This window comes from Pseudomonas sp. SBT1-2, from assembly GCF_028640875.1.
Lineage (GTDB): Bacteria > Pseudomonadota > Gammaproteobacteria > Pseudomonadales > Pseudomonadaceae > Aquipseudomonas > Aquipseudomonas chlororaphis_I.
This window is the reverse complement of the sequence record NZ_JAQZAA010000117.1, coordinates 39,903-86,510: the sequence shown is the minus strand read 5'-3', so window position 1 is coordinate 86,510 and position 46,608 is coordinate 39,903. Positions and strand designations below refer to the sequence as shown.

41 protein-coding genes are annotated in these 46,608 nt (G+C 63.4%); 16 read left to right on the top strand and 25 right to left on the bottom strand.

The window, feature by feature from the left end:
• The first annotated feature begins 77 nt into the window (after positions 1-77).
• The 5 genes from epd to fba all read left to right on the top strand — a co-directional run bounded on the left by epd (position 78) and on the right by fba (position 4,299).
• Positions 78-1,133 carry an erythrose-4-phosphate dehydrogenase gene (epd, locus tag PVZ78_RS30790; RefSeq protein ID WP_009051270.1) on the top strand — a complete coding sequence of 352 codons (1,056 nt, stop codon included), beginning with the start codon at positions 78-80 and terminating at the stop codon, positions 1,131-1,133.
• Positions 1,134-1,175: 42 nt separating this feature from the next.
• A complete protein-coding gene (locus PVZ78_RS30785) occupies positions 1,176-2,339 on the top strand; it encodes a phosphoglycerate kinase (protein WP_009051269.1) in 1,164 nt (387 codons plus the stop codon).
• A gap of 31 nt (positions 2,340-2,370) precedes the next feature.
• A complete protein-coding gene (locus PVZ78_RS30780; RefSeq protein ID WP_009045980.1) occupies positions 2,371-2,589 on the top strand; it encodes a hypothetical protein in 219 nt (72 codons plus the stop codon).
• Positions 2,590-2,649: 60 nt separating this feature from the next.
• Complete coding sequence (locus PVZ78_RS30775) at positions 2,650-2,979, top strand: MliC family protein (RefSeq protein ID WP_007922315.1); 330 nt, start codon at positions 2,650-2,652, stop codon at positions 2,977-2,979.
• 255 nt (positions 2,980-3,234) lie between these two features.
• Entirely contained in the window at positions 3,235-4,299 is a 1,065-nt protein-coding gene (gene fba / locus PVZ78_RS30770; protein ID WP_103331613.1) for a class II fructose-bisphosphate aldolase, read from the top strand.
• A gap of 166 nt (positions 4,300-4,465) precedes the next feature.
• Here fba and PVZ78_RS30765 read toward each other — a convergent pair whose 3' ends face one another.
• The gene (locus tag PVZ78_RS30765) at positions 4,466-5,137 is read right to left on the bottom strand and encodes a polysaccharide lyase family 7 protein (RefSeq protein ID WP_009051268.1); all 672 of its coding nucleotides are present in this window, start codon (positions 5,135-5,137) and stop codon (positions 4,466-4,468) included.
• A 319-nt stretch (positions 5,138-5,456) separates the two neighbouring features.
• Between PVZ78_RS30765 and PVZ78_RS30760 the strand changes: the two genes are divergently transcribed.
• The 3 genes from PVZ78_RS30760 to PVZ78_RS30750 are packed head-to-tail and all read left to right on the top strand — an operon-like array spanning position 5,457 to position 8,452.
• Positions 5,457-7,580: a putative bifunctional diguanylate cyclase/phosphodiesterase gene (locus tag PVZ78_RS30760; RefSeq protein WP_009051267.1), complete on the top strand. Its 2,124-nt coding sequence runs from the start codon at positions 5,457-5,459 to the stop codon at positions 7,578-7,580.
• Positions 7,581-7,622: 42 nt separating this feature from the next.
• Positions 7,623-8,135, top strand: coding sequence for a M48 metallopeptidase family protein (locus PVZ78_RS30755; RefSeq protein ID WP_016704232.1), 513 nt, complete (start codon positions 7,623-7,625; stop codon positions 8,133-8,135).
• 20 nt (positions 8,136-8,155) lie between these two features.
• Entirely contained in the window at positions 8,156-8,452 is a 297-nt protein-coding gene (locus tag PVZ78_RS30750; RefSeq protein ID WP_016704231.1) for a winged helix-turn-helix domain-containing protein, read from the top strand.
• Between the two features lie 76 nt (positions 8,453-8,528).
• On the opposite strand, the gene PVZ78_RS30745 is transcribed toward PVZ78_RS30750, so the two are convergent.
• A complete protein-coding gene (locus PVZ78_RS30745; protein ID WP_124355486.1) occupies positions 8,529-8,981 on the bottom strand; it encodes a GNAT family N-acetyltransferase in 453 nt (150 codons plus the stop codon).
• A 273-nt stretch (positions 8,982-9,254) separates the two neighbouring features.
• On the opposite strand from PVZ78_RS30745, the gene PVZ78_RS30740 reads away from it, so the two are divergent.
• Positions 9,255-9,992 (top strand): substrate-binding periplasmic protein, encoded by a 738-nt coding sequence (locus PVZ78_RS30740; protein WP_016704229.1) that lies wholly within the window; start codon positions 9,255-9,257, stop codon positions 9,990-9,992.
• A 90-nt stretch (positions 9,993-10,082) separates the two neighbouring features.
• Here the strand turns inward: PVZ78_RS30740 and yccS are convergent, their stop codons facing one another.
• From yccS to betI, 9 genes are all read right to left on the bottom strand, one after another.
• Positions 10,083-12,257, bottom strand: a complete 2,175-nt coding sequence (gene yccS / locus PVZ78_RS30735; RefSeq protein WP_038636158.1) for a YccS family putative transporter — start codon at positions 12,255-12,257, stop codon at positions 10,083-10,085.
• A 242-nt stretch (positions 12,258-12,499) separates the two neighbouring features.
• Positions 12,500-13,678 (bottom strand): NAD(P)/FAD-dependent oxidoreductase, encoded by a 1,179-nt coding sequence (locus PVZ78_RS30730; RefSeq protein ID WP_273829768.1) that lies wholly within the window; start codon positions 13,676-13,678, stop codon positions 12,500-12,502.
• Positions 13,679-13,836: 158 nt separating this feature from the next.
• Entirely contained in the window at positions 13,837-15,174 is a 1,338-nt protein-coding gene (dbpA, locus tag PVZ78_RS30725; RefSeq protein ID WP_238534115.1) for an ATP-dependent RNA helicase DbpA, read from the bottom strand.
• Between the two features lie 280 nt (positions 15,175-15,454).
• Complete coding sequence (gene mdtD, locus PVZ78_RS30720) at positions 15,455-16,882, bottom strand: multidrug transporter subunit MdtD (protein ID WP_016704225.1); 1,428 nt, start codon at positions 16,880-16,882, stop codon at positions 15,455-15,457.
• Positions 16,883-17,091: 209 nt separating this feature from the next.
• The gene (locus PVZ78_RS30715; protein WP_103331615.1) at positions 17,092-18,429 is read right to left on the bottom strand and encodes a TldD/PmbA family protein; all 1,338 of its coding nucleotides are present in this window, start codon (positions 18,427-18,429) and stop codon (positions 17,092-17,094) included.
• Complete coding sequence (locus PVZ78_RS30710; RefSeq protein WP_016704224.1) at positions 18,429-19,871, bottom strand: TldD/PmbA family protein; 1,443 nt, start codon at positions 19,869-19,871, stop codon at positions 18,429-18,431. Before PVZ78_RS30710 ends, PVZ78_RS30715 begins: the two co-directional genes overlap by 1 nt.
• A 396-nt stretch (positions 19,872-20,267) precedes the next feature.
• The gene (gene betA, locus PVZ78_RS30705) at positions 20,268-21,971 is read right to left on the bottom strand and encodes a choline dehydrogenase (RefSeq protein WP_009051255.1); all 1,704 of its coding nucleotides are present in this window, start codon (positions 21,969-21,971) and stop codon (positions 20,268-20,270) included.
• Positions 21,972-22,109: 138 nt separating this feature from the next.
• Positions 22,110-23,582 carry a betaine-aldehyde dehydrogenase gene (gene betB / locus PVZ78_RS30700; protein ID WP_273829767.1) on the bottom strand — a complete coding sequence of 491 codons (1,473 nt, stop codon included), beginning with the start codon at positions 23,580-23,582 and terminating at the stop codon, positions 22,110-22,112.
• A gap of 113 nt (positions 23,583-23,695) precedes the next feature.
• Entirely contained in the window at positions 23,696-24,289 is a 594-nt protein-coding gene (gene betI / locus PVZ78_RS30695) for a transcriptional regulator BetI (RefSeq protein WP_009051253.1), read from the bottom strand.
• 424 nt (positions 24,290-24,713) lie between these two features.
• Here betI and betT point away from each other — a divergent pair, with 424 nt between their 5' ends.
• Positions 24,714-26,711, top strand: a complete 1,998-nt coding sequence (betT, locus tag PVZ78_RS30690) for a choline BCCT transporter BetT (protein ID WP_103331616.1) — start codon at positions 24,714-24,716, stop codon at positions 26,709-26,711.
• A 288-nt stretch (positions 26,712-26,999) separates the two neighbouring features.
• On the opposite strand, the gene choV is transcribed toward betT, so the two are convergent.
• The 3 genes from choV to PVZ78_RS30675 all read right to left on the bottom strand — a co-directional run bounded on the left by choV (position 27,000) and on the right by PVZ78_RS30675 (position 30,047).
• Positions 27,000-28,178, bottom strand: a complete 1,179-nt coding sequence (choV, locus tag PVZ78_RS30685) for a choline ABC transporter ATP-binding protein (RefSeq protein ID WP_016704219.1) — start codon at positions 28,176-28,178, stop codon at positions 27,000-27,002.
• Positions 28,175-29,020 (bottom strand): choline ABC transporter permease subunit, encoded by an 846-nt coding sequence (choW, locus tag PVZ78_RS30680; RefSeq protein WP_007925985.1) that lies wholly within the window; start codon positions 29,018-29,020, stop codon positions 28,175-28,177. The genes choV and choW overlap by 4 nt, the downstream gene beginning before the upstream one ends.
• A 70-nt stretch (positions 29,021-29,090) precedes the next feature.
• Positions 29,091-30,047 (bottom strand): choline ABC transporter substrate-binding protein, encoded by a 957-nt coding sequence (locus tag PVZ78_RS30675; RefSeq protein ID WP_009051250.1) that lies wholly within the window; start codon positions 30,045-30,047, stop codon positions 29,091-29,093.
• A gap of 426 nt (positions 30,048-30,473) precedes the next feature.
• Between PVZ78_RS30675 and PVZ78_RS30670 the strand changes: the two genes are divergently transcribed.
• On the top strand, positions 30,474-31,850 hold the full coding sequence (locus tag PVZ78_RS30670; protein WP_273829766.1) for an L-serine ammonia-lyase: 1,377 nt from the start codon (positions 30,474-30,476) through the stop codon (positions 31,848-31,850).
• Positions 31,851-32,421: 571 nt separating this feature from the next.
• Positions 32,422-33,516, top strand: a complete 1,095-nt coding sequence (locus tag PVZ78_RS30665) for a GlxA family transcriptional regulator (RefSeq protein WP_009045963.1) — start codon at positions 32,422-32,424, stop codon at positions 33,514-33,516.
• Here PVZ78_RS30665 and aac(6') read toward each other — a convergent pair whose 3' ends face one another.
• The 7 genes from aac(6') to choX all read right to left on the bottom strand — a co-directional run bounded on the left by aac(6') (position 33,517) and on the right by choX (position 39,670).
• Positions 33,517-33,963 carry an aminoglycoside 6'-N-acetyltransferase gene (gene aac(6'), locus PVZ78_RS30660; protein ID WP_110177496.1) on the bottom strand — a complete coding sequence of 149 codons (447 nt, stop codon included), beginning with the start codon at positions 33,961-33,963 and terminating at the stop codon, positions 33,517-33,519.
• Between the two features lie 62 nt (positions 33,964-34,025).
• Positions 34,026-34,286 (bottom strand): hypothetical protein, encoded by a 261-nt coding sequence (locus PVZ78_RS30655; protein WP_007925996.1) that lies wholly within the window; start codon positions 34,284-34,286, stop codon positions 34,026-34,028.
• 359 nt (positions 34,287-34,645) lie between these two features.
• On the bottom strand, positions 34,646-35,809 hold the full coding sequence (locus PVZ78_RS30650; protein ID WP_273829765.1) for a gamma-butyrobetaine dioxygenase: 1,164 nt from the start codon (positions 35,807-35,809) through the stop codon (positions 34,646-34,648).
• A gap of 165 nt (positions 35,810-35,974) precedes the next feature.
• Positions 35,975-36,451 carry a thioesterase family protein gene (locus PVZ78_RS30645; protein ID WP_273829764.1) on the bottom strand — a complete coding sequence of 159 codons (477 nt, stop codon included), beginning with the start codon at positions 36,449-36,451 and terminating at the stop codon, positions 35,975-35,977.
• Between the two features lie 148 nt (positions 36,452-36,599).
• Positions 36,600-37,565: an L-carnitine dehydrogenase gene (locus tag PVZ78_RS30640; protein WP_009051244.1), complete on the bottom strand. Its 966-nt coding sequence runs from the start codon at positions 37,563-37,565 to the stop codon at positions 36,600-36,602.
• Between the two features lie 199 nt (positions 37,566-37,764).
• Complete coding sequence (locus PVZ78_RS30635) at positions 37,765-38,652, bottom strand: 3-keto-5-aminohexanoate cleavage protein (RefSeq protein WP_009051243.1); 888 nt, start codon at positions 38,650-38,652, stop codon at positions 37,765-37,767.
• Positions 38,653-38,725: 73 nt separating this feature from the next.
• Complete coding sequence (gene choX, locus PVZ78_RS30630) at positions 38,726-39,670, bottom strand: choline ABC transporter substrate-binding protein (protein ID WP_009051242.1); 945 nt, start codon at positions 39,668-39,670, stop codon at positions 38,726-38,728.
• Between the two features lie 193 nt (positions 39,671-39,863).
• Here choX and PVZ78_RS30625 point away from each other — a divergent pair, with 193 nt between their 5' ends.
• A complete protein-coding gene (locus tag PVZ78_RS30625; RefSeq protein ID WP_016704212.1) occupies positions 39,864-40,811 on the top strand; it encodes a GlxA family transcriptional regulator in 948 nt (315 codons plus the stop codon).
• 98 nt (positions 40,812-40,909) lie between these two features.
• Here the strand turns inward: PVZ78_RS30625 and PVZ78_RS30620 are convergent, their stop codons facing one another.
• The 4 genes from PVZ78_RS30620 to PVZ78_RS30605 form a co-directional block, all read right to left on the bottom strand.
• Positions 40,910-41,326 (bottom strand): DUF3010 family protein, encoded by a 417-nt coding sequence (locus PVZ78_RS30620; RefSeq protein WP_009051240.1) that lies wholly within the window; start codon positions 41,324-41,326, stop codon positions 40,910-40,912.
• Positions 41,327-41,359: 33 nt separating this feature from the next.
• Complete coding sequence (locus tag PVZ78_RS30615) at positions 41,360-41,728, bottom strand: helix-turn-helix domain-containing protein (protein WP_050899134.1); 369 nt, start codon at positions 41,726-41,728, stop codon at positions 41,360-41,362.
• Complete coding sequence (locus PVZ78_RS30610) at positions 41,667-41,921, bottom strand: type II toxin-antitoxin system RelE family toxin (protein ID WP_009051238.1); 255 nt, start codon at positions 41,919-41,921, stop codon at positions 41,667-41,669. The genes PVZ78_RS30615 and PVZ78_RS30610 overlap by 62 nt, the downstream gene beginning before the upstream one ends.
• 230 nt (positions 41,922-42,151) lie before the next feature.
• Positions 42,152-42,553: a lysozyme inhibitor LprI family protein gene (locus tag PVZ78_RS30605; RefSeq protein ID WP_009051237.1), complete on the bottom strand. Its 402-nt coding sequence runs from the start codon at positions 42,551-42,553 to the stop codon at positions 42,152-42,154.
• A gap of 227 nt (positions 42,554-42,780) precedes the next feature.
• On the opposite strand from PVZ78_RS30605, the gene PVZ78_RS30600 reads away from it, so the two are divergent.
• From PVZ78_RS30600 to dgcA, 3 genes are all read left to right on the top strand, one after another.
• Positions 42,781-43,758 (top strand): dipeptidase, encoded by a 978-nt coding sequence (locus PVZ78_RS30600; protein ID WP_007926352.1) that lies wholly within the window; start codon positions 42,781-42,783, stop codon positions 43,756-43,758.
• A gap of 162 nt (positions 43,759-43,920) precedes the next feature.
• Entirely contained in the window at positions 43,921-44,451 is a 531-nt protein-coding gene (locus PVZ78_RS30595) for a DUF5943 domain-containing protein (protein WP_003228980.1), read from the top strand.
• 15 nt (positions 44,452-44,466) lie between these two features.
• Complete coding sequence (dgcA, locus tag PVZ78_RS30590; protein ID WP_009051236.1) at positions 44,467-46,527, top strand: dimethylglycine demethylation protein DgcA; 2,061 nt, start codon at positions 44,467-44,469, stop codon at positions 46,525-46,527.
• Positions 46,528-46,608 lie beyond the last annotated feature (81 nt).

Sequence of the window (46,608 nt, the reverse complement as noted above, 5' to 3'; positions counted from 1 at the left end):
GGCGCGAGGCTTGCCCGCGATGACAATGGAACAGGCAACGCGATAGTGATGGTTTCACCCCGGTAATCGAGAACCCCATGCCTCAACCGCGTCCCTATAAAGTTGCACTCAACGGCTACGGCCGGATCGGTCGTTGTGTCTTGCGTGCCCTGTTCGAACGGGGGGCTGCGGCCGGGTTCGAGATTGTCGCGATCAACGACCTGGCCGACATGGCCAGCGTGGAATACCTGACACGCTTCGACTCCACCCACGGCCGGTTTCCCGGCGAGGTGAAGGTCGACGGCGACTGTCTGCATATCAATGGCAACTGCGTGAAGGTCCTGCGCAGTGCCACCCCCGAAGGCATCGATTGGGCGTCCCTGGGCGTCGACCTGGTGCTCGAATGTTCCGGTGCCTATCACACCCGTGAAGACGGCCAGCGTTTTCTCGACGCCGGCGCGCCGCGGGTGCTGTTTTCCCAGCCGATGGCCAGCGAGGCGGATGTCGACGCCACCATCGTCTACGGCGTCAACCAGGACTGCCTGACCGGCGCCGAGCTGCTGGTGTCCAACGCATCCTGCACCACCAACTGCGGCGTGCCGCTGTTGCGCCTGCTGGACCAGGCCATCGGTCTGGAATATGTGTCGATCACCACCATCCACTCGGCGATGAACGACCAGCCGGTGATCGACGCCTATCACCACGAAGACCTGCGCCGCACCCGTTCGGCGTTCCAGTCGGTGATCCCGGTGTCCACTGGTCTGGCGCGTGGCATCGAGCGGCTGCTGCCGGAACTTGCCGGGCGAATTCAGGCCAAAGCTGTGCGCGTGCCGACCGTCAACGTGTCTTGCCTCGACATCACGATGCAGACTGTGAGCGATACCGACACCGGCGAAGTCAACCGGATCCTGCGCGAGGCCGCCACCAGCGGTCCGCTCAAGGGCCTGTTGGCCTACACCGAGTTGCCGCACGCCAGTTGTGATTTCAACCATGATCCGCATTCGGCGATCGTCGATGCCAGCCAGACCCGTGTTTCCGGCCCGCGGCTGGTGAACATCCTGGCCTGGTTCGACAACGAATGGGGTTTTGCCAACCGAATGCTGGATGTTGCAGGACACTATCTGCAAGCCGCTGCACCCAAAGCTGTCTCTTAACTTCCCGTTTCCAAAAAAACAGTAACCCAGGAATTGCGACCCATGACCGTGTTGAAGATGTCCGACCTCGATCTGCAAGGTAAGCGCGTACTGATCCGCGAAGACCTCAACGTCCCAGTCAAGGACGGTGTTGTCACCAGCGATGCGCGTATCCTGGCTTCGCTGCCGACCATCAAGCTGGCCCTGGAAAAAGGCGCGGCCGTGATGGTCTGCTCGCACCTCGGTCGTCCGACCGAAGGCGAGTTCTCCGCCGAGAACAGCCTCAAGCCAGTGGCCGACTACCTGAGCCGTGCCCTGGGTCGCGAAGTGCCGCTGGTGGCCGACTACCTGGGCGGCGTCGACGTCAAGGCCGGCGACATCGTGCTGTTCGAGAACGTGCGCTTCAACAAGGGCGAGAAAAAGAACGCCGACGAGCTGGCCCAGCAATACGCCGCCCTGTGCGACGTGTTCGTGATGGACGCCTTCGGCACCGCGCACCGCGCCGAGGGCTCGACCCACGGCGTGGCCAAGTTCGCCAAGGTCGCCGCTGCCGGTCCGCTGCTGGCCGCCGAGCTGGAAGCGCTGGGCAAGGCCCTGGGCGCCCCGGCCAAGCCGATGGCCGCTATCGTTGCCGGCTCCAAGGTGTCGACCAAGCTCGACGTGCTCAACAGCCTGAGCCAGATCTGCGACCAACTGATCGTCGGCGGCGGCATCGCCAACACCTTCCTCGCCGCTGCCGGTCACCCGGTCGGCAAGTCGCTGTACGAGCCGGACCTGCTGGATACCGCTCGCGCCATCGCCGCCAAGGTCAGCGTGCCGCTGCCAGTGGACGTGGTAGTGGCCAAGGAGTTCGCCGAAAGCGCGACCGCTACCGTCAAGCTGATTGCCGAGGTGGCTGCCGACGACATGATCCTGGACATCGGCCCGCAAACCGCGGCGAACTTCGCCGAGCTGCTGAAATCGTCCAAGACCATCCTGTGGAACGGTCCGGTCGGTGTGTTCGAGTTCGACCAGTTCGGTAACGGCACCAAGGTGCTGGCCCAGGCCATCGCGGAAAGTGCGGCGTTCTCCATCGCCGGCGGCGGCGACACCCTGGCGGCCATCGATAAATATGGCGTAGCCGAGCAAATCTCCTACATTTCTACCGGCGGTGGCGCTTTCCTCGAATTCGTCGAAGGCAAGGTGCTGCCGGCGGTCGAAGTCCTGGAAAGCCGGGCCAAAGCCTGAAGTCCCAATGGCCAGGCAAAGGAGTGTTCATATGGTCAAGACGTTACCGCTGTTGATCGTTGCGGGCTTGCTGGCCGGTTGCGGCAGCCAGCCTGCCCAGCCGGAGCCCGAGTCGGGAGAGCCGGAGAGAGGCTGCTATCAGGCCGACTGGCAGGCCGAGACCGCGCCGGTGATCAACAAGCGCATGGGACCCGATGGTCTGGACAAGTACGAGACTCCAGCCAAGGCCAAGGAACATGGTTGCCCTTGACGGGGCTGATTCGATAACGCGCTGTGCTGGCGGCCGTCGGCCGTCAGTCGAGGAACACCGATGAAAGGCTTTATCGCCGTGGCTGCGCTGGGATTGCTGGCAGGTTGCGCCAACTTCGACCTGTTCAAGCCGGCCGAGACGGACAACTGGACGACCTGGGTGTGCGACAGCCAGGCGCAAGTGGTCTGGCGCTACACCGACAGCAGCCGCAAGGAAGTCGATGTGCGGCTGGGTGGGGCCGACCAGGTCTATCGCCTGAAGCTGGAGCCGAGCGGTTCCGGTTCGCTGTACAGCAACGACATGCTGGCGTTTCACGAAAAAGGTGACGAAGGCCTGGTTTACTGGGTCGCCACCAACGATTTGATCGGCCGCGGCTGTAAAGCGCCGTAGGCCGGGAGCCGATGCTGAACCTGTAGGAGCGAAGCTTGCTCGCGATAGCGATCCAACCGTCAACAGAGATGTTGAATGTGATGACCCTGATCGCGAGCAAGCTTCGCTCCTACAGAGAGAGGCGCGACTCTTGAGATTGATGCAGTAACGAATCGGCAGGCCGGGCTGACCCCCGATCTGCAATCACTTGAATAGCAGCCGCCGCTACGGCAGGCTTGCACGATTAACGACCCTCGACCGGGAGAGATACACACAATGGCACTCATCAGCATGCGCCAGATGCTGGACCACGCAGCCGAATTCGGCTACGGCGTTCCAGCCTTCAACGTCAACAACCTTGAACAGATGCGCGCCATCATGGAAGCAGCTGACAAGACTGACTCTCCGGTGATCGTCCAGGCTTCGGCCGGTGCCCGCAAATACGCCGGTGCGCCTTTCCTGCGCCACCTGATCCTGGCGGCGATCGAAGAATTCCCGCACATCCCGGTGTGCATGCACCAGGACCACGGCACCAGCCCTGACGTCTGCCAGCGTTCGATCCAGCTGGGCTTCTCCTCGGTCATGATGGACGGCTCCCTCGGCGAAGACGGCAAGACCCCGACCGACTACGAGTACAACGTTCGCGTGACCCAGCAGACCGTGGCCATGGCTCACGCCTGCGGCGTTTCGGTAGAAGGCGAGCTGGGCTGCCTGGGTTCCCTGGAAACCGGCATGGCCGGTGAAGAAGACGGCATCGGCGCCGAAGGCGTGCTGGACCACAGCCAGATGCTGACCGACCCGGAAGAAGCCGCGGACTTCGTCAAGAAGACCCAGGTCGACGCCCTGGCCATCGCCATCGGTACCAGCCACGGTGCCTACAAGTTCACCAAGCCGCCTACCGGCGACGTGCTGGCGATCGACCGCATCAAAGAGATCCACAAGCGCATCCCCAACACCCACCTGGTGATGCACGGTTCGTCTTCGGTTCCGCAAGAATGGCTGGCGATCATCAACCAGTACGGCGGCGACATCAAGGAAACCTACGGCGTGCCGGTTGAAGAAATCGTCGAAGGCATCAAGTACGGCGTGCGCAAGGTCAACATCGACACCGACCTGCGCCTGGCGTCCACCGGTGCGATGCGTCGCCTGATGGCCACCAACCCGAGCGAGTTCGACCCGCGCAAGTTCTTCGGCGCCACCGTAACCGCCATGCGCGACGTGTGCATTGCCCGTTACGAAGCCTTCGGCACCGCCGGCAACGCTTCGAAGATCAAGCCGATCTCCCTGGAAGCGATGTTCCAGCGTTACCTCAAAGGTGAGCTGAGCGCCAAGGTCAACTAAGCCTTAGCGTTTCACGAAAAAGCCCGCAGCGATGCGGGCTTTTTTGTGCCTGTGGCAAACACCTCATCGTGTAGGAGCGAGGCTTGCCCGCGATAGCGGTCTGCCTGGCGACATCCATGGCGAATGTCAGGCCCTCATCGCGGGCAAGCCTCGCTCCTACGGAAGATCAGGTTTCGTTGTGATCGATATCCAGCTTGTAGAAGGTCACCTTGCCGCCTTCGGTGGTGTAGCCGGTGTTGTCCTGCACATACACCCCGGCCTTGAAGTACAGCGGCTTGTCGCGCCAGGTGCTGCTGATCTGGGTGTCCCATTGGTAGCCCGCGGCGCTGACGCCCAGCGCGCCCCCGGGGCTGAGGTGGATCAGGTAGGAGAACTCGCGGTCCAGCGGCACGTTCTCGGCGACGATGATCACCCGGCTATCGGCATCGTCCGGATGCATGCGGACCTTGGCGACGATGTTGCCGCTCTGGGTGGTGGTCTTGTACTGGTACTCGACCTTCACCAGCGGCTTGGTGCTGTTGTAGGCGTGGATCTGGCCGATGACGATCTTGCCCGTGGACGGCACCTGGTTCACCGCCAGGGTGGCGTAGAGCAGGTTGTCGGCTTCCGGGTAGGTCCAGTTCTTCAGGGTGCCGTTGGCGTAGGTTTCACGCAGCTCGCTGCGCGGGTAGATGGCGTTGGCGGTGCGGGAGCCGGTGACGGGCGACCAGAAGAACAGGGTGCCGGTGTCGGAATGGAAATACTGGTCCTTGAAGCCATCCACCAGTTTGGGGGTGTCGATGGTCGCCGGTGGACTGCCTTCGGGAATGCTCAGATTCCAGGTTGCGAGGTCGATCATAGTCAAAGCTTCCCGATTTGGTGCCGGATGAAAAGCCGACAAAGGCTTTAGCCTGCGCTTTTGAAGGCGGTCTTTATAAGCGTAGAAGCTGCTTTTGTTAATGCCCGTCCGGCGGATAATTGGCGTCAACCATCTGTCGAAAAACCGCCGCCACCGCTTTCAGCGCCTATGGGGTTGACCGTTAGTCGGGTGCCTGGGGCTTTGGCTAAATGCTGGCGCTGTGACAGCTTCTGCTTTGCGGGTTCCGGGTCTAGAGTGAAGGCTCAGTTTTTGTCCGGTCTTCTTCGCAGGCCGGCCCTACACAGACAAGAGAAGCAGCATGGAATGCGCGCAAACTCGGCCAGGTGAAGCCAGCTCGGTCTTACTGATTGTTGATGATTACCCCGAAAACCTGCTCAGCATGCGCGCACTCCTGCAGCGCCACGACTGGCAGGTCATGACCGCCGCCTCGGGCGTCGAGGCCCTGGGTCTGTTACTGGAACACGACATCGATCTGGTGTTGCTGGATGTGCAGATGCCGGAAATGGACGGTTTCGAAGTCGCCCGCCTGATGCGCGGTAGCCAGCGAACCCGCCTGACCCCGATCATTTTCCTGACCGCCAACGAGCAGTCCAAGGACGCCGTGATCAAGGGCTACGCCAGCGGTGCGGTGGATTACCTGTTCAAGCCGTTCGACCCGCAGATCCTCAAGCCCAAGGTCCAGGCGTTGCTGGAGCAGCAGCGCAACCGCCGTGCGCTGCAGCGCCTGAGCCACGACCTGGAGAACGCCCGGGCCTTCAACGCCTCGGTGCTGGAAAACGCCGCGGAAGGGATTCTGGTGGTGGATGAAGGCGGGATCGTCCGTTTCGCCAACCCGGCGATCTCGCGTTTGCTCGACGCTCCGGTGAGCGAGCTGGAGGGCTCGGCGCTGCTCGACTATCTGCAAAAACCCCATGTGCCGCAGTGGGCCGAATCCGAGCTGTATGCCTGCTATTGCAAGGGCGAGACCTACCGCCTGCACGACGCCACGCTGCGTACCCTGCCGGGCCAGCAGGTGTCGGTGGCGTTGTCCTGCGCGCCGTTGCCGAGCGAACAGAAGGCGATGGTGGTGACCCTGCTCGACATGTCGGAAGTCCGCCACCTGCACCAGCAACTGGAATACCAGGCGGTGACCGATCCGCTGACTGGCCTGCTCAACCGGCGCGGCTTCTACCAGACCGTGGAAAGCGTGTTGCTGCGCAGCGAGCGCTCGGACAAGTCGCTGGTGCTGCTGTACCTGGACCTGGATGGTTTCAAGCGGGTCAACGATTCCCTGGGGCACGACGCGGGGGACCGGGTGCTGCGCTGGGTGTCCGAGCAGATGAAAGCCTGCCTGCGCTCCTTCGACATCCTGGCGCGCATGGGCGGCGACGAGTTCACCGCCTTGCTGGAACTGGAGTTTCCGGAACAGGCGGCGAAGATTTCCGAGAAGCTCATCGAACGGATATCCATCTGTCAGCAGATCGACGGCCTGGATGTTGCCCTGGGGGCCAGCATCGGCATCGCCATCTACCCCGATTGCGGCTCCAACCTGGATGGCCTGATGCGCGCGGCGGACATCGCCATGTACGAGTCCAAGCGTGCCGGGCGCCAGCAATACCGTTATTACGACCACGAAATGAACGGCCGTGCCCGTTCGCGACTGATGCTCGAGGAAAGTGTGCGCAGCGCGGTCGAGCGCAAGGAGTTCAACCTGGTGTACCAGCCCCAGGTGGCGATTGCCGACGGGCGCCTGCGCGGTTTCGAAGCCTTGTTGCGCTGGCGGCATCCGAGCGTCGGCGATGTGCCGCCGGGGTTGTTCCTGCCGCTGCTGGAGGAAGCGCGGCTGATCAGTCGCCTGGGCAGCTGGATCTACCAGCAGAGTACGAGCCAGCGGGCGTCCTGGAAAACCCTGTTCGCCGAGCAGACCGTGCTCGCCGTGAGCTTGAGCGGCACCCAGTTCGCCATGCCGAACCTGGCCACCGAACTGCGCCAGGTCCTGGAACGTCATGGCCTGGAGCCTTGGCAACTGGAAGTCGAGATTACGGAAAGCGCCTTGACCCAGAACCTCGATGAGTCGCGCAAGCAACTGCGCCTGTTACGCAGCCTCGGGGTGCGGGTGGCGCTGGACGACTTCGGTTCGGGCGACTGTTCGTTGGCTCATCTGCGGGACCTGGAGCTCGATACCCTCAAGCTCGACCGCCACCTGATCGCCAGGTTGCCGGATTCGACGCGGGATGCGGCGCTGGCGCGCTGCGTGATCGACCTGTGCAAGGCGTTCGGTGTGCTGGTGATCGCCGAAGGCGTGGAAACCCTGGAACAGTACCGCTGGCTGCAGGCCAACGGCTGTGAGTACGTGCAGGGTTTCCTGGTGGCGCGGCCGTTGATCGCCGCGGATGCCGAGCGCTTTGCCGAGCCCTTCGACTGGAGCGCGTTGCCGGGTTGAATTCGCTACACTGGCGGCCTTTCGTGATTGCGTTGCCGCCCCATGACCGCGTTGAAATACCTCCAGGCCTATCCCGCCACCCTGCAAGAACAAGTGCGCCAGCTGATCGCACAAGGGCGGCTGGGCGACTACCTGAGCCAGCGTTACCCCGGCAAGCATGGGGTGCAGAGCGACAAGGCGCTGTACGGCTATGCCCTGGAGTTGAAGCAGGAGTACCTGCGCAATGCCCCGGCCATCGACAAGGTGCTGTTCGACAACCGCCTGGACCTGACGCACCGCGCCCTGGGCCTGCACACCACGATTTCGCGGGTCCAGGGCGGCAAGCTCAAGGCCAAGAAGGAAATCCGCATCGCCTCGCTGTTCAAGGAAGCGGCGCCGGAGTTCCTGCGCATGATCGTTGTCCACGAGCTGGCGCACTTCAAGGAAAGCGAGCACAACAAGGCCTTCTACAAGCTCTGCGAGCATATGCTGCCGGGCTATCACCAACTGGAATTCGACCTGCGGGTCTACCTGACCTGGCGCGAGCTGCAAGCGCGCCCGGGCGGGGCCGAGTGACCCTGGGCAAGGAGCGGGCGATGGACGTGAGCAAGACCAAGAGCAGTTTTTACCGCCGGCTGTACGTGGCCTACCTGATCGACAGCGGCCTGGCCAGCAACGTCCCGGCCCTGACCGAGGCGACCGGCATGCCGCGGCGCACGGCGCAGGACACCATCGCCGCCCTGGCGGATCTGGACATCGTCTGTGAGTTCGAACAGCAGGACGGTGCGCGCAATCATGCCGGCAGCTATCGGATCAAAAACTGGGGCGCGATCGACAAGGGCTGGATCGAGGCGAATCTGTCGCGGATCAAGGCGGTGCTGGAGTATCCCTGAGGGATCCCGACAGCCCATCGATGTGTATGCGAGCCTGCTAGCCCTTGTAGGAGCCAGCAGGCTCGCGATCGCGATATCAGCTGCGGCGCATGCCGATATGCGGGATATCGTCTTCCAGGTACTCCTCGCCCACGACGTTGAAGCCGTAGCGCCCGTAATACCCCTGCAAATGCGCCTGGGCCGACAGATAGATCGGCGTGTGCGGCCAGTGTTTCTGCGCCTGTTTCAGGGCGTGCTCCATCAGTTCATGGCCCAGCCCCTTGCCCCGGGCTTGCGGGGCAATCACTACGCGGCCGATGACCACGTCGCCACCCTGGGAGACCGGGTCGAGCAGGCGCAGGTAAGCCACCAACTGGTCATCGTCCCAGGCCATCAGATGGCAGGTGTCGCCTTCCAGGTCCTGGTCATCGACTTCCTGGTAAGCGCATTTCTGCTCGACCACGAAGACTTCGGTACGCAACCGCAGGATCGCGTACAACTGCTCCTTGCCCAGATCGGTGTGGTGTTTGCAGACCCATTCGATTGTCATCGTTTCATCCTTTGGAAAGCTGTGCCCGGATGTTAAGCGCCTGGCGGGTGGCTTGTCTTGCCTGGCGGCGCAGTGGCAATTCTGTGAGGTAGGTCAAAATGCCATCATCGCGTTGGTTCGTGGCTGGCTTCTTTGTGTAATCTGCGCTGAAGCGCTGTGCAGTGGCGCCCATAAGCTACTGTTAGGAGCTGGATCGCGGCCGTCCACCGGCCGGAGAACCTCGAGTCTGGGCAAAAACACGCAGGGCTGTCCGCCCGCTAAGGATCTTTTAGCATGCTGCGATTGCATCGAGCTTTTGCTTTGATCGGATTGCTGTTGCTGGGCCAGAGCGCTTATGCGGAAAAATTGCGATTGGTGGCCGACGCCTGGCCGCCCTTCACGGATGCGACGCTGGTCAACGGCGGGCTGGCCACCGACATCGTCAGCACCGCGCTGGCCCGGGCCGGTTACGCCAGCGAGTTCGAACAGGTGCCCTGGGCGCGGGCCCTGCTCGGCGTCGGCGAGGGCCGTTACGACGTGCTGGTGAATGCCTGGTTCAATGAGGCCCGCACCCAGCTGGGGCAGTTCTCCTCGGAGTACCTGGTCAATCGGGTGCGTTTCATCCGGCGCAAGGATACCCCCGTCGAATACACCAACCTCAAGCAATTGCACCAGTACCCCATCGCCGTGGTGCGTGGTTATGCCTACTCGCCCGATTTCGACAGCGATCCGGAGCTGCAGAAGGTCCTGGTGCACAACTTCGCGATGGCGGTGCGCATGCTGGCGGCCGACCGGGTCAAGCTGACCCTGGAAGACGAATACGTCGCCCGTTATTACCTGGCGCGGGAGTCGCCACGGGTACGCAATGCGGTGGAGTTTCTGCCCAATTCCCTGAGCGAGAACGGCCTGCATATCCTGGTCAGCCTGAAGAACCCCGCGCATGCGCAGATCGTGGCGAAGTTCGACCGGGAGATCGAGGCGATGAAAGCCGACGGCAGCTACGACCGCTTGCTGCGCCAGCACGGGATGTAACGGGGGCAGCGGCAAGCTTTGAGCTACAAGCTGCAAGCAAGGCAATTTGCACCCGTCTTGCAGCTTGTAGCTTGCAACTTGCAGCTGCTCTTAGGCTGCTTTGATCAGGTGCGCCGCCAGGGTCCGCAAGGGGCCCAGTTGGCGGCAGATCAGCGCCAGCTGGGTCTGCACCAGCCTTTGGCCTTCATCGATCTCGTCCGGCATCTGCTCCAGCTCGTTGGCCAGGGCTTCTTCGGTATCGCTCTGGATCGCCACCGGCTGCTTGCTTGCCAGGCCCTGGGCAATTTCATCGATGCTGCTGGCCAGGCTGACCCCGGCCCCATCGATCAGGTGCTCGCGGACTTCCGTCGGCAACTGGGTTTCCCGGTGCGCGCCGAGGCCGGAGAGGTAGCTGAGCAAGGTGTGCGACAGCACCAGGAAACGAAAGCCGACGTCCGCTTCCTTACGGAAGTGCCCAGGCTCCATCAGCATGTTGGCCAGGGTGGTGGACAGCGCCGCGTCGGCGTTGTGGGCATTGCGCCGGGCCAGGCGGTACGCCAGGTCGTCGCTCTTGCCGGCCGCGTACTGCTGCATGATCTGCCGCAGGTAGATGCTGTTGCAGGTCAGGGTATTGGCCAGCACCTTGTTCAGGCGTCGGCCCTGCCAGTCCGGCAGGAACAGGAACACCGCCAGGCCGGCGATCAGGCTGCCCAGCAGGGTATCGAACAGGCGCGGCAGCAACAGCCCGTAGCCGTCGCCCACCTGGTTGAAGCAGAACAGCACCATGATGGTGATGGCGGCGGTGGCCAGGGTGTAGCGGGTGGTGCGGTTGGTAAAGAACACCACCCCGGCGGCGATGGCGAACAGCGACTGCACCAGCGGGCTGGGGAACAGGTCGAACAGCGCCCAGGCGACCACCAGGCCGATGGCGGTGCCGATGATCCGCTGGCCCAGCTTGCGCCGCGTGGCGCCGTAGTTCGGCTGGCAGACGAACAGGGTGGTGAGGATGATCCAGTAACCCTGGGACGGGTGGATCAGGTGCACCATGCCGTAGCCGATGCTCAGGGCCAGGGGCAGGCGCAGGGCGTGGCGAAACAGCAGCGATGTCGGGGTCAGCTGGGTGCGCAGGCGGGTCCAGACATCCTTGAGGTTGCGCGGCGAGCGGTCCAGCAGGCTGCTGTCGGTGGCGTCGGCCAGGGCGTCGGGGTTGCTGGCGTCGCTGAGCAGGCGGTCGAGGGTGCCGAGGTTGGCGGCCAGCGCCCGCAGCGAACGCAGCAGGCCGCGCCAGGCCGGGTTGCTCTGGATGCGCAGGTGTTCCAGGGAGGCGTGCAGGTCGCTCAGGGCCTCGGCGAAGCTGGCGTCGTAGACGAAGGGCTGGCGCAGCTGGATGGACTCGCCCAGGGCCCGGCAGGCCTTGCCTTGCTGGCGCAGCAGGCGCTGGCAGCGGAACAGCACGTCGCTGTGGAAGAACGCATCGGCCAGGGCGTTGTAGGGGTAGTGGGACGAGCTGGCGCGTTCATGGATGTCCTGGGCGAGGAAGTACAGCTTCAGGTAGCGGCTGACTTTCGAGCCCGGCCGGCCATTGCCGACCCGGTGCAGGATGATTTCCTTGGCGGCGTTCAGGGCCGCCACCACCCGGCCGTTCTGCTGCGCCAGCTCCAGCCGGCGCGCTTCCACGTCCAGTTGGCGGATCGGTTCGAACAGCGACGACTTGAGCTTGAGGTAATAGCCCAGCTCGCGGAACAGGCGCGCCAGGCTCTGCTGCACCGGCTGGTTGGAAAACATCGCCTGCCACAGCACCGACAGCAGGCCGTACCAGGCAGCGCCGGCCACCAGCAGCAGCGGTTCGTGCCAGAAGTCGGTGACGGCGCCGCCGCGCTGGTCCACGCCGATCATGGTGTAGACCGACAGGATCAGGGTCGCCGAGGCGATCGCCCCGTAACGTTCGCCCAGGGCGCCGAGCATGGTCAGGCCAAAGCTGGCCAGCGCCAGGGCGATCACGAAGATCCAGGGGTAGGGGAACAACAGTTCGACGGAAAGGGCGGCGACGCTGAAGCACACCAGGGTCACGGCCAGGGCATTGATCCGGCCTTGCCAGCTGTCGTCGGTCTCGGCCAGGGCGCTGGCGATAATCCCCAGGAACAACGGGATCAGCAAAGCCATTTCGTCCTGGTACCAGCACAGCGCCATGCTCCCGGTCAGAGCGATGAACACCCGCACGCTGTAGCTGAATTTATCCAGCGCCCAAAGGCGCCGCAGTGACTGACGAAAGCTGGTCGATGACATGAAGTGAGAAAGCCTTCCGGGGCGATGCCGCTAAATTGAGCCAGTATTGACGCCCGCGCAATGGGGTCGTCACATCCGCCAGCAAATTCTGTTCCTGCTGATGTTCATCGGTACCTGTAGCCGCTGCCGAAGGCTGCGATCGACCCGAAGGGGCGCAGCGATCTGGCGTCCTCCGAGGTCCTGCGGACCTATCGCAGCCTGCGGCAGCGGCTACAGGGATCGGGTGAGCGCCAGGAAGCGGATCAGACGTACTGCGCGGCCGCGTAACCCGAGGCCCAGGCCCACTGGAAGTTGAAGCCGCCCAGGTGGCCGGTGACATCCAATACCTCACCGATGAAATACAGCCCCGGGCTTTTCAGCGATTCCATGGTCTTGGACGACACCTCGCGGGTGTCGACGCCGCCCAGGGTCACCTCGGCGGTGCGATAACCCTCGGTGCCGGCGGGCACCAGTTGCCAGCTCGCCAGCTTGCTGGCGATGTCCGCCAGCTCGGCGTGGGTGTACTGCTTCATCGGCTTGGAGACGAACCAATTGTCGGCCAGCAGGCCGGCCATCTTCTTGGTGAAGATCTCGCCGAGCAGGGTCTTGAGCTCGCTGTTGGGACGCTCGGCCTGCTGCTGTTGCAGCCAGCCCGGCACGTCGTGGTCCGGCAGCAGGTTGATCTCCAGCGTGTCGCCGGGTTGCCAGTATGAGGAAATCTGCAGGATCGCCGGGCCGCTCAGGCCGCGGTGGGTGAACAGGATGTTCTCGCGGAAACTCATGTCGTTGCAGCTCACCAGGCAGTCCACCGAGGTGCCGGACAGCTCGCCGCACAGCTCCTTGAGCTGGTCGGTGATGGTGAACGGCACCAGGCCCGCGCGGGTCGGCAGCAGTTCATGGCCGAACTGCTTGGCGACCTGATAACCGAAGCCGGTGGCACCCAGGGTCGGAATCGACAGGCCGCCGGTGGCGATCACCAGGGATTCGCACTGGAGCTGGCCGAGGGTGGTTTCCAGCAGGTAGCCGGCGTCGAGCTTCTCGATCTGCTGGATCGAGGTGTCCAGGTGCAGCTGCACGCCGACCTGGTCGCACTCGTCGAGCAGCATGCCGAGGATGTCGCTGGACTTGTTGTCGCAGAACAGCTGGCCGAGCTTTTTCTCGTGGTACGGCACGCCGTGCTTGGTCACCAGGCCGATGAAATCCCATTGGGTGTAGCGGGCCAGGGCCGACTTGCAGAAGTGCGCATTCTGCGAGAGGAAGTTGCCGGGTTCGGTGTACATGTTGGTGAAGTTGCAGCGCCCACCGCCGGACATGAGGATCTTCTTGCCGGCCTTGTTGGCATGGTCCAGCAGCATCACCTGGCGGCCACGACCGGCCGCGGTCAGCGCGCACATCAACCCTGCGGCGCCAGCGCCAATGATCACGACTTCGGTAGAGCGCAAAACGGTGTCCTCACACAAGTGTCGCGGCAACCCCGTTCCCGTAGGAGCGAGGCTTGCCCGCGATGAACGATGACGCGGTTGTATCTGGTAGACCGCGGTGCCCTGATCGCGGGCAAGTCGGATCGCCGCCCGCTCGCTCCTACAAGAGCGTGGTGGTTTTACAGGATGCGCACGCGCAGCGAGCGGCCCTTGATCTTGCCGCTGCTCAGGCGTTGCAGGGCCTGCTTGGCGATGCCGCGGTCCACGGCGACATAGGCCTGGAAGTCGAAGATCGCGATCTTGCCGACCTGGGTGCCGGGGATGCCGGCTTCACCGGTCAGGGCGCCGAGGATGTCGCCCGGACGCACTTTGTCCTTGCGCCCGGCACCGATGCACAGGGTGCTCATGGCCGGCAGCAGCGGGCCGCCGCCCTGGGATTTCAGGCTGTCGATCTGTTCCCAGTTCAAGGGCGACTTCTGCAACTGCTCGATGGCCTGGGCGCGGTGCGCTTCGGACGGCGCCACCAGGCTGACCGCCAGGCCCTTCTCACCGGCGCGGCCGGTGCGGCCGACGCGGTGGATGTGAATCTCCGAATCCCGCGCCAGCTCGACGTTGATCACCATGTCCAGGGCATCGATGTCCAGGCCGCGGGCGGCCACATCGGTGGCCACCAGCACCGAGGTGCTGCGGTTGGCGAACATCGCCAATACCTGGTCGCGGTCGCGCTGTTCCAGGTCGCCGTGCAGGCCCACCGCGGACATGCCCTTGGCGGTCAGGTGGTCGACGGTTTCCTGGACCTGCTGCTTGGTGAAGCAGAAGGCCACGCAGGATTGCGGGCGGAAGTGGTTCAGCACCTTGACCACCGCGTCGATGCGCTCTTCCGGCGAGATCTCGTAGAAGCGCTGCTCGATCTGGCTGTCGGCGTGCAGGGCTTCGGCCTTCACCTGCTGCGGGTCGCGCATGAACTTCGAGGCCAGCTGCTTGATGCCCACCGGGTAAGTGGCGGAGAACAGCAGGGTCTGCCGGCGCTCGGGGGTGTAGGCGATGATTTCTTCGATCGGGTCGTAGAAGCCCATGTCCAGCATGCGGTCGGCTTCGTCGAGGACCAGGGTGTTGAGACCGTCGAGTTTCAGCGAACCCTTGCGCAGGTGCTGGGACAGGCGGCCCGGGGTGCCGACGATGATGTGCGCGCCGTGCTCCAGCGAGGCGATCTGCGGGCCGAAGGACACGCCGCCGCACAGGGTCAGGACCTTGATGTTGTCTTCGGCGCGGGCCAGGCGACGGATTTCCTTGGCCACCTGGTCGGCCAGCTCGCGGGTCGGGCAGATCACCAGGGCCTGGCAACCGAAGTAGCGCGGATTGATCGGGTTCAGCAGGCCGATGCCGAACGCGGCGGTCTTGCCGCTGCCGGTCTTGGCCTGGGCGATCAGGTCCATCCCCTTGAGGATCACCGGCAAGCTTTGCGCCTGGACCGGCGTCATCTGGGCATAACCGAGTGAGTCGAGGTTAGCCAGCATGGCGGCGGACAGCGGCAAAGTATTAAAAGCGGTGGCGATGGTGGTCACGGGACGGGCCTGCAAAACAAAATGTCGCGCAGTGTATCAGTCCCGCTCCCTTTACCTGCAATTTCTGGACGAAAAGTATCCAGAACTCCCACAGGTCCCACGAATCCTGTAGGAGCGAGCTTGCTCGCGAAAAAAACTCCAGGGTAGCGCGAGGTACCTGACCTAGCGCGTTGCCTTGACGCTCATCGCGAGCAATCGAACGTCGACCGGCTGCTCCTACCGAAGAGGGAGATCAGTGCTCGATATGCTCCTGGACCTTCTTCGCCCGCCGGCCGTCCTTGGGCGACAGCTGCAGGAAGATCGCCGCCGCCAGCATCGCCATGATCCCCACCGTGAGGAAGGTCAGCTGGAAGGCGCCGAGCACGGTGTTCACGCCATCGTTGCCGACTTCGGCGGTGAAGCCGCCGAGCAGCGCGCCGGCGCAGGCCACCCCCAGGCTCAGGGACAGTTGCGCCACCACCGACAGCAGGCTGTTGCCGCTGCTGGCGGAGGCGTCGTCGAGGTCGATCAGGGTCACGGTGTTCATCGCCGTGAACTGCAGCGAGTTGATCGCCCCCAGCACCGCCAGCATGCCCAGCAGCAGCGGGTAGGGCGTCTGTTCCGTGACCAGGCCCATGCTGGCGAGCATGATCCCCAGCGCCAGGGTGTTGCCGGTGAGGACGATGCGGTAGCCCAGGTGTTCGATCAGCGGACGGGCGATGGACTTGGCCAGCATCGCCGCGGCGGCCAGCGGCAGCATGCTCATCCCGGCCTGGGACGGTGAATAACCGAGGGCCACTTGCAGCAGCAGTGGCACCAGGAACGGCAGGGCGCCGCTGCCGAGGCGGGCGAACAGGTTGCCGAGGATGCCCACGGCGAAGGTCCGCACCTTGAACAGCGAAGGCGCGAACAGCGGATTGTCGACGTGCCCGGCCCGCAGCCAGTAGGCGGCGAGGCAGGCCAGGCCGCCGAACAGCAGCAACATCACCCGCAGGTGCGGCAGGTGCAGTTCGCCCAGGCCTTCCATGGCGATGGTTATCAGCACCATCGCCGCGCCGAACAGCAAAAAGCCCAGGCCGTCGAAACGCGTGCGTTCGCTGCCGCGCAGGTCGGGAATGAACTTCCAGACGGCATAACAGCCGATCACGCCCACCGGCAGGTTGATCAGGAAGATCCAGTGCCAGGTCAGGTACTGCACCATCCAGCCGCCCATGGTCGGGCCGATCAGCGGGCCAAGCAGCCCGGGAATGGTGATGAAACCCATGATCCGCACCAGTTCCGAACGCGGGTAGGCGCGCAGCACCACCAATCGGCCGACGGGCAGCATCAGGGCGCCGCCCAGGCCCTGGATTACCCGGGCGCCGACCAGCAGGCTCAGGGAGCTGGACAGGGCGCAGAGCAGCGAGCCGATGCTGAACAGCAGGATGGCGCCGAAGAAAATCTTGCGGGTGCCGAAGCGGTCGGCGATCCAGCCGGAGGCCGGGATCAGCAACGCCACGGTGAGCATGTAGGCGATGACCACGCCCTGCATGCGCAATGGGTCTTCCGCCAGGTCGCGGGCCATGGCCGGCAGGGCAGTGTTGAGGATGGTCCCGTCGAGGGATTGCATGAAGAAGGCGATGGCCACCACCCAGGGCAGCCAGCGGGCGGTGTTGGCGTCAAGCTCGGCACGGTTGGGCATGGGACCTCTTTCTTGTTGTGAGCACGCCCCCTGTAGGAGCGAAGCTTGCTCGCGATAGCGGTGTGACATTCAACATCGATGCCGAAGACCAACCGTTATCGTGAGCAATCGAGCATCGGCCGGTTACCCCAGCGACCGCATCGCGGGCAAGCCTCGCTCCTACAGAGGCATGGTTCTCCTGCTGGGGCGAAGTTTGCCCGCGACAGCGGTTACAAGGTCAGCGTCAGCCGGCTCACCAGTGCGCCCGGCAGTTGCGCCGAGGCGGTCTGGCGCTGGCTGTAGGTACTGGCCGACAGCAGCAGCTCGCGCTCCTGGGTCAGGCCTTCCAGGTGCGAACCCAGCAGGCTGTAGACGCTGTCATCGAAACGCATGGTGCTGACTGGCGCCTGGATCTCGCCGTTCTCCACCCAGAAGGTGGCGAAGCGGGTCATGCCGGTCAGGCGCGCCGCCGGCTGGTCCGAGTAGTTCAGGTACCACAGGTTGCTGATGTACAGGCCGGTGCCCAGTTGCTGGAGAATGTCCTGCTGCGACAACTGCCCGGGCGCCATGTTCAATGCGCTGGGGTATTCGCCGCTGCCGGCGCCGTTGGTGGCCAGGCTGTATTCGGCGGCGCTGCGCGAGTTGATCAACTGCCCTTGGGCGACGCCGCCGGCGATCAGCGACAGGTCGCTGCGCGGGTAGCCTTCATCGGAAAACGCCGGGCTCAACGAGCCGGTGACCTGCTCGTCCAGCGACACCAGGGGGCTCAGGCGGGCATCGCCGGCATAGAGCTTTTGCAGCGGGCTGTGCTTACTGGCGATGGATTGGGCGGAAAACCCGCCCCAGCTCAGCATGCCCATGATTTCCTCCAGGGCCGCCGGTGCCAGGTAGGCGCGATACTGCCCGGGCGCCAGGGTGCGCAGCGGTCGGCCGAGAAACGCCAGCTGTTCCCGGGCCTGCTGGAAGCGCTGGGCGAAGCCCTGGCTGCTCCATTCGTGCCCGGCGTAGCTGGCTTTGACGGCCTGGCCATTCTCGTGGAACAGGCTGAAATCGAAGTTGAAGCTGTTGGCCTGATGCCAGCCAAAGGCTCCCGAGGAGCTGGCAAAACCCCGGCTGATCGGGCCGGCCGCGTAGAACCCCACCAGGTCCAGCCCGGCGGCGGCCTGGCCGATTTCGGCCACCACCTGCTCGCTGCTGGGCAGTGGGTGCTCCTGCACATTGTGGGTGTTCCAGGCGTCGTGGTTGAGCAGCAGGTACGGGTCCTGGGGCAGCAGCGGCAGGGTCTCGCGCAACTGTTGCAGGCCTTCGGCCAGGCGCTGGATGTCGACCTGCGGGTCGCCGGCGAGGGTGATGCTGAGGTCGGCATGGCGCCCGTCGTCGATCAGCTTGAAGCCGAGGCTGGCCTGCTGCACTTGCCCGGCCTGGCGCACCTTGGCGTGGTTGAAGCGGATGAACTGCGAAGACTCGGCGGCGTAGCTCAGGGTGAACTGCTCAGGCTCGCGCACGGCGTCGCGCAGCCAGTCCACCAGGGCCTTGAACTGCTCGGCCTGATTCAGGGACGTACTCATCAGGCGTCTCCTCCAAATACATCGACATTGCTGAAAACACAGGCCGGCGAGGCATGGCCGACGCGGATCACCTGGTTCGGTTCGCCCTTGCCGCAGTTCGGCGTGCCCAGGACCTTGAAAGTGCTGGCGTCGCCGACGGCGCTGAGGCTCTTCCAGAAGTGCGCGGAAATCGCCCGGTAGTTGGGGTTTTTCACCACGCCCTTGAGTTCGCCGTTCTCGATCAACTGGCCCCATTCGCAGCCGAACTGGAACTTGTTGCGCGCATCGTCGATGGACCAGGAACGGTTGGTGGACATCAGGATGCCGTTCTCGATGCCGCCGATCAGTTGCGCCAGCGGCTGGTCGCCGGGCTCGATGTTGAGGTTGGCCATGCGGTCGATGGGCGGGCGGTTCCAGCTGCAGGCGCGGCTGTTGGCGACACCGTCGAGGCCGGCGCGAAATTGCGAGAGCGCGCCGCCCAGTGGGCGCAACAGCAGGCCCTGCTTGATCAGGAACTGCTTGCTGGCGGCCGTGCCGTCGTCGTCATGGCCGTAGCTGGCCAACTGCTCGGGAATGTCCGGGTCGAAGGTCACGTTGAGCAGGCTGGAGCCATATTGCAGGCTGCCGAAATCGCTGCTTTTCACGAAGCTGGTGCCGGCGTAATTGCGCTCGTCGCCGAGGATGCGGTCCAGCTCCAGCGGGTGGCCGATGGACTCGTGGATCTGCAGCATCATCTGGTCCGGCATCAGCAACAGGTCGCGTGGGCCTTGCGGCGTATTGGGCGCCAGCAGCAGTTGCAGCGCCTGGTCGGCGACCTGGGCGCCGGCACCGATCAGGCCGCAGCGGCTGATCACGTCGGCGCCGCCCTGCTGGCCGAAGTTCTCGCGGCCCAGGCTGCGGGTCTGGCTGTCATTGCCGTCGTAGGCGGTGACGTCCATGCCCGGGTAGACGAAACGCTGGGCCTGACGCAGTTCGGCGCCGGCGCTGTTGAGGTAGATCTGCTCGACGTGGGTGAGGCCGAGGCTGACCTGCCAGTTCACCAGGCGCTCGTCCTTGGGCACGGCCGCGGACTCGTCGCCGAGCAGCTGGTAGCAGTCGCTCAGGGACGGGAAGGGCTGTTCGAGGTTGGGCGAGAAGTAATCGGCGCGGTCGCTGGACACCGCCTGTTCGCGCAGGTCGAGCAGGGCGTGGGCGGCGATCAGCCGGGCCTGTTGCTCGGCCCGTTGCAGGGCGGCCTGCAGACCGTTTTGCGACAGGTCGTTGGTGGCGGCGTAGGCCTCGACGCCATTGACCCGCACGGTGAGCATCGCACCTTCGTCGCGGCTCAGGCTCGGCGGCTCCGCGACGTTCTTGCGCACCGACAGGTACTGGCCGGATTCGCGCACGTAACGCAGGGAAAAGAATTCGGCGCCCGTGCGCAAGGCAGCGAAGCGCTGCTTGAGCTGGGGGTGGAAATCGAACATGTGAGGAACCTCCATGTGAACAGTCCGGCTGTTGCAGGCCTTATCGAGAGCAAGCGAGCGTCGGGCCAGGGTTTTTCTGTAGGAGCAGCCGGTCGACGCTCGATTGCTCGCGATAAAGCCCGAAGGGCTTTGAAGCCAGGTCGGAAAAGGTGCTGGGGAATGCTGCGAGCGCCTAGATTAGGCCGGTGCGGTGGGCGGTATCAAGCGGGGAGGCGCAGGGAAATGTTGGAGAACTGTAGTCGTTGCCAAGGTCTGTGATTCGGCAATCGGGTTCTTGCCTGGTGAATCGGGGTGGCTGGTTTACGTCGGCTGCGCCGCCGATCGCAGCCTGCGGCAGCGGCTACAGGCCGGATACAGCAAAACGGCGCCGATCGTTGCGATCGGCGCCGTTCGACGTTACTGCGCGGTAGCGCTCACTTCACGTACCGGCTTGCCACGTACCGGGGCATCGCCCGCCACGTAGTAGGCCGCCTTGCTGCGTGGCAGAGGCTGACGGCCACGGATCTTGTCGGCGATTTTCTCGGCCATCATGATCGTCGGCGCGTTCAGGTTGCCGGTGGTGATGATCGGCATGATCGAGGCATCGACCACTCGCAGACCCTGCATGCCATGCACGCGACCCTGGCCATCGACCACGGCCATTTCGTCGGTGCCCATCTTGCACGAGCAGGATGGGTGGAACGCGGTTTCGGCGTGCTCGCGGATGAATTTATCCAGCTGCTCGTCGGTCTGCACTTCGATGCCCGGGCTGATTTCGCGGCCGCGGAAGGCGTCCAGTGCCGGCTGTTGCATGATTTCCCGGGTCAGGCGGATGCCGTCGCGGAATTCCTGCCAGTCCTGCTCGGTGGCCATGTAGTTGAACAGGATGCTCGGGTAGTCGCGTGGGTTCTTCGACTTGAGCTGGATCCGGCCGCGGCTTGGCGAACGCATGGAGCCCATGTGTGCCTGGAAGCCGTGTTCCTGTACGCCGTTGCTGCCGTTGTAGTTAATCGCCACCGGCAGGAAGTGGTACTGGATGTTCGGCCATTCGAACTCTTCGCGAGTGCGGATGAAACCGCCCGCTTCGAACTGGTTGCTGGCGCCGATGCCGGTGCCATTGAACAGCCATTCGGCACCGATGGCCGGCTGGTTGTACCAGAGCAGCGACGGGTACAGCGAGACCGGCTGGGTGCAGGCGTACTGCAGGTACAGCTCCAGGTGGTCTTGCAGGTTCTCGCCGACGCCCGGCAGGTCGTGGACCACCGGGATGTCCAGGCTTTCCAGCAGCTTGGCCGGGCCGACGCCGGAACGTTGCAGGATCTGTGGCGAGGCGATGGCGCCGGAGCACAGCAGCACTTCCTTGCGGGCACGGGCTTCGACGCGCTCTTCGGCGGAGCCGACCAGGTAACGCACGCCAACGGCACGCTTGCCTTCGAACAGGATCTTGTCGGTCAGGGCGTGGGTGACGATGCTCAGGGTCGAACGCTTTTTCGCCACGTCGAGGTAGCCGCGGGCGGTGCTGGCGCGACGGCCTTTAGGCGTCACGGTGCGGTCCATCGGACCGAAACCTTCCTGCTGGTAGCCGTTGAGGTCTTCGGTACGCGGGTAACCGGCTTGCACGCCGGCTTCGACCATGGCGTGGAACAGCGGGTTGTTGCCGGCTTTCGGCGTGGTCACGCTGACCGGGCCGTCGCCACCGTGGTAGTCGTTCGGGCCGATGTCGCGGGTTTCCGCCTTGCGGAAATACGGCAGGCAGTCCAGGTAGGTCCAGTCTTCCAGGCCTGGCAGTTTTGCCCAGCCGTCGTAGTCCATGGCGTTGCCGCGGATGTAGCACATGCCGTTGATCAGCGAGGAACCGCCCAGGCCCTTGCCGCGGCCGCATTCCATCCGGCGACCGTTCATGTGTGGCTCTGGATCGGTCTCGTAGGCCCAGTTGTAGCGACGGCCTTGCAGCGGGAATGCCAACGCCGCAGGCATCTGCGTGCGGAAGTCGAAGCGGTAGTCCGGGCCGCCGGCTTCGAGCAGCAGCACGGTGACGCCTTCGTCTTCAGTCAGACGGGTCGCTAAGGTGTTGCCCGCCGATCCTGCGCCAACAATGATGTAGTCGTATTCTTGAGTCATGGGTACTCCAGGGGAGCTGCAAGCTCCAAGCTTCAAGCTGCAAGAAAAAGCAGCGAGCGGTGTGCACAAGAGGGGCGGCAAACACAAACTGCTTTTACTTGCAGCTTGAAACTTGCCGCTTGTAGCTGGATCAGCTAATCAAAATACCGATGCGTACTCACCGAGTTCGACTTGCACAGACTTGATGCGTGTGAAGTTATTGAGCGAGCTGATCCCGTTCTCACGGCCAACACCCGACTGCTTGTAGCCACCGACCGGCATCTTGGCATCGGATTCGCCCCAGGCGTTGATCCAGCAGATACCGGCTTCGAGCTGATGAATCACGCGGTGCGCGCGGTTCAGGTCGCGGGTTACCACACCGGCGGCCAGGCCGAAGTCGGTGTTGTTGGCGCGACGGATCACTTCTTCTTCGGTTTCGTAGGTCAGGATGCTCATCACCGGGCCGAAGATTTCTTCGCGAACGATGGTCATCTCGTCGGTGCAGTCGGTGAACACGGTCGGTGCCACGAATGCGCCTTTGGCGAATGCGCCGTCGGTCAGGCGTTCGCCGCCGCACAGCAGGCGGGCGCCTTCTTCCTTACCTTTGGCGATATAGCCCAGCACGCTTTCCATGTGGGCGAAGCTGACCAGCGGGCCGAAGTTGGTGTTTTCGTCTTCCGGGTTGCCAACGCGAATGCGCGCGACGCGCTCGACGATCTTGGCTTCGAAAGCGGCTTTCAGGTGGCTCGGTACGAAGACGCGGGTACCGTTGGTGCAGACCTGGCCGGAGCTGTAGAAGTTGGCCATCATCGCGGTGTCGGCGGCGCGATCCAGGTCGGCGTCGTCGAAGATGATCAGCGGTGACTTGCCACCCAGTTCCATGGTCACGTCTTTCAGCGAGGAGCTGGAAGCGCTGGCCATGACCTTCTTGCCGGTGTCGGTGCCGCCGGTGAAGGAGACTTTCTCGATGCGCGGGTGTTCGGTCAGCCAGGTGCCGACTTCGCGGCCGCTACCGGTCAGGACGTTGAACACGCCAGCCGGAACGCCGGCTTCGGTGTAGATCTCGGCCAGTTTCAGGGTGGTCAGCGAGGTGACTTCGCTTGGCTTGAAGATCATCGCGTTACCGGCCGCCAGGGCTGGCGCGGATTTCCACAGGGCGATCTGGATCGGGTAGTTCCACGCGCCGATACCGGCCACTACGCCCAGCGGCTCGCGACGGGTGTAGACGAACGAAGTGGTGCGCAGCGGGATCTGCTCGCCTTCGATGGCCGGTACCAGGCCCGCGTAGTATTCCAGCACGTCGGCGCCGGTGACGATGTCGACATACTTGGTTTCGGAGTAGGCCTTGCCGGTGTCCAGGGTTTCCAGGGCAGCCAGTTCATCGTTGCGCTCGCGCAGGATGTCCACGGCGCGACGCAGGATGCGCGAACGCTCCATGGCGGTCATCGCGGCCCAGATCTTCTGGCCTTTCTCGGCGCTGACGACAGCGCGCTCGACGTCATCAAAGGTCGCACGTTGCACTTGAGCGAGGACTTCACCGTTGGCCGGGTTGATGGCGTCGAAGGTGGCGTCGCTGCCGGCGTCGGTGTAGCCGCCGTCAATGTAGAGTTTTTGCAGTTCGAAACGGGCCATGTTGATAGTCCTCGCAAGTGCATAAGTGGTTGGCGTTCACCACTGGGCGTGCCGTGTAGCCTGGGCGCGCTGGTCAGTGGCAGTTCAGGGGGCCGAGCGTCTTGTAATGTGCTCTAGCGCTCCTGCTTAGCCAGTTGGAAATCCATGTATTCGTAAGCGATCCGGTGCGCCTGCTCGGTGTCGAAAGAGTCTCCCGACAGCGCGCCGCGCAACCACAAACCGTCGATCAGGGCTGCCAGGCCTCGCGCTGCGCTGCGTGCATCATCCAGCGGCAGGACGCGGCGAAACTGGCAGCACAGGTTGGAATACAGGCGGTGATCGTTGATCCGCTGCAACCTGTGCAAAGACGGGTGGTGCATGCTGGTGGCCCAGAAGGCCAGCCAGGTTTTCATTGCCGGGCCATTGACCTGGCTGGCGTCGAAGTTGCCTTCGATGATCACCTGGAGGTGCGCCCGCGGGCTCTTGTCCTCCAGCGCCTGACGGCGCGCGGTGACGTTCTCGCTGAGGACACTCATCAGATACTGCGCCGTGGCGGCGATCAGGCCGTTCTTGTCCTGAAAGTAGTGACTGATGATGCCGTTCGAGACACCGGCCAAACGGGCGATCAGCGCAATGCTGGCGTCCCCCATCCCGACCTGATCGACCGCCAGCAACGTGGCTTCGATCAACTGCTGGCGGCGGATGGGTTGCATACCGACCTTGGGCATCTTGCACATCTCCTTAGGCCTGCTGGCAGTCGTAAAACGGCTACCGGCGTGAGGGCCAGTCTATTTTGTTTTGATTGAACGTTCAATCAACAAAGAATAAGATCTGCGACAAATCGTCGCTGCCTCCAGGTCCTTCCTGCGTGTAGATGGCGGAAAAGCGACCTCCGAAAAAGCCTGAAACCCAAGCAGGGCATAGCGTGAGCCAGCGAGGACGGATGTGTTGAATGGGCAAGACGCTTAAGGCCAGGTGACGAACTGCACGTTTGCACTCGGCCTTCGACGCTGGTTCTCAACGCAACTCCTGCAGGTTCGGGCTTTTTCGGGGTGTCTTTATATCACCCGTCGGTCGGCTGCCAACTAACCGATTGGTCGGGTGCCGTGTTGCCTTGTGTTCTTCTCTCGCACTGCCTGGAGCATCTGTGCCATGAGTTCTGCCTCTCTTATAAAGACCCCACCGGAAAAGGTGCGGGTCAACGGTTGGGTGTTCTACACCTCTACCGCGCTGATCCTGTTGCTGACCGCCATTCTGATCATCGCCCCGCAAGAGGCCGGCAGACTGCTTGGCATTGCCCAGGCCTGGTTGTCCCGCAGCTTCGGCTGGTACTACATGGTGGTGATCGCCGCCTACCTGGTATTCGTCGTCGGCCTGGCGTTTTCCTCCTACGGCAAGCTCAAGCTGGGGACCAAGCAAGACACCCCGGATTTCAGCTATGGCGCCTGGGCCGGCATGCTGTTCTCGTCCGGTATCGGTATCTCGCTGCTGTACTTCGGCGCTTCCGAACCGCTGGACCATTACTTCAACCCGCCTGAAGGCGTAGCGGGCAGCAACCAGGCCGCGCGCCAGGCGCTGCAGCTGACTTTCCTGCACTGGGGCCTGCACGGCTGGGCGATCTACGCCCTGGTCGGCCTGGCCGTGGCCTACTTTGCCTACCGCCACAACCAGCCGCTGGCGCTGCGTTCGGCGTTGTACCCACTGGTGGGCGAGCGCTGGGTCAAGGGCGCGGCCGGTCATGCGGTGGATGGTTTCGGCATGTTCGTGACCCTGCTGGGCCTGGTGACCAACCTGGGCATCGGTTCGATGCAGGTGTCTTCCGGCCTGGAAAACCTGTTCGGCATGGAACACAGCAACACCAACCTGCTGATCGTGATCATCGTCATGAGCACCGTGGCCACCATCGCCGCGGTATCCGGTGTGGAAAACGGCATCCGCCGCTTGTCCAACCTGAACATCGTGCTGTTCAGCGGCCTGCTGATCTTCGTGCTGCTGTTTGGTCCGACCCTGCACCTGCTCAACGGTTTCGTGCAAAACGTCGGCGACTACCTCAACGGTGTGGTGCTCAAGACCTTCGACCTCTATGTGTATGAAGGCGACAACGCCAAGTCCGACCGCTGGCTGGGCCTGTGGACCCTGTTCTACTGGGCGTGGTGGATTTCCTGGGCGCCATTCGTCGGCATGTTCATCGCGCGTATTTCCCGTGGCCGTACCGTGCGCGAGCTGGTGGCGGGCGTGCTGTTGATTCCGCTGGGCTTCACCCTGGCCTGGCTGTCGGTGTTCGGTAACTCGGCCCTGGACCTGGTGATGAACCACGGTGCGGTGGAACTTGGCAAGACGGCGCTGGAACAGCCGTCCATGGCGATCTACCAACTGCTGGATCATTACCCGGCGTCGAAGATTGTCATCGGCGTGTCGATTTTCGTCGGCTTCGTGCTGTTCCTGACCCCGGCCGACTCCGGCGCGGTGATGATGGCCAACCTGTCTTGCAAGGGCGGCAACGTCGACGAAGACGCCCCGCACTGGCTGCGGATCTTCTGGTCGGTGGTGATCACCCTGGTGACTATCGGCCTGCTGTTCGCCGGTAACTTCGAAGCCATGCAGACCATGGTGGTGCTGGCCGGCCTGCCGTTCTCGGTGGTGCTGGTGTGCTTCATGTTCGGCCTGCACAAGGCCATGCGCCAGGACACGCAGATCGAACAGGAGCAGGCGGAACTGGCGGCCCGTGGTCGTCGTGGTTTCAGCGAGCGCCTGACCCAGCTGGACCTGCAGCCGACCCAGGCGGTGGTCCAGCGTTTCATGGACAAGCACGTGACGCCGGCACTGGAAGAAGCCGCTACCCAGCTGCGCAACCAGGGCCTGGATGTGCAAACCCTGCTGGGCAAGTCCAAGCGCTGCATGGGCGTACGGATCGAGATGGAAGAGGGCAACCCTTTCGTCTATGAAGTGAGCCTGGATGGCTATCTGGCGGCGCCGAGCGAATCGGCCGATGCGCCGGAAGAGCGTGCGCGCTACTACCGCGCCGAGGTCTACCTGCACAACGGCAGTCAGGAATACGACTTGATGGGCTTCACTCAGGAGCAGATCACCCGTGACGTGCTCGATCAGTTCGAAAGCCATCGACAGCTCCTTGGCCGGGTCTACAGCTAAGAGGTGAAAGGCGCGGTGTAGCCCTGTTACACCGCGTCGCCTTCATCGCGGGCAATCGAGCATCGACCGGCCGCTCCTACAGAAGACGCACGCGCATGCCTCTGTAGGAGCGAGCGGGCGGCGATCCGACTTGCCCGCGAAGCGATGTACCTGGTTCCCCGCAATATCAGCAACGCCCCCATCGCCAGCAAGCTGGCCCCTGCAGCAGGGGGCAATCTGCCGAAGCCTTACCCGATAAAACAAAAACGCCGCGATCAATGTCGCGGCGTTTTTGTTTACGTGTCGCTGTTACCCCAGGTTCTTGCCGAGCAGCGCGTGGTAGAGCTCGCTGTCGCCAAGGATCCCCACCACCTTGTTGTTGTCGTGCAGCACCAGCTTGTTGCCGGTCTGGTAGCGGATCTGCAGCGCATCGCGCATGCCGATGCTGGAGTCGACCAGGGTCGGCTTGCGGCCCAGGCCTTCCACCGCCTGGCCTGGGATCCAGTTCTGCAGGTCGAGGCTGGCGCCGTTCTGGCGTGCGCCCTTGATGGTGTTGCCCTCGGCCAGGTCGAGCCAGGAGTCGCCACCCGGATCCAGGCACACGGAGCCGTTGATGCGCTTGCAGTTGTCCAGGGTGCGCATCAGGCTGCGGCCGCAGAGCACGTTGAGCGGGTTGGTATGGGCGACGAAGGTGCGCACATAGTCGTCCGCCGGGTTCAGCACGATCTCTTCCGGCTTGCTGTACTGGATGATCCGGCCGTCTTTCATGATGGCGATGCGGCTGCCCAGTTTCAGGGCTTCGTCGAGGTCATGGCTGACGAACACGATGGTCTTGCTCAGCTTGCGTTGCAGTTCCAGCAGTTCGTCCTGCAGTCCCTGGCGGATCAGCGGATCGAGGGCGGAGAAAGGTTCATCCATCAGCAGGATGTCGGCGTCCATCGCCAGGGCGCGGGCCAGGCCGACACGTTGCTGCATGCCGCCGGACAGTTCGTCGGGCTTCTTGTTGCGCCACTGGGTCAGGCCCACCAGCTCGAGTTTCTCGTCCACCAGCTTGCGCCGTTCCTTTTCCGGCCGGCCCTGCATTTCCAGGCCGAAGCTGATGTTCTCGCGAACGGTCAGCCAGGGCATCAGGGCGAACTTCTGGAACACCATGGCGATGCGCTTGGTGCGCATCATCTTCAGTTCCGCCGGGGTGCAGGAAGCGATGTCGATCTGCCGGCCTTCATGCTCGACGAACAGCTTGCCGCGGCTCACGGTGTTGAGGCCGTTGATGCAGCGCAGCAGGCTCGACTTGCCGGAGCCGGAAAGGCCCATCAGCACGCAGATTTCGCCTTTCTCGATGTCCAGGCTGGCCTTTTCCACACCGACGATCTGGCCGGTCTTTTTCAGGATCTCGTTGCGGCTCATGCCCTGATCCAGCAGCTTGAGCGCCTCGCGTGGATCCTTGGAGAAGATAACGTCGACGTTATCGAAGCGGATTATGCTCATGCGTCACCCCCTACTTTGGCTTCGGGTTGTTTGCAGATACGGTCGAGCATGATCGCCAGCAGTACGATTGCCAGGCCTGCTTCGAAGCCCAGGGCGATATCGGCGGTGTTCAGTGCGTTGACCACGGGTTTGCCCAGGCCGTCGGCGCCCACCAGGGCTGCGATCACCACCATCGACAACGACAGCATGATGCACTGGGTGATGCCGGCAGCGATGCTCGGCATGGCGTGGGGCAGCTCGATACGCGACAACAGTTGACGGCGCGAGCAGCCAAAGGCCTTGCCGGCGTCCATCAACTCTTGTGGTACATCGCGGATGCCCAGGTAGGTCAGGCGGATCGGCGCGGCAATGGCGAACACCACCGTGGAGATCAGGCCCGGCACAACGCCCAGACCGAACAGGGTCAGGGTAGGAATGAGGTAAACGAAGGTCGGTACGGTCTGCATCAGATCGAGCACCGGACGCATCATGGTGTAGAACATCGGCTTGTGCGCGGCGACGATGCCCAACGGCACGCCAATGAGCACGCAGACCAGGGTGGCGAACAGCACCTGGGCCAAGGTTTCCATGGTTTCCTGCCAGTAACCCAGATTGAGAATCAGCAGGAAGGACAGCACGACAAAGGCCGTCAGGCCCCATTTGCGTTGAATGATGTGCGCCAGCAAGGCAATCAGGCCGATCAAGGCCAGCGGGTTGAACCAGGTCAGCGCAAACGTCACGCCGTGGATCATCGTTTCCAGGGTCGATGCGATCGCATCGAATGTGTTGGCGCCGTGTTGCGTCAACCATTCAACGAAGGCAGCGATGTACTGGCCTAAAGGGATTTTCTGATCAATGAGCATGGTATTGAACGTCCGCATGCAAGGAATAAACAGCCCGGGCGGGCGAACCCACCCGGCGTAAGCGACCTACTTAATTAGCAGCTTGCGCAAGCTTGGCTTTCACGGCCTCCAGGCCTGGTTTTCCGTCAATGGTGGTCACGCCAGCGAGCCAGGTATCGAGTACCTCGGGGTTTTTCTTCAGCCAGGCCTTGGCGGCCGCCTCGGGCTTCATCTTGTCGTCCAGGACGTTACCCATCAGGGTGCTTTCCATATTCAGGGTGAACGACAGATTCTTCAGCAACTGACCAACGTTGCTGCATTCCTCGGCGTAGCCCTTGCGGGTGTTGGTGTAGATGGTCGCCTGGCCGTAGTTGGGGCCGAAGAACTCGTCGCCGCCGGTCAGGTACTTCATCTTGAAACGGGTGTTCATCGGGTGCGGTTCCCAGCCCAGGAACACCACCGCGGTGCTGCGCCGTTGCGCGCGCTCGACCTGGGACAGCATGCCCGCCTCGCTGGACTCGACCACCTTGAAGCCGGCGTCTTTCAGGCCGAAGGCGTTCTTGTCGATCATGCTCTGGATCATGCGGTTGCCGTCGTTACCCGGCTCGATGCCGTAGATCTTGCCGTCCAGTTCTTTCTTGAACTTGGCGATGTCGGCGAAATCCTTCAGGCCCTTGTTGTACAGCTCTTCCGGGACCGCCAGGGTGTACTTGGCGTTCTCCAGGTTGGCGCGGATGGTTTCCACAGTGCCGGCATCGCGATAGGGCTTGATGTCGTTTTCCATGGTCGGCATCCAGTTGCCGAGGAACACGTCCATGTTCTTGCCGTCGGCCAGGGACTTGTAGGTCACCGGCACGGAAATCATCGTGGTCTTGGTCTTGTAGCCAAGTGCCTCGAGAACCACGCTGGTGGTCGCGGTGGTGACGGTGATGTCGGTCCAGCCGACATCGGAGAAGTTTACGGTGCTGCATTGCGCCGGTTCTGCGGCGTGCGCCAGAAGCGGCAGACTCAGCATGGCGGCCAACAACAACGACGGGGAACCTTTCATGGGATGGACTCCTGGGTGTTTTCTGGCGGTGTGTCTGACCGCACTTATAAGTGTTGCGGTTGGGGCGAGTGGGACAGCTCTACCACAGTGCCTTGCAATCGAGTCGAGACTGATCATGTACCAGTGAAAATCTGACGCCTACAGGGTGCGTCGTATCCAGTACAGGGAGGGTCGCATCCAGTGTCGGTAAGGTCGCTTACAGCTTTTTTCAGCACTTTTTGCCCATCTGAACCGCAAAAAAACGGCCAGAACCGGAGGTCGGCGGGCCACGGCGTTGGTGGGCATGAGTGAGTCGGTGTGAGACGTCGAACGACACTGCAAAAGCCTGATGATGCGCGTATCTCGGCGGATTACTGCTTGAGCGTAGCAGCTTCGCCACCGGGCGTTTGGGCGCCCGGCGTGTGCTCATCGAGGAGTTTCGCAGTAATGGCTATCAGTGTTTTCGACCTGTTCAAAATCGGCATCGGCCCCTCCAGTTCCCACACCGTCGGGCCCATGCGCGCCGCGGTGCTGTTCGTCCAGGCGCTGCGGGAAAAAGACCTGCTGGAGCAGGTGCGCCGCATCGAGGTAAGGCTCTACGGTTCGCTGTCGGCCACCGGCATCGGGCACGGCAGCGACAACGCGGTAATCATGGGGCTGATGGGCGAATGGCCGGATGCGATCGATCCGTCGCAGATCGGCGGTCGCATCGAGACCCTGCGCGAAACCAATACCCTGCTGCTCGACAACCGCCTGCCGATCCCCTTCGTCTGGGCGCGCGACATGCTGCTGCTCGACGAGAACCTGCCGTTCCACCCCAACGCCATGACCCTGGTGGCCGAAGGCGAGTCCGGGGAGCTGTACCGCGATACCTATTATTCCGTGGGCGGTGGTTTTGTCGTCGACGAGGCCCAGGCCAGCAGCGGCGTGGTGGACCTGGATCGCACTGAATTGCCTTACGACTTCTCCAGCGCCGTGGAGCTGCTGAGCCTGTGCCAGAAGCACAACCTGCGGGTGGCCGAACTGATGATGGCCAACGAGAAGGTCTGGCGTTCGGAGGAGGAGATCCGCGCGGGCCTGATGAAGCTCTGGCAGGCCATGCAGGATTGCGTCGAGCAGGGCCTCAAGCATGAAGGCATCCTGCCCGGCGGGCTCAATGTGCGACGCCGCGCGGCCAAGCTGCACCGCAGCCTGCAGGAATTGAACAAACCCAATGTGATCGGCTCGACCCTGAGCGCCATGGAGTGGGTCAATCTGTATGCCCTGGCGGTCAATGAAGAGAACGCCGCCGGCGGGCGCATGGTGACGGCACCGACCAACGGCGCGGCCGGGATCATTCCGGCGGTGCTGCATTACTTCATGCGCTTCAGCGAGGATGTCACCGACGCCAACGTGGTGGACTTTTTCCTCGGCGCGGCGGCGGTGGGGATCCTTTGCAAGAAGAACGCCTCGATCTCCGGTGCCGAAGTCGGTTGCCAGGGCGAGGTGGGTTCTGCCTGCGCCATGGCTGCCGCCGGTCTGGCGGAGATTCTCGGGGCGTCGCCGGAGCAGCTGTGCAACGCCGCGGAAATCGGCCTGGAGCATAACCTCGGCCTGACCTGCGACCCGGTCGGCGGCCTGGTGCAGGTGCCGTGCATCGAGCGCAACGCGATTGCCGCGGTGAAGGCCATCAATGCCGCGCAAATGGCCCTGCGCGGCGACGGCCAGCACTTCATTTCCCTGGACCGGGTGATCCGCACCATGCGCGATACCGGCGCCGATATGCATGACAAATACAAGGAGACATCGCGCGGCGGGTTGGCGGTCAGCGCTGTGGAGTGTTGAGGCCTTAAGCAGTGGGGGCGCTGCGCGGTCCATCGTGAGCAAGCTCGCTCCTACGAGGTGCCGCGTTCTCCTGTAGGAGCGAGCTTGCTCGCGATGACGCCCGGTATTTCACCACCATCCACAAGCAGAACTCACCCACCTCAATGGCAATGTTCTGCTCATAAATTGAACACCCCGCGACGCCCTCGCCACCTTTTGGAGCGTCGCAAACAGGTAAGTCCAAGGGCTCATCGGTCAGGTTTTTCACTCACCTCGGCTGAGCGCCCGCCTGTGCTTGCGGTGACACTCTTTTCCCGGGACGTTTCTCGCCGTTCCCACAAGTGCTACCGATTTGCTCACAGCCACCGGCCCAGGGCCCTCCACGGCCGATTCGGCACTGATAACCCGCACATTGCGCACGGCTTATATAGACGCATCGCGACGTCGTTTTCAGGAGTTATTGAATGGCCATTCAATTTTAGGCATGGCAATTGCTCTGTCATCACAAAGCCCGTCTCCCACGTGAGAATGATGGCAATAACAAGAGCCTCCGCCTGAGGCCATCACCTGCTTTGTGTGAGGAGATACCGCGATGACGACGTTCAACTCCGGGGCTCAACCCCAGAACCGTGCGCCTCAATCCATCGGCTTTTTGCTGCTGGACAATTTCACGCTGATTTCCCTGGCCTCCGCGGTCGAGCCGCTGCGCATGGCCAACCAGTTGTCCGGTCGCGAGCTGTATCGCTGGACCACCCTCAGCGTCGACGGCGGCCAGGTCTGGGCCAGTGATGGCCTGCAGATCACCCCCGACGCCTCCATGCACAAAGCCCCCGCCCTGGACACTGTGATCGTCTGCGGCGGCATCGGCATCCAGCGCACCGTGACCCGCGAGCATGTGTCCTGGCTGCAAAGCCAGGCGCGCCAGTCCCGCCGTCTCGGCGCGGTCTGCACCGGCAGTTGGGCCCTGGCCTGCGCCGGCCTGCTCGACGGTTTCGATTGCAGCGTGCACTGGGAATGCCTGGCCTCGATGCAGGAAGCTTTCCCGCGGGTGGCCATGAGCACTCGCTTGTTCACCCTCGACCGCAACCGCTTCACCAGCTCCGGCGGCACCGCGCCGCTGGACATGATGCTGCACCTGATCAGCCGCGATCACGGCCGTGAACTGTCGGCGGCGATCTCGGAAATGTTCGTCTACGAACGCATCCGCAACGAGCAGGATCACCAGCGCGTGCCGCTCAAGCACATGCTCGGCACCAACCAGCCGAAGTTGCAGGAAATCGTCGCGCTGATGGAAGCCAACCTGGAAGAGCCGATCGACCTCGACGAACTGGCGGTCTATGTCTCGGTATCGCGGCGCCAGCTGGAGCGGCTGTTCCAGAAATACCTGCACTGCTCGCCATCGCGCTACTACCTGAAGCTGCGGCTGATCCGCGCCCGCCAGCTGCTCAAGCAGACGCCGATGTCGATCATCGAAGTGGCCTCGGTCTGCGGTTTCGTCTCCACGCCGCACTTCTCCAAGTGCTACCGCGAGTACTTCGGCATTCCACCGCGTGACGAACGCGTAGGATCCAACACCGCTCAACAGGTGGCGATGATGCCGATTCCGCAGGCGCTGGTGCTGGCTGGCCCGATGTCTTCGCTGAGCCAGGCGCGCAACGAATCGACCTTCGCCAGCGTCAGGCTGTAATCACAGGCTTTTCCTGAAGTACACGACGCGCTCGGTTTCCTCGAAACCGAGCGCCTTGTGCACGGTCTGGCTCAACAGGTTTTCCAGGCCGGTATCCGAAGCCATTTCCACGCAGCCCTGGTCCCGTCCCCATTGGGCGACGGCTTCTATCAGTTGTTCGGCAATGCCCTGGCGCCGCTGTTCGGCGCTGACGTACAACCCCTCCAGAAACACCACCGGCGAATGCTCGGTGCCGTTGACGTAGTCGCGCCGCAACGAAGCTTCGGCCAATCCCACTGGCTGGCCCTCGGCGGTATAAGCGAGCAGGTTGATATAGCGCTGCGGGTCGTCCAGCAAGCTGGCGATTTCCTCCAGGTGTTCCTCGGCCGGGCAGTCGGGCCACAGCGCCTGGCGCAATGACAGCCAGCCCGATCGATGGGCTGACTGGCAGGGTTCGATTCGAATCATGGGGGCGGTTCCTTGGTGTGCAAGTACCGCACTCTACGCCGCGATCCGCTCCCGGCGAAGGCTCAGGCGCGGCTGTTCTGGAACTGGGCCAGGGCCGGCAACAGCTGTTTGTCGATGGCCTGGCGCACGGCCGGCAGGATGGTCGCATTGCCGGTGAGCATCTGCTCGACCATGCCCTTGAGGGCCTTGGCCCGGGCATCGCTCAAGCCGCGCACCGCGCACTCGCAGGCCTGGTCGGCCGTGGCGCCGGCTGGCATTTCAAAACCCAGGGCCCTCAGTTGGCCGAGCAGGTCGTCCTGGTCAATCAGATCCGCGTGCATCATGACTCTTATCCTTGTTCAGGGAGCGTGGTCGTGAGCCGATTCTGGTAGCCGTCCGGACAGTCGGCAAGGGCGAATTGTCGCAATGGCCGGGATGCCTATGAACAGGTCGTTTTCGGCTAACTTGGCTTGAGGGCGACTGGGCACACTGGATTCCAGCTCGGTCATCGAAGGTTTGGTCACCCTCGTGTCGGCTCCTCAGAAAACCTCCTCTGCCCCGATCCTGTCACGGCTTGATCGGGGTCTTTTTTTGTCTGGAAAAAATGCGCCGCCTGGGAGTTTTTTTCGCGAGCAAGCTCGCTCCTACAGGAAACTGCGCGTACCTGTAGGAGCGAGCTTGCTCGCGATAGAACCGACGCGGTCTAGCGCTGCAACACCAGGATTCGCGACAGCAGCTCGTCGCGGTCGATGTAGCACCCCTGGAAATGTCGCGCGCCGCTGGCGGGGTCGAAGGCGTTGCGCGCGTGCAGGGTGCGGCGGTTGTCGAAGCACCACAGTTCGCCGGGGTTGAGGCGCCGGGTCAGGCGAAAGCGCGGCTCGCGGGTCATGGCGATAAAACGTCGATAGGCGCGGTAGAGCCGGGGCATGTCGTCCACCGAGGCTTCGAACGGCCCGCGCAGGAAGTTGGCCATGCGGATCTCCGCGACGTCGCCCACTGCATCCAGGGCGATCACTGGCGCCAGGCAGCGGTAGTCGCTGTGGCGGTCCTTGTTGCGAAACTCCAGGGGGATCTCGCACAGCGCGCGAAATGCCTCGGGGTCTTCGCGGCGCAAAGCGTCGGCGATGGCAAAACCGTCGACAAAAATGCTTTCGCCACCTTCGGCGTCGTTCACCAGGCAATGCAGGAACTGCAGGCCCGGTTGCAGCTCGCGGGTCGGCAGGTCGGTGTGCAGCGGCAGGTTGAAGGCGGTGTAGGCGTTGCTGTCGGCGTCGGCCTTGGACTGTACGTTGAACAGCACGCCGAAATTGCTCTCGCGGATAAAGGCAATGCGTTTGGCGACCTGGGCCAGCGACCCCGGTTCGGTGGGCACGCCGCGGACCTGCGTCAGGCCGATATCGCGCACCGCCAGCAGCCATTGCAACAGCGCCTGCGGGTCCTCCATCAGCGCCTGGTATTCGAATACCGGCAGTTGCAGCCGGCTGTCCCACAGCTGGCTTTGCGGCCGGCGCGCACGGCGCTCGGCGCGGCTTTCATCGTCGTAGGCGTGGGCCCGCAGCCAGCCCGGGTCGAAGCGGCTGAGGTGGCCGTCCTGCCAGGCGATGCTCAGGCAGCCCTGGGCGTCGATCTGGCTGGACGCCGGGGCCAGGTCTTCGGCGACGTCGACTATCTCCAGCACCTGCTCGCGGGTGACGCTGTAGACACAGTGCGGGCAGGAGCAGTTGTCGCGCAGCCACTCATGATGGAAGGGGCTCGAGCGACCGTCGGCCCACTGCACCTGAACACGGTCCGCCAGGGCTTGTACGGCGGTCAACGCGCTGATCAACGGGTAACTGCGGAAGTCGGCAAAAGCGGTGGAGGTATTCACGGTGCAGTCCTTTTTTAGGCTCTGTACGAAAAGTGGCTGCGCTCGGTCATGCTGCGTTAAAAACAGGCTCGGAATGCTCATGTAGGCCCCTACACTCCGCTTCCTCGCCTGTTTTTGCCTTGCCTGACCTTCGCTCGCCGACTTTTCGTACAGACCCAGGGGTGGTTATTTTTCCGGCGGCAAGGCAATCACCCGGCCGATCCAGGCGGGGGCGGGGAGGTCGGCCTGCTCGGCGGCGATGGCTCGCAGCCTGTTCAGCACCGGCTCGCTGAACGGCGCCGAACGCGGGCCGGCGAGGTCGACGTGGAGCAGCATCTGCTCGTTGCCGGCCAGTTCCAGGTCGCCACCGACCTTGTGCAGGCTGTGGTACAGGTGCAGGCGCTTGCGATCGTGGCCGATGATCTGGGTGCGCACTTCGACCTCGGTATCGAGCTTCACTTCATGCAGGTAATTGAGGTGCAGCTCCAGGGTGAACAGCGAGTTGCCGCTGGCTTCGCGGTGGTTGCTGTCCATGCCCAGCTGGTCCATCAGGGCGTCGGTGGCGTAGCTGAAAATCAGCAGGTAGAAGGCGTCCCGCAGGTGACCGTTGTAATCGACCCAGTCGGGGATGATGCGGGTGGTGTAGGTGGTGAGTGCAGGCATGTCATGGGCTCACGAAAATGGCGGGCTGAACCTGTAGCCGCTGCCGCAGGCTGCGATAAGGCTCGAAGAGCCTTCCGAGGGCCGCAAGAGCGCGTCTCCTTCGGAGTCGATCGCAGCCTGCGGCAGCGGCTACAGGGGGGCGTCAGGGTTACTCGCTGAAGCTCATGCCGTGTTTGGCCTTGGTGGTTTTCACCGCTTCGAGCACGGCGAGCAGGCAGTCATCACGATAGCGTTCCAGCGCCGAAATGCTGTGTGTGCCGAGCTGCTCGGCAGTGCCTTCGACCACGTCGTCGATCAGCTTGTCGGTCAGCTCCGGGGCCGGCAGGTAGGTCCACGGCAGCTGCAGGGCCGGGCCGAACTGGGCCATGAAGTGCCGCATGCCGGCATCGCCCCCGGCCAGGGTGTAGGTCAGGAAGGTACCCATGAACGACCAGCGCAGGCCGGCGCCGAAGCGGATCGCGTCGTCGATTTCGCCGGTGGTGGCGACGCCGTCGTTGACCAGGTGCAGGGCCTCGCGCCACAGCGCCTCCAAAAGACGGTCGGCGATAAAGCCCGGGACTTCCTTGCGCACATGCAGCGGGCGCATGCCGAGGGATTCATAGACCTTGATCGCGGCCTGCACGGCTTCTGGCGCGGTGTTCTTGCCGCCGACCACTTCCACCAGCGGCAGCAGGTACACCGGGTTGAACGGGTGGCCGACCACGCAGCGTTGCGGGTGGGTGGAGCTCTCGTAGAACTCGCTCGGCAGCAGGCCGGAGGTGCTGGAGCCGATCAGCGCATCGGGCTTGGCCGCGGCGCTGATCCTGGCGTGCAGCTCGAGTTTCAGTTCCAGGCGTTCCGGGGCGCTTTCCTGGATGAAGTCGGCGTCTTTCACGCACTCCTCGATGGTCGCGACAAAGCGCAGGCGATCCTGGGACGCGCCCGGTGCCAGGCCCTGTTTCTCCAGGGCGCCCCAGGCATTGGCCACGCGCTTGCGCAGGGCCGCCTCGGCGCCGGGCGCCGGATCCCAGGCCACCACGTCCAGGCCGTGGGCGAGGGCGCGCGCTACCCAGCCGCTGCCGATGACACCGCTGCCCAGGGCAGCGAAGGTTTTGATCTCGGTGATAAAGCTCATGACAGGTTTCCTGAAAGTCAAAAGTGAACATATCTGTAGCCGCTGCCGAGCAACGCGAGGCTGCGTGCGGCTGCGCAGCAGTCGTAAGGCCGGTCGGCGCGGTGGATCAGGTAACTCGTGGTCGCCCTTGTGGCGGCTGCATTGCAGCCGTGCGCAGCCTCGCGGGCTCGGCAGCGGCTACAGGCAACCGCCTTCGGGATCAGCCGCGCTTGCTCAGGCCCATCTTGGCCCGGCCCTCGGCCGGGGTCAGGACGCGGGCGCCGAGGCGGCTGAGGATCTCGCTGGCGCGTTCCACCAGCTGGCCGTTGGTCGCCAGCACACCCTTGTCCAGCCACAGGTTGTCCTCCAGGCCGACCCGCACGTTGCCGCCCAGCAGCACCGCCTGCGCGGCCATTGGCATCTGCATGCGGCCGATACCGAAGCCGGCCCAGACCGCGCCCGCCGGCAGGTTGTCGACCATGGCCTTCATGGTGGTGGTGTCGGCCGGCGCGCCCCAGGGAATGCCCAGGCACAGCTGGAACAGCGGGTCGTCCAGCAGGCCTTCCTTGATCATCTGCTTGGCGAACCACAGGTGGCCGGTGTCGAAGATTTCCAGCTCGGCCTTCACCCCCAGTTCCTGGATGCGCTTGGCGCCGGCGCGCAGTTGCGCCGGGGTGGACACGTAAATGGTGTCGCCGTCGCCGAAGTTCAGGGTGCCGCAGTCCAGGGTGCAGATTTCCGGCAGCAGCTCCTCGACGTGGGCCAGGCGGGTCAGCGGGCCGACCAGGTCGGTATTGGGGCCGAACTCCATCGGGTTTTCGCCGGCGCCGATCTCCAGGTCGCCGCCCATGCCGGCGGTGAGGTTGACGATGATGTCGACGTCCGCTTCGCGGATACGCTCCATCACCTCCCGGTACAGCGCGACGTCGCGGCTGAACTTGCCGGTTTGCGGGTTGCGCACGTGGCAGTGGACCACGGTGGCGCCGGCCTTGGCCGCTTCCACCGCGGCGGCGGCAATCTGTTTCGGGGTGACCGGCACGTGGGGGCTCTTGGCGGTCGTGTCGCCAGCACCGGTGAGTGCGCAGGTGATGATGACGTCGTGGTTCATGGTGCGGGTTCCTTACAGGCGTGGTGAGTCGCTGCGCAGCGGTTTGGCGCTGCGCAGAGGGAGTTCGGGGTGGTTATTGGCTGGTCAGTTTCAGGTTGCCGGCGGCCGGCTTGCCATCGAAGGTGGTGACCCCTTCGAGCCAGCGCGCCTTGTCCTGCGGATGGTCGGCCAGCCATTGCCTGGCCGACTCCAGGGCGTCCTTGTGGTCGAGCAGTGGCTGCATCATGCGGCTCTCGTCCTCGGCGCTGAAGGTCAGGTTGCTCAGCAGCCGGCTGACGTTCGGGCACTGTTCGGCGTAGGTCGGCGCGGTGACGGTCCATACCGTGGCCATGCCTTCGTTCGGGCCCAGGGCGTCGTCGCTGCCGGTGAGGTAGGTCATCTGCACGTTGACGTTCATCGGGTGCGGCGCCCAGCCGAAGAACACCACGGCTTCCTTGCGTCGTACCGCGCGATCCACCGCCGCCAGCATGCCGGCCTCGCTGGATTCGACCAGCTGGAATTTGCCCAGGCCGAACTGGTTCTTGGTGATCATCGCCTTGATCTGGGTATTGGCGCCCGAGCCGGGCTCGATGCCGTAGATCTTGCCGCCCAGCTCCTTCTCGAACTTGGCGATGTCGGCGAAGGTCTTCAGGCCCTTGTCCGCCAGGTAGGTGGGCACCGCGAGGGTGGCGCGGGCGTCCTTGAGGCTGGGCTCGGCCAGTACCTTGACCTGCTTGGCGTCGACGAACGGGGTGATGGTCTGGGTCATCAGCGGGTTCCAGTAGCCGAGGAACAGGTCCAGGCGCTGGTCGCGGATGCCGGCGAAAATGATCTGCTGCGAGGCGCTGGTCTGCTTGGTCTTGTAGCCGAGGCCGTCGAGCAGAACCTGGGCCATGGCGCTGGTGGCGATCACGTCGGTCCAGTTGACCACGCCGAGGCGCACGTTCTGGCAGCTGGCGGCGTCGGCGGCCATCGCGCCGGAGCTGAGAAAGACGGTACCGCTGAGTGCAAGGACGCAACTGCTGATCAGTCGTTTCATGAAGGTTTCCTCGGCAGGTCGTTATTGTCGGTCCCGGCGTCTATGTGCGCCGGTGATGCCACGTTACGCAGCCGGCGGGCGCTGAAAACGCACAGCGGCGACCGGCTCTTGCACTGCAGCGACCTTCGTCTTGAACCCGGCGTGGAAACGGCGTATCACAGTGGCCACGCTGCCCGTCATCCGAGTGCGTTCCATGTCCCAGGATTTCTATTTCTTGCTGATGCCGGGCTTCTCGGCCATCGGGTTCATCTCGGCCATCGAGCCGCTGCGCGTGGCCAATCGCTTTCGCGGCGAGCTGTATCGCTGGCATGTGCTGAGCGCCGATGGCGGCGCGGTATTGGCGAGCAACGGCATGTCGGTCAACGCCGATGCGGCGCTGGAGCCGTTGAAGAAGGGCGCGACCCTGCTGGTGGTGGCCGGCTTCGAGCCACTGAAGTTCGTCACCCCGGCGCTGGTGCACTGGTTGCGCCGCCTGGATGTGGAGGGCGTGACCCTGGGTGGCATCGACACCGGCAGCGTGGTCCTGGCCGAAGCCGGGCTGCTCGAAGGCCACCGCGTGACCCTGCACTGGGAAGCGATCGAGGCGTTCAAGGAGTCCTATCCCCAGCTCAGCGTGACCCAGGAGTTGTTCGAGATCGACCGGCGGCGCATCACCTCGGCCGGCGGCACCGCGTCCATCGACATGATGCTCGACCTGATCGGCCAGGCCCACGGCCCGGAGCTGGCGATCCAGGTCAGCGAACAGTTCGTGCTCGGGCGCATCCGCCCGCGCAAGGACCACCAGCGCATGGAAGTCGCCACCCGCTACGGTATCCGCAACAAGAAACTGGTGCAGGTGATCGGCGAGATGGAGCAACACAGCGAGCCGCCCCTGAGCACCCTGCAACTGGCCGAGTCGATCAAGGTCACCCGACGCCAGCTCGAACGCTTGTTCCGCCTGCACCTGAACGACACCCCGAGCAACTTCTACCTGGGGCTGCGCCTGGAAAAGGCCCGGCAACTGCTGCGCCAGACCGACATGAGCGTGCTGGAAGTCAGCATCGCCTGCGGCTTCGAGTCACCCTCGTATTTCACCCGCAGCTATCGCGCGCGTTTTGCCCAGTGCCCGCGGGAAGACCGGCGCCAAAGCCTGAAGGCCTGAGCGACCTGATCCTGTAGGAGCGAAGCTTGCTCGCGATGCAGGCAACGCGCAGCGTCAGACAAACCGCCATCGCGGGCAAGCCTCGCTCCTACGCAGGGTTATTTTTTCAGCAGCGCCGCACAGGCGGTCTTGTACGCCTCATGCTGATACTTGTTCAGCGTCGCCGGCAGGTCGAAGTTGTGCTTTTTGTTCTGCGCATTGATGGTCTGCGGCGACAGCAGGGTCACTTCGCAATTGTCCAGTAGCTGGAACACGCCTTCGATCTTGAAGGTGGTCGGGCCGCCGGCGAATTCGCCTTTTTTGCTGCGTTTCTTGATGGCGATGCGGCTGATGCCGTTGTCGCGGACGAAGGCGGCGACCTGGGTGGCGAAGGCTTTGACGTTGGCGGCTTCGTCATCGTCGTCCAGGGCGATTTTCTTGCAGGCGTTGGCCAGGTGCTGCGCCGTGCCGTCTTGCAGGGTGGCCAAGGCGAAGATGGCTTCGCTGCCTTTGATTTCGATGCCGCAGATGCTCATGGAAAGACCTTTTCTCGGTGAATGGCGTGCAGCTTACAGTTCCAGCTGGTCGGCGCGAATGCCAAAGGCCGCGGCGATCTTCTCGCGGGTGGCGCGTCGGGGCTTGGCGACGCTTTCCTGCTGGGCGAAGGCCGGCTGGGAGATGCCCAGGCGCCTGGCGACCTCGTCCTGGGTCAGGTGCAGGTGTTCGCGCCAGGCGCGGATCGGCGTGGCGCCGTCAACGATGCGGCTGACCACGTCATGGGGGATCAGGTCCGGCTCCTGCTGTTGCGCCACATAGTGCGCATAAGGGATCACCACGAACGCCGGCTTGCCGTCCGTGCCATTGATGATCTGGATGTCAGTAGGTGCGTTCGTCACGTTTCTTGACCTCTTGGATACTGACCACTCGGATAGCGCCATCCCAGTCGAACAGGATTCGATAGTTGCCCACTCGCAGGCGGTAGGCATAGGTGTGGCCGCTGAGTGCCTTGACGTTGCCGGTATCGGGCATGTCGCCGAGCAAGGTCACCGCATCGCGGATCTGTACCTGATGGGCGCTGTGCAATCGCAGCAGTTGTTTGACGGCCTTACGGGTCCACAGGATGCTGTTCATGAACGAATATAAGCCTTTTATAAGATTAAGCAATCTTTGCTTATATTCGCCTGCGGGCCAAGGCGAGAACCTTGTCCGGGTATTGCTCATGGCTTGTTACAGCTGGGGGGAGGGGAAGGTCAGGGGATTTTCGCGAGCAAGCTCGCTCCTACAGGCGTTGCGCCATACCTGTAGGAGCGAGCTTGCTCGCGATGACGTCATGACGGTTGCCGCAGAGGCATCGGTCGGGCCTATTCCTGCCCGATCGACTCCAGAAACTCCGACCGCTCATCGCTCATGCGCGCCAGGCAATCGGCCTGGGCAATGGCGTAGGCCTTGCTGCCGGGTTTGGCGGGGAAGGTGTCGATGGCGCAGTCGGCGTCGCGCTGTTTCTGCCACAGCTGCTGGGCGTTCTGGACCTTGGCGGTGATGTCGGCCAGCTGCGCCTTGTCGCTGCCGTATTGCGTGCCCAGGCGTTCGAGCAGGCCCTGCAGGTTGTCGCTCAGCAGTTGCTCGGCGGTGGTTTTGTTGAAAGTGGCGCATTCCAGAGTCTGTTGGTCCTGTTCGACGCTGTCGCACGGGGAGTTGTCGGCTTCTTCAGCCGCCTGTGCGCCAGTCGCCAGCAGTGCCAAAGCCAGGAAGATCGATTTCATTGCGTCGCAGCCCCCTCTAATCCAGTGATGCGGCGGATTCTGGCCCATGCGCATGACAAAGAACAGATGGGGCAAGGGACGCCTGGCAGACCCTTTGTCGCGGATTGACGCTTTCGGCAATTCCCCTGTCGTTTTTGCACCCGGCTGCCCGGGCACCGAGGCATATGCTGACCCCAAAGCGCCGGCAGACGATTCGGCGCATGAATTGCCAATAAGGGGACTGCCTGATGAGCCCAGCCGAATTGCACGCCGACAGCATCGTTATCGACGGGCTGATCATTGCCAAGTGGAACCGTGAGCTGTTCGAAGACATGCGCAAGGGCGGCCTGACCGCGGCCAACTGCACCGTGTCGGTGTGGGAGGGCTTCCAGGCCACGGTCAACAACATTGCCTCCAGCCAGAAGCTGATCCGCGAGAACAGCGACCTGGTGATGCCGGTGCGCACCACCGCCGACATCCGCAAGGCCAAGGAGCTGGGCAAGACCGGCATCCTTTTCGGCTTCCAGAATGCCCACGCCTACGAAGACCAGATCGGCTACGTCGAGGTGTTCAAGCAGCTGGGCGTGGGTATCGTGCAGATGTGCTACAACACCCAGAACCTGGTGGGCACCGGCTGCTACGAGCGCGACGGCGGCCTGTCGGGCTTCGGTCGCGAGATCGTCGCCGAGATGAACCGCGTCGGCGTCATGTGCGACCTGTCCCACGTCGGCTCCAAGACCAGCGAGGAAGTCATCCTCGAATCGAAGAAACCGGTCTGCTATTCCCACTGCCTGCCGTCGGGCCTCAAGGAGCACCCGCGCAACAAGTCCGATGAAGAACTGAAATTCATCGCCGACCACGGTGGTTTCGTCGGCGTGACCATGTTCGCGCCGTTCCTGGCCAAGGGCATCGATTCGACCATCGACGACTACGCCGAAGCCATCGAATACACCATGAACATCGTCGGCGAAGACGCCATCGGCATCGGCACCGACTTCACCCAGGGCCATGGCCAGGACTTCTTCGAATACCTGACCCACGACAAGGGCTACGCCCGTCGCCTGACCAACTTCGGCAAGATCATCAACCCGCTGGGCATCCGCACCGTGGGCGAGTTCCCCAACCTCACCGAGACCCTGCTCAAGCGCGGTCACTCCGAGCGTGTGGTGCGCAAGATCATGGGCGAGAACTGGGTCAACGTCCTCAAGGACGTCTGGGGCGAATAACGCCAACCTTCCACTGCACACACCAGTAGCCGCTGCCGAAGGCTGCGATCGGCTCCGAAGGAGACGCGTTCTTGCGGTCCTCGGAAGGCTCTTCGAGCCTTATCGCAGCCTTCGGCAGCGGCTACAGATGCACCAATCCAAAGAATTCTGGAGTTTTTACCCATGGCCAAGATCGCCCCGCAACTGCCCATCGAAGTCGACAGCGAAACCGGTGTCTGGACCTCCGACGCCCTGCCGATGCTGTACGTGCCGCGTCACTTCTTCGTCAACAACCACATGGGCATCGAGGAAGTGCTGGGCGCCGAGGCCTATGCCGAGATCCTCTACAAGGCCGGCTACAAGTCCGCCTGGCACTGGTGCGAAAAAGAAGCCGAATGCCACGGCCTGGAAGGCGTCGCGGTGTTCGAGCACTACATGAAGCGCCTGTCGCAGCGCGGCTGGGGCCTGTTCAAGATCCAGGACATCGACCTCGACAAGGGCACCGCCAGCGTCAAGCTCGAACACTCGGCCTTCGTCTATGTGTACGGCAAGGTCGGGCGCAAGGTCGACTACATGTTCACCGGCTGGTTCGCCGGCGCCATGGACCAGATTCTGGCCGCCCGCGGTAGCAAGATCCGCACCGTCGCCGAACAGGTCTACGGCGGTTCCGAAGAAGGCCACGACGATGGCCTGTTCACCGTCAAGCCGTTGTAAGCGGAGTTAAGAAAAATGGCTTTCGAAGCGATGTTCCAGCCGATCCAGATCGGCAAACTGACCATCCGCAACCGGGTGCTCAGCACCGCGCACGCCGAGGTCTACGCCACCGACGGCGGCATGACCACCGACCGCTACGTGAAGTATTACGAAGAGAAAGCCAAGGGCGGTATCGGCCTGGCGATCTGTGGCGGCTCGTCCGTGGTGGCCATCGACAGCCCGCAGGAATGGTGGAGCTCGGTGAACCTGTCCACCGACCGCATCATTCCGCACTTCCAGAATCTGGCTGATGCCATGCACAAGCACGGCGCCAAGATCATGATCCAGATTACCCACATGGGCCGCCGCTCGCGCTGGGACGGTTTCAACTGGCCGACCCTGATGTCGCCGTCGGGCATCCGTGAACCGGTGCACCGCGCCACCTGCAAGACCATCGAGCCGGAAGAGATCTGGCGGGTGATCGGCAACTACGCCCAGGCCGCGCGCCGGGCCAAGGCCGGCGGCCTGGACGGCGTCGAACTGTCCGCCGTGCACCAGCACATGATCGACCAGTTCTGGAGCCCGCGGGTCAACAAGCGGACCGACGAATGGGGCGGCACTTTCGAAGGCCGGATGAAGTTCGGCCTGGAAGTGCTCAAGGCAGTGCGCGCCGAAGTCGGCGACGATTTCTGCGTGGGCATGCGTATCTGCGGTGACGAGTTCCACCCGGACGGCCTGTCCCACGAGGACATGAAGCAGATCGCCAAGTATTACGACGACACCGGCATGCTCGATTTCATCGGCGTCGTGGGTTCGGGTTGCGACACCCACAACACCCTGGCCAACGTGATTCCGAACATGAGTTATCCACCGGAGCCGTTCCTGCACCTGGCTGCCGGGATCAAGGAAGTGGTCAAGGTTCCGGTGCTGCATGCGCAGAACATCAAGGACCCGAACCAGGCTACCCGTATCCTGGAAGGCGGCTATGTCGACATGGTCGGCATGACCCGCGCGCACATCGCCGACCCGCACCTGATCGCCAAGATCAAGATGGGCCAGATCGACCAGATCAAGCAGTGCGTGGGCGCCAACTACTGCATCGACCGCCAGTACCAGGGCCTGGACGTGCTGTGCATCCAGAACGCCGCGACCTCCCGTGAGTACCTGGGCGTGCCGCACATCATCGAGAAATCCACCGGGCCGAAACGCAAGGTGGTGGTGGTCGGTGCCGGCCCTGCCGGCATGGAATCGGCACGGGTGGCGGCCGAACGGGGCCACGACGTGACCCTGTTCGAGAAGAAAGAGGCCATAGGCGGGCAGATCACCACCGCCGCGAAAGCGCCGCAACGCGACCAGATCGCCGGTATCACCCGCTGGTACCAGCTGGAGCTGGCACGGCTGAAGGTCGACCTGCGCCTGGGCACCGCAGCCGATGCCGAGACCATCCTCGACCTGCGTCCGGACATCGTGGTGCTGGCCGTCGGCGGGCATCCGTTCCTCGAGCAGAACGAACACTGGGGCGCCGCCGAAGGGCTGGTGGTCAGCAGCTGGGACGTGCTCGACGGCAAGGTCGCGCCGGGCAAGAACGTGCTGGTCTACGACACCATTTGCGAGTTCACCGGCATGTCGGTGGCCGACTTCCTCGCCGACAAGGGCAGCCAGGTCGAGATCGTCACCGACGACATCAAGCCGGGCGTGGCCATCGGCGGTACGTCCTTCCCGACCTACTACCGCAGCATGTACCCCAAAGAAGTGATCATGACCGGCGACATGATGCTGGAAAAGGTCTACCGCGAAGGCGACAAGCTGGTGGCGGTGCTGGAGAACGAATACACCGGCGCCAAAGAGGAGCGGGTGGTCGACCAGGTAGTGGTGGAGAACGGCGTGCGGCCTGACGAAGCGATCTACTACGCGCTCAAGGAAGGTTCGCGCAACAAGGGCCAGGTCGACGTCGAAGCGCTGTTCGCGATCAAGCCACAGCCTTCGTTGAGCCAGGCGGGCGACGGTTATCTGCTGTTCCGCATCGGTGACTGCGTGGCGCAGCGCAACACCCACGCGGCCATCTATGACGCCCTGCGGATCTGCAAGGATTTCTAAGCGCTTGTGGATAACCCTGTAGGAGCGAGGCTTGCCCGCGAAAGCAATGGATCTGCCGACATCCACGGTGAATGTCAGCAC

Coding starts and splice junctions, on each gene's coding strand:
- epd (WP_009051270.1), top strand. CDS start 78: ATGCCTCAACCGCGTCCCTATAAAGTTGCACTCAACGGCTACGGCCGG.
- PVZ78_RS30785 (WP_009051269.1), top strand. CDS start 1,176: ATGACCGTGTTGAAGATGTCCGACCTCGATCTGCAAGGTAAGCGCGTA.
- PVZ78_RS30780 (WP_009045980.1), top strand. CDS start 2,371: ATGGTCAAGACGTTACCGCTGTTGATCGTTGCGGGCTTGCTGGCCGGT.
- PVZ78_RS30775 (WP_007922315.1), top strand. CDS start 2,650: ATGAAAGGCTTTATCGCCGTGGCTGCGCTGGGATTGCTGGCAGGTTGC.
- fba (WP_103331613.1), top strand. CDS start 3,235: ATGGCACTCATCAGCATGCGCCAGATGCTGGACCACGCAGCCGAATTC.
- PVZ78_RS30765 (WP_009051268.1), bottom strand. CDS start 5,137: ATGATCGACCTCGCAACCTGGAATCTGAGCATTCCCGAAGGCAGTCCA.
- PVZ78_RS30760 (WP_009051267.1), top strand. CDS start 5,457: ATGGAATGCGCGCAAACTCGGCCAGGTGAAGCCAGCTCGGTCTTACTG.
- PVZ78_RS30755 (WP_016704232.1), top strand. CDS start 7,623: ATGACCGCGTTGAAATACCTCCAGGCCTATCCCGCCACCCTGCAAGAA.
- PVZ78_RS30750 (WP_016704231.1), top strand. CDS start 8,156: ATGGACGTGAGCAAGACCAAGAGCAGTTTTTACCGCCGGCTGTACGTG.
- PVZ78_RS30745 (WP_124355486.1), bottom strand. CDS start 8,981: ATGACAATCGAATGGGTCTGCAAACACCACACCGATCTGGGCAAGGAG.
- PVZ78_RS30740 (WP_016704229.1), top strand. CDS start 9,255: ATGCTGCGATTGCATCGAGCTTTTGCTTTGATCGGATTGCTGTTGCTG.
- yccS (WP_038636158.1), bottom strand. CDS start 12,257: ATGTCATCGACCAGCTTTCGTCAGTCACTGCGGCGCCTTTGGGCGCTG.
- dbpA (WP_238534115.1), bottom strand. CDS start 15,174: ATGCTGGCTAACCTCGACTCACTCGGTTATGCCCAGATGACGCCGGTC.
- mdtD (WP_016704225.1), bottom strand. CDS start 16,882: ATGCCCAACCGTGCCGAGCTTGACGCCAACACCGCCCGCTGGCTGCCC.
- PVZ78_RS30715 (WP_103331615.1), bottom strand. CDS start 18,429: ATGAGTACGTCCCTGAATCAGGCCGAGCAGTTCAAGGCCCTGGTGGAC.
- PVZ78_RS30710 (WP_016704224.1), bottom strand. CDS start 19,871: ATGTTCGATTTCCACCCCCAGCTCAAGCAGCGCTTCGCTGCCTTGCGC.
- betA (WP_009051255.1), bottom strand. CDS start 21,971: ATGACTCAAGAATACGACTACATCATTGTTGGCGCAGGATCGGCGGGC.
- betB (WP_273829767.1), bottom strand. CDS start 23,582: ATGGCCCGTTTCGAACTGCAAAAACTCTACATTGACGGCGGCTACACC.
- betI (WP_009051253.1), bottom strand. CDS start 24,289: ATGCCCAAGGTCGGTATGCAACCCATCCGCCGCCAGCAGTTGATCGAA.
- betT (WP_103331616.1), top strand. CDS start 24,714: ATGAGTTCTGCCTCTCTTATAAAGACCCCACCGGAAAAGGTGCGGGTC.
- choV (WP_016704219.1), bottom strand. CDS start 28,178: ATGAGCATAATCCGCTTCGATAACGTCGACGTTATCTTCTCCAAGGAT.
- choW (WP_007925985.1), bottom strand. CDS start 29,020: ATGCTCATTGATCAGAAAATCCCTTTAGGCCAGTACATCGCTGCCTTC.
- PVZ78_RS30675 (WP_009051250.1), bottom strand. CDS start 30,047: ATGAAAGGTTCCCCGTCGTTGTTGTTGGCCGCCATGCTGAGTCTGCCG.
- PVZ78_RS30670 (WP_273829766.1), top strand. CDS start 30,474: ATGGCTATCAGTGTTTTCGACCTGTTCAAAATCGGCATCGGCCCCTCC.
- PVZ78_RS30665 (WP_009045963.1), top strand. CDS start 32,422: ATGACGACGTTCAACTCCGGGGCTCAACCCCAGAACCGTGCGCCTCAA.
- PVZ78_RS30655 (WP_007925996.1), bottom strand. CDS start 34,286: ATGATGCACGCGGATCTGATTGACCAGGACGACCTGCTCGGCCAACTG.
- PVZ78_RS30645 (WP_273829764.1), bottom strand. CDS start 36,451: ATGCCTGCACTCACCACCTACACCACCCGCATCATCCCCGACTGGGTC.
- PVZ78_RS30640 (WP_009051244.1), bottom strand. CDS start 37,565: ATGAGCTTTATCACCGAGATCAAAACCTTCGCTGCCCTGGGCAGCGGT.
- PVZ78_RS30635 (WP_009051243.1), bottom strand. CDS start 38,652: ATGAACCACGACGTCATCATCACCTGCGCACTCACCGGTGCTGGCGAC.
- choX (WP_009051242.1), bottom strand. CDS start 39,670: ATGAAACGACTGATCAGCAGTTGCGTCCTTGCACTCAGCGGTACCGTC.
- PVZ78_RS30625 (WP_016704212.1), top strand. CDS start 39,864: ATGTCCCAGGATTTCTATTTCTTGCTGATGCCGGGCTTCTCGGCCATC.
- PVZ78_RS30620 (WP_009051240.1), bottom strand. CDS start 41,326: ATGAGCATCTGCGGCATCGAAATCAAAGGCAGCGAAGCCATCTTCGCC.
- PVZ78_RS30615 (WP_050899134.1), bottom strand. CDS start 41,728: ATGGCGCTATCCGAGTGGTCAGTATCCAAGAGGTCAAGAAACGTGACG.
- PVZ78_RS30610 (WP_009051238.1), bottom strand. CDS start 41,921: ATGAACAGCATCCTGTGGACCCGTAAGGCCGTCAAACAACTGCTGCGA.
- PVZ78_RS30605 (WP_009051237.1), bottom strand. CDS start 42,553: ATGAAATCGATCTTCCTGGCTTTGGCACTGCTGGCGACTGGCGCACAG.
- PVZ78_RS30600 (WP_007926352.1), top strand. CDS start 42,781: ATGAGCCCAGCCGAATTGCACGCCGACAGCATCGTTATCGACGGGCTG.
- PVZ78_RS30595 (WP_003228980.1), top strand. CDS start 43,921: ATGGCCAAGATCGCCCCGCAACTGCCCATCGAAGTCGACAGCGAAACC.
- dgcA (WP_009051236.1), top strand. CDS start 44,467: ATGGCTTTCGAAGCGATGTTCCAGCCGATCCAGATCGGCAAACTGACC.